Annotated in this window: 52 protein-coding genes (1 of these 52 running past the window's edge); 24 read left to right on the forward strand and 28 right to left on the reverse strand. The window is 71.0% G+C overall.

Annotated features, from left to right (window positions below; genetic code table 11):
* Window positions 1-6: 6 nt before the first annotated feature.
* Window positions 7-465 carry a MarR family winged helix-turn-helix transcriptional regulator gene (locus ACWGIG_RS00255; RefSeq protein WP_453319187.1) on the reverse strand — a complete coding sequence of 153 codons (459 nt, stop codon included), beginning with the start codon at window positions 463-465 and terminating at the stop codon, window positions 7-9.
* Between the two features lie 186 nt (window positions 466-651).
* On the opposite strand from ACWGIG_RS00255, the gene ACWGIG_RS00260 reads away from it, so the two are divergent.
* From ACWGIG_RS00260 to ACWGIG_RS00275, 4 genes are all read left to right on the forward strand, one after another.
* On the forward strand, window positions 652-1209 hold the full coding sequence (locus ACWGIG_RS00260; protein WP_453319188.1) for a quercetin 2,3-dioxygenase: 558 nt from the start codon (window positions 652-654) through the stop codon (window positions 1207-1209).
* The gene (locus tag ACWGIG_RS00265) at window positions 1194-2123 is read left to right on the forward strand and encodes an alpha/beta hydrolase fold domain-containing protein (protein WP_453319189.1); all 930 of its coding nucleotides are present in this window, start codon (window positions 1194-1196) and stop codon (window positions 2121-2123) included. The genes ACWGIG_RS00260 and ACWGIG_RS00265 overlap by 16 nt, the downstream gene beginning before the upstream one ends.
* A gap of 136 nt (window positions 2124-2259) precedes the next feature.
* Window positions 2260-3480, forward strand: a complete 1221-nt coding sequence (locus ACWGIG_RS00270) for a beta-ketoacyl-[acyl-carrier-protein] synthase family protein (protein ID WP_453319190.1) — start codon at window positions 2260-2262, stop codon at window positions 3478-3480.
* Between the two features lie 197 nt (window positions 3481-3677).
* A complete protein-coding gene (locus ACWGIG_RS00275; protein WP_453319191.1) occupies window positions 3678-4040 on the forward strand; it encodes a DoxX family protein in 363 nt (120 codons plus the stop codon).
* Window positions 4041-4133: 93 nt separating this feature from the next.
* On the opposite strand, the gene ACWGIG_RS00280 is transcribed toward ACWGIG_RS00275, so the two are convergent.
* Complete coding sequence (locus ACWGIG_RS00280) at window positions 4134-6434, reverse strand: serine/threonine-protein kinase (RefSeq protein WP_453319192.1); 2301 nt, start codon at window positions 6432-6434, stop codon at window positions 4134-4136.
* Window positions 6435-6874: 440 nt separating this feature from the next.
* Here ACWGIG_RS00280 and ACWGIG_RS00285 point away from each other — a divergent pair, with 440 nt between their 5' ends.
* Window positions 6875-8716: a protein kinase domain-containing protein gene (locus ACWGIG_RS00285; protein ID WP_453319193.1), complete on the forward strand. Its 1842-nt coding sequence runs from the start codon at window positions 6875-6877 to the stop codon at window positions 8714-8716.
* Between the two features lie 53 nt (window positions 8717-8769).
* Here ACWGIG_RS00285 and ACWGIG_RS00290 read toward each other — a convergent pair whose 3' ends face one another.
* From ACWGIG_RS00290 to ACWGIG_RS00310, 5 genes are all read right to left on the reverse strand, one after another.
* A complete protein-coding gene (locus ACWGIG_RS00290; RefSeq protein ID WP_453319194.1) occupies window positions 8770-10137 on the reverse strand; it encodes a serine hydrolase domain-containing protein in 1368 nt (455 codons plus the stop codon).
* A 114-nt stretch (window positions 10138-10251) separates the two neighbouring features.
* Window positions 10252-10851, reverse strand: coding sequence for an NUDIX hydrolase (locus ACWGIG_RS00295; RefSeq protein WP_453319195.1), 600 nt, complete (start codon window positions 10849-10851; stop codon window positions 10252-10254).
* Between the two features lie 48 nt (window positions 10852-10899).
* On the reverse strand, window positions 10900-11406 hold the full coding sequence (locus tag ACWGIG_RS00300) for a hypothetical protein (protein WP_453319196.1): 507 nt from the start codon (window positions 11404-11406) through the stop codon (window positions 10900-10902).
* Window positions 11403-12077 carry an MFS transporter gene (locus ACWGIG_RS00305; protein ID WP_453319197.1) on the reverse strand — a complete coding sequence of 225 codons (675 nt, stop codon included), beginning with the start codon at window positions 12075-12077 and terminating at the stop codon, window positions 11403-11405. Before ACWGIG_RS00305 ends, ACWGIG_RS00300 begins: the two co-directional genes overlap by 4 nt.
* A 226-nt stretch (window positions 12078-12303) precedes the next feature.
* Complete coding sequence (locus ACWGIG_RS00310; RefSeq protein WP_453319198.1) at window positions 12304-13308, reverse strand: MerR family transcriptional regulator; 1005 nt, start codon at window positions 13306-13308, stop codon at window positions 12304-12306.
* A gap of 267 nt (window positions 13309-13575) precedes the next feature.
* Between ACWGIG_RS00310 and ACWGIG_RS00315 the strand changes: the two genes are divergently transcribed.
* Entirely contained in the window at window positions 13576-14436 is an 861-nt protein-coding gene (locus ACWGIG_RS00315) for a S1 family peptidase (RefSeq protein ID WP_453319199.1), read from the forward strand.
* A gap of 105 nt (window positions 14437-14541) precedes the next feature.
* On the opposite strand, the gene ACWGIG_RS00320 is transcribed toward ACWGIG_RS00315, so the two are convergent.
* Entirely contained in the window at window positions 14542-16380 is a 1839-nt protein-coding gene (locus ACWGIG_RS00320) for a DUF2079 domain-containing protein (RefSeq protein ID WP_453319200.1), read from the reverse strand.
* Window positions 16381-16672: 292 nt separating this feature from the next.
* Between ACWGIG_RS00320 and ACWGIG_RS00325 the strand changes: the two genes are divergently transcribed.
* Window positions 16673-17896, forward strand: a complete 1224-nt coding sequence (locus tag ACWGIG_RS00325; RefSeq protein WP_453319201.1) for a serine hydrolase domain-containing protein — start codon at window positions 16673-16675, stop codon at window positions 17894-17896.
* Window positions 17897-18087: 191 nt separating this feature from the next.
* On the opposite strand, the gene ACWGIG_RS00330 is transcribed toward ACWGIG_RS00325, so the two are convergent.
* The 4 genes from ACWGIG_RS00330 to ACWGIG_RS00345 form a co-directional block, all read right to left on the reverse strand.
* Window positions 18088-21336: a lantibiotic dehydratase gene (locus tag ACWGIG_RS00330; RefSeq protein ID WP_453319202.1), complete on the reverse strand. Its 3249-nt coding sequence runs from the start codon at window positions 21334-21336 to the stop codon at window positions 18088-18090.
* 394 nt (window positions 21337-21730) lie between these two features.
* Window positions 21731-22141: a peptidase inhibitor family I36 protein gene (locus ACWGIG_RS00335; protein ID WP_453319203.1), complete on the reverse strand. Its 411-nt coding sequence runs from the start codon at window positions 22139-22141 to the stop codon at window positions 21731-21733.
* Between the two features lie 88 nt (window positions 22142-22229).
* The gene (locus tag ACWGIG_RS00340) at window positions 22230-23108 is read right to left on the reverse strand and encodes a serine hydrolase (protein ID WP_453319204.1); all 879 of its coding nucleotides are present in this window, start codon (window positions 23106-23108) and stop codon (window positions 22230-22232) included.
* A gap of 109 nt (window positions 23109-23217) precedes the next feature.
* On the reverse strand, window positions 23218-24156 hold the full coding sequence (locus ACWGIG_RS00345; protein WP_453319205.1) for a LysR family transcriptional regulator: 939 nt from the start codon (window positions 24154-24156) through the stop codon (window positions 23218-23220).
* Window positions 24157-24271: 115 nt separating this feature from the next.
* Between ACWGIG_RS00345 and ACWGIG_RS00350 the strand changes: the two genes are divergently transcribed.
* The 3 genes from ACWGIG_RS00350 (at window position 24272) to ACWGIG_RS00360 (ending at window position 28071) form a co-directional block, all read left to right on the forward strand.
* A complete protein-coding gene (locus ACWGIG_RS00350) occupies window positions 24272-25321 on the forward strand; it encodes an alpha/beta hydrolase family esterase (protein ID WP_453319206.1) in 1050 nt (349 codons plus the stop codon).
* Complete coding sequence (locus ACWGIG_RS00355; protein ID WP_453319207.1) at window positions 25318-26790, forward strand: peptidoglycan D,D-transpeptidase FtsI family protein; 1473 nt, start codon at window positions 25318-25320, stop codon at window positions 26788-26790. The genes ACWGIG_RS00350 and ACWGIG_RS00355 overlap by 4 nt, the downstream gene beginning before the upstream one ends.
* Before the next feature lie 207 nt (window positions 26791-26997).
* Window positions 26998-28071: a S66 family peptidase gene (locus ACWGIG_RS00360; RefSeq protein WP_453319208.1), complete on the forward strand. Its 1074-nt coding sequence runs from the start codon at window positions 26998-27000 to the stop codon at window positions 28069-28071.
* A gap of 45 nt (window positions 28072-28116) precedes the next feature.
* On the opposite strand, the gene ACWGIG_RS00365 is transcribed toward ACWGIG_RS00360, so the two are convergent.
* Window positions 28117-28956, reverse strand: coding sequence for an AraC family transcriptional regulator (locus tag ACWGIG_RS00365; protein ID WP_453319209.1), 840 nt, complete (start codon window positions 28954-28956; stop codon window positions 28117-28119).
* A gap of 64 nt (window positions 28957-29020) precedes the next feature.
* Here ACWGIG_RS00365 and ACWGIG_RS00370 point away from each other — a divergent pair, with 64 nt between their 5' ends.
* Window positions 29021-29596, forward strand: coding sequence for a TIGR03086 family metal-binding protein (locus tag ACWGIG_RS00370; RefSeq protein WP_453319210.1), 576 nt, complete (start codon window positions 29021-29023; stop codon window positions 29594-29596).
* A 134-nt stretch (window positions 29597-29730) separates the two neighbouring features.
* Here the strand turns inward: ACWGIG_RS00370 and ACWGIG_RS00375 are convergent, their stop codons facing one another.
* Entirely contained in the window at window positions 29731-30117 is a 387-nt protein-coding gene (locus ACWGIG_RS00375) for a DUF5997 family protein (RefSeq protein ID WP_453319211.1), read from the reverse strand.
* Window positions 30118-30253: 136 nt separating this feature from the next.
* Between ACWGIG_RS00375 and ACWGIG_RS00380 the strand changes: the two genes are divergently transcribed.
* Entirely contained in the window at window positions 30254-31114 is an 861-nt protein-coding gene (locus ACWGIG_RS00380) for a substrate-binding domain-containing protein (RefSeq protein WP_453319212.1), read from the forward strand.
* Window positions 31115-31648: 534 nt separating this feature from the next.
* Here ACWGIG_RS00380 and ACWGIG_RS00385 read toward each other — a convergent pair.
* The 4 genes from ACWGIG_RS00385 to ACWGIG_RS00400 form a co-directional block, all read right to left on the reverse strand.
* Window positions 31649-32854 carry a damage-control phosphatase ARMT1 family protein gene (locus tag ACWGIG_RS00385; protein WP_453319213.1) on the reverse strand — a complete coding sequence of 402 codons (1206 nt, stop codon included), beginning with the start codon at window positions 32852-32854 and terminating at the stop codon, window positions 31649-31651.
* A 47-nt stretch (window positions 32855-32901) separates the two neighbouring features.
* Entirely contained in the window at window positions 32902-33906 is a 1005-nt protein-coding gene (locus ACWGIG_RS00390; RefSeq protein ID WP_453319214.1) for a M56 family metallopeptidase, read from the reverse strand.
* Between the two features lie 3 nt (window positions 33907-33909).
* Entirely contained in the window at window positions 33910-34383 is a 474-nt protein-coding gene (locus ACWGIG_RS00395) for a BlaI/MecI/CopY family transcriptional regulator (RefSeq protein WP_453319215.1), read from the reverse strand.
* Between the two features lie 64 nt (window positions 34384-34447).
* Entirely contained in the window at window positions 34448-35716 is a 1269-nt protein-coding gene (locus ACWGIG_RS00400) for an alpha/beta hydrolase family protein (RefSeq protein WP_453319216.1), read from the reverse strand.
* A 160-nt stretch (window positions 35717-35876) separates the two neighbouring features.
* Here ACWGIG_RS00400 and ACWGIG_RS00405 point away from each other — a divergent pair, with 160 nt between their 5' ends.
* Window positions 35877-36860, forward strand: a complete 984-nt coding sequence (locus ACWGIG_RS00405) for an ArsR/SmtB family transcription factor (protein ID WP_453319217.1) — start codon at window positions 35877-35879, stop codon at window positions 36858-36860.
* Here the strand turns inward: ACWGIG_RS00405 and ACWGIG_RS00410 are convergent.
* Window positions 36824-38068: an MFS transporter gene (locus ACWGIG_RS00410; RefSeq protein WP_453319218.1), complete on the reverse strand. Its 1245-nt coding sequence runs from the start codon at window positions 38066-38068 to the stop codon at window positions 36824-36826. The genes ACWGIG_RS00405 and ACWGIG_RS00410 overlap by 37 nt on opposite strands.
* A gap of 259 nt (window positions 38069-38327) precedes the next feature.
* Here ACWGIG_RS00410 and ACWGIG_RS00415 point away from each other — a divergent pair, with 259 nt between their 5' ends.
* Both ACWGIG_RS00415 and ACWGIG_RS00420 read left to right on the forward strand, forming a co-directional pair.
* Window positions 38328-38663, forward strand: coding sequence for an ArsR/SmtB family transcription factor (locus tag ACWGIG_RS00415; protein ID WP_398408204.1), 336 nt, complete (start codon window positions 38328-38330; stop codon window positions 38661-38663).
* A gap of 90 nt (window positions 38664-38753) precedes the next feature.
* Window positions 38754-39755 (forward strand): zinc-binding dehydrogenase, encoded by a 1002-nt coding sequence (locus tag ACWGIG_RS00420; RefSeq protein WP_453319219.1) that lies wholly within the window; start codon window positions 38754-38756, stop codon window positions 39753-39755.
* A gap of 77 nt (window positions 39756-39832) precedes the next feature.
* Here the strand turns inward: ACWGIG_RS00420 and ACWGIG_RS00425 are convergent, their stop codons facing one another.
* Window positions 39833-40780, reverse strand: a complete 948-nt coding sequence (locus ACWGIG_RS00425; protein WP_453319220.1) for a TIGR03620 family F420-dependent LLM class oxidoreductase — start codon at window positions 40778-40780, stop codon at window positions 39833-39835.
* 148 nt (window positions 40781-40928) lie between these two features.
* On the opposite strand from ACWGIG_RS00425, the gene ACWGIG_RS00430 reads away from it, so the two are divergent.
* Window positions 40929-41600, forward strand: coding sequence for a TetR/AcrR family transcriptional regulator (locus ACWGIG_RS00430; RefSeq protein ID WP_453319221.1), 672 nt, complete (start codon window positions 40929-40931; stop codon window positions 41598-41600).
* 6 nt (window positions 41601-41606) lie between these two features.
* Here the strand turns inward: ACWGIG_RS00430 and ACWGIG_RS00435 are convergent, their stop codons facing one another.
* On the reverse strand, window positions 41607-42206 hold the full coding sequence (locus tag ACWGIG_RS00435; protein ID WP_453319222.1) for a helix-turn-helix domain-containing protein: 600 nt from the start codon (window positions 42204-42206) through the stop codon (window positions 41607-41609).
* 83 nt (window positions 42207-42289) lie between these two features.
* On the opposite strand from ACWGIG_RS00435, the gene ACWGIG_RS00440 reads away from it, so the two are divergent.
* The 3 genes from ACWGIG_RS00440 (at window position 42290) to ACWGIG_RS00450 (ending at window position 44926) form a co-directional block, all read left to right on the forward strand.
* Entirely contained in the window at window positions 42290-43204 is a 915-nt protein-coding gene (locus ACWGIG_RS00440; RefSeq protein WP_453319223.1) for an alpha/beta fold hydrolase, read from the forward strand.
* Between the two features lie 212 nt (window positions 43205-43416).
* Window positions 43417-44694, forward strand: a complete 1278-nt coding sequence (locus ACWGIG_RS00445) for a cytochrome P450 (RefSeq protein ID WP_453319224.1) — start codon at window positions 43417-43419, stop codon at window positions 44692-44694.
* Window positions 44695-44698: 4 nt separating this feature from the next.
* Window positions 44699-44926 carry a ferredoxin gene (locus tag ACWGIG_RS00450; protein ID WP_453319225.1) on the forward strand — a complete coding sequence of 76 codons (228 nt, stop codon included), beginning with the start codon at window positions 44699-44701 and terminating at the stop codon, window positions 44924-44926.
* Between the two features lie 37 nt (window positions 44927-44963).
* On the opposite strand, the gene ACWGIG_RS00455 is transcribed toward ACWGIG_RS00450, so the two are convergent.
* On the reverse strand, window positions 44964-46001 hold the full coding sequence (locus tag ACWGIG_RS00455; RefSeq protein WP_453319226.1) for an alpha/beta fold hydrolase: 1038 nt from the start codon (window positions 45999-46001) through the stop codon (window positions 44964-44966).
* Window positions 46002-46235: 234 nt separating this feature from the next.
* Between ACWGIG_RS00455 and ACWGIG_RS00460 the strand changes: the two genes are divergently transcribed.
* Window positions 46236-47222, forward strand: a complete 987-nt coding sequence (locus ACWGIG_RS00460; protein WP_453319227.1) for an aldo/keto reductase — start codon at window positions 46236-46238, stop codon at window positions 47220-47222.
* A gap of 75 nt (window positions 47223-47297) precedes the next feature.
* Here the strand turns inward: ACWGIG_RS00460 and ACWGIG_RS00465 are convergent, their stop codons facing one another.
* Both ACWGIG_RS00465 and ACWGIG_RS00470 read right to left on the reverse strand, forming a co-directional pair.
* Window positions 47298-47828, reverse strand: coding sequence for an N-acetyltransferase family protein (locus tag ACWGIG_RS00465; RefSeq protein ID WP_453319228.1), 531 nt, complete (start codon window positions 47826-47828; stop codon window positions 47298-47300).
* 49 nt (window positions 47829-47877) lie between these two features.
* Window positions 47878-48432 (reverse strand): GNAT family N-acetyltransferase, encoded by a 555-nt coding sequence (locus tag ACWGIG_RS00470; RefSeq protein WP_453319229.1) that lies wholly within the window; start codon window positions 48430-48432, stop codon window positions 47878-47880.
* A 60-nt stretch (window positions 48433-48492) separates the two neighbouring features.
* On the opposite strand from ACWGIG_RS00470, the gene ACWGIG_RS00475 reads away from it, so the two are divergent.
* Window positions 48493-49248, forward strand: coding sequence for a 2-phosphosulfolactate phosphatase (locus ACWGIG_RS00475; RefSeq protein WP_453319230.1), 756 nt, complete (start codon window positions 48493-48495; stop codon window positions 49246-49248).
* Here the strand turns inward: ACWGIG_RS00475 and ACWGIG_RS00480 are convergent.
* From ACWGIG_RS00480 to ACWGIG_RS00490, 3 genes are all read right to left on the reverse strand, one after another.
* Window positions 49232-49879 (reverse strand): HAD domain-containing protein, encoded by a 648-nt coding sequence (locus tag ACWGIG_RS00480; RefSeq protein ID WP_453319249.1) that lies wholly within the window; start codon window positions 49877-49879, stop codon window positions 49232-49234. The two genes, ACWGIG_RS00475 and ACWGIG_RS00480, sit on opposite strands and share 17 nt — an antisense overlap.
* Window positions 49880-50171: 292 nt before the next feature.
* Complete coding sequence (locus ACWGIG_RS00485; protein WP_453319231.1) at window positions 50172-50786, reverse strand: DinB family protein; 615 nt, start codon at window positions 50784-50786, stop codon at window positions 50172-50174.
* Window positions 50787-50838: 52 nt separating this feature from the next.
* Window positions 50839-51831: a hypothetical protein gene (locus tag ACWGIG_RS00490; protein WP_453319232.1), complete on the reverse strand. Its 993-nt coding sequence runs from the start codon at window positions 51829-51831 to the stop codon at window positions 50839-50841.
* Between the two features lie 378 nt (window positions 51832-52209).
* Here ACWGIG_RS00490 and ACWGIG_RS00495 point away from each other — a divergent pair, with 378 nt between their 5' ends.
* Both ACWGIG_RS00495 and ACWGIG_RS00500 read left to right on the forward strand, forming a co-directional pair.
* Window positions 52210-52851 carry a TetR/AcrR family transcriptional regulator gene (locus ACWGIG_RS00495; RefSeq protein ID WP_453319233.1) on the forward strand — a complete coding sequence of 214 codons (642 nt, stop codon included), beginning with the start codon at window positions 52210-52212 and terminating at the stop codon, window positions 52849-52851.
* Entirely contained in the window at window positions 52848-54251 is a 1404-nt protein-coding gene (locus ACWGIG_RS00500) for a phenylacetate--CoA ligase family protein (RefSeq protein ID WP_453319234.1), read from the forward strand. Before ACWGIG_RS00495 ends, ACWGIG_RS00500 begins: the two co-directional genes overlap by 4 nt.
* A gap of 192 nt (window positions 54252-54443) precedes the next feature.
* On the opposite strand, the gene ACWGIG_RS00505 is transcribed toward ACWGIG_RS00500, so the two are convergent.
* Entirely contained in the window at window positions 54444-55166 is a 723-nt protein-coding gene (locus ACWGIG_RS00505) for an SDR family NAD(P)-dependent oxidoreductase (protein WP_453319235.1), read from the reverse strand.
* A gap of 82 nt (window positions 55167-55248) precedes the next feature.
* On the opposite strand from ACWGIG_RS00505, the gene ACWGIG_RS00510 reads away from it, so the two are divergent.
* On the forward strand, window positions 55249-55372 hold the 5' end (the start) of the coding sequence (locus ACWGIG_RS00510) for a MarR family winged helix-turn-helix transcriptional regulator (RefSeq protein ID WP_453319250.1). 446 nt of this gene lie beyond the right edge of the window; the window shows 124 of its 570 coding nt (coding positions 1-124); the start codon lies at window positions 55249-55251; the stop codon falls past the right edge of the window.

Here is a 55372-nt window from a genome sequence, read left to right on the forward strand (position 1 = left end):
CCGCCGCTACTGCCGCTCCTGGTCGAGGCCCGGCGGGCTCCCCCACGGCGTCTCCAGCACCGCCCGCAGCGCGCCGACCGCGTCCCGTCCGATGCGTTCGGCGAGCCGGTCCTCCAACTGGGCGAGGACTGCCTCGGCCCTGCGGTGCGTGCGCTCACCCTCCTCCGTGCGCCGCACCAGCCGCTGCCGGGCGGAGGCGGGGTCGGGGAGCTGTTCGAGCAGACCTGCGCCGATCAGGCCGTGTACCGCCTGGTGGGCGGTCTGCCGGGTGACCCCCATCCGCCGGGCCAGCTCCGAGACCGTCGTCCCGTGCTCGTCGAGTACGGCGAAGAGCTGGACCTGGGGCGGGGAGACGACCGCGACACCGGACTCCTCCAGCGCGACCAGCAGCCCGTCCTCGAACCAGCGCCTGGCATCGCCGAGCAGTTGGGGGAAGGGGCGGCGGTGTGCGGAGTGCGGGTGCATGGGGAGCCTCGGGAGAGCGGGGGCGGGGATGCGGATGCGGGATGCGGCAGGTCCGGAATCGTATCGACTCCTGTCCTGCTGATTCGCCCTTCGGTTCGTCCTGTGGGTTGCCCACCGGCCAATTCTTATGTCAGGCTGCCTGACGTTTATACGAAACTCCACGGACCTCCAGGACGGGAAGCACCCATGACCATCGAGTACGCCACCCGCTACCGCAGCGCCTCGCGCATACCCGCGGACCCCACGAAGCCGTACTTCGTCGAGAAGGGCGAGGGCGACCGCGCCCATCTCTTCGGCGACCTGATCACCGTCTACGCGGGCGGGGAGCAGACCGAGAACACCTTCAACTTCTTCACGGTCGAGGGCCCCAAGGGCGACATCATCCCGGCGCACCTGCACGCCGACACCCACGAGGTCTTCTACATCACGCAGGGCGCGGTCCGGCTGTTCGTCGAGGACACGGCGGGCGAGCAGCAGGAGAAGCTCCTCGTGCCGGGCGACTTCGGCTTCGTACCGAAGAACTGCAAGCACGCGTACCGCATGGAGCGCGACCACAGCCAGGTAGTCGGCGTCGCAGCCGGCCCCGGCGGGACCTTCGAGCGGTTCTTCGAGAACCTCGGCGCACCGGCAGAGGGGCCGGGGCTGCCGCGCGAGCCGGTGATACCGGAGCCGCACAAGTTCGGGACGGTGCCGGACGAGTTCGACGTGCGCTTCCTACCCGGCCACCAGTGGCGCACCCGGTGACGGCGGGCACCCCTCCTTCCGTACGGGAACTGATCGGCGTACCGCATCCCGACCACGCCCCGCTGCCCACCGGAGGTGCACCCGGTGTGCGTGAGCTGCGAGGCGTCCCGTACGCCGAGGTCCCGGGCAGTCGCCCGCTGGAACTGGACCTGTGGCTGCCGCAGGACAAGACGGGGGAACTGCTCCCCCTGGTCCTGTTCGTCCACGGCGGCGCCTGGCGGCGCGGGCGGCGCGACGACATGGGCCTCCGGACCCGCCACTGGTCCCCCGGCCCCTTCGCACGCATCGCCGCCGAGGGTTTCGCGGTCGCCTGTGCCGACTACCGGCTCAGCGGCGAGGCGTCGTTCCCCGCCCCGCTCGACGACCTGCGGGCAGCCCTGCGCTGGCTCGCCCTGCGCGGCGCGGAACTGGGCATCGACACGGACCGGACCGTGCTGTGGGGCGAGTCCGCGGGAGGTCACCTCACCTCACTGCTCGCGCTGACACTCACCGCGCCCCGGCCTGCGGGTGCGGTGATCTGGTACGCCCCGAGCGACCTGACCGCCGCGCGGGGCCGCTTCGTCCCCGAGGACCCCGCCACCCCCGAGGCCCTGCTGCTCGGCGCCGCTCCGGCCACCGTCCGGGAACGCGCCCGCGACGCCGGCCCCCTCTCCCACACCCACCCGGACGCACCGCCGTGTCTCCTCGTCCACGGCGAGGCGGACACCGTGGTCGACCCCTCGCACAGCACGGCCCTGGCGGCAGCCCTGGAGAAGTCCGGCTCTCCCGTCGAACTGTGGACGGTGCCCGGCGCCGATCACGGCTGGCACGGGCTGCCGGACGCGACGGTGGAGGAGATCTTCGGCCGGTCCCTGGCCTTCACCCGTCGTTGTACGCACCCAACAAAAGAGACGGAGGTGAATCGGCAGGCATGACCCGTGCCTCACAGGCACATCGTTGAAAGGATCGCCGTGAGCGCCAAGAGAATCTTGTGCAGTTTCAACGAAGCACGGCCGGACGAAGCACGGCCGAACGAAGCACGGCGACGAAGCGATGCCGAAGGAGCGCGGAATGGACAGCCAGGTGTGCCAGGTGTGGGTGACCGGAGTAGGGGCGATGACCCCGCTGGGCGCGGACGCCGCGTCGACCTGGGCGGGCATGCTGGCCGGCCGGTCGGGGGTCCGGGCGCTGGAGGAGGAGTGGGCCGCGGACCTTCCCGTACGGATCGCGGCCGGGCTGACCGAGGACCCGGCCGCGCTGTTGCCGCGCCCGCAGGCACGGAAGCTGGACCGGGGCGAGCAGTTGGCGCTGCTCGGCGCACGGGAGGCGTGGCGGGACGCGGGCGCTCCCGAGGTGGAGCCGGAGCGGCTGGCGGTGGTCATCGGTACGGGCACCGGCGGGGTGCTCACCACCCTCGGGCAGGACGACGTGTTCGAGGAGTCGGGGGCGCGGCGGCTCTCTCCGTTCACGGTACCGATGCTGATGCCGAACGGTCCTGCCGCCTGGGTCAGCATGGATCTGGGCGCGAAGGGCGGGGCCAGGACGCCCGTCAGTGCGTGCGCTTCGGGCGCGGAGGCACTGGCGGTGGGGCTCGACCTGATCCGGGCGGGCCGGGCGGACGTGGTGGTGGCGGGCGGCACGGAGGCGTGCCTGCACCCGTTCACGCTGGCCGCGTTCGCGCAGATGAAGGCGCTGTCGACGCGCTCGGCCGACCCCGGGTCGGTGTCCCGGCCGTTCGACGTGGACCGCAGCGGGTTCGTGATGGGCGAGGGGGCGGGGCTCGTGGTGCTGGAGCGCGCCGAGTTCGCGCGGGCGCGCCGTAATCCCCGTACGTACGGAACACTCGCCGGCAGCGCCGTGACGTCCAGCGCGGAACACATCACCGCGTCGGACGCGGACGGTCAGGTCCAGGCGATCGAGGGTGCGTTGAGGGACGCGGGGGTGGCGGCACGGGACATCGGGCACGTCCACGCGCACGCCACGTCCACCGAGTCCGGCGACCTGGCGGAGGCGGAGGCGATCCGCCGGGCCGTCGGTACGCACGCGTCGGTCACCGCGACCAAGTCGATGACCGGCCACATGCTGGGCGCGTCCGGCGCGGTGGGGGCGATGGCCGCGCTCCTCGCCCTGCGGGACGGGGTCGCGCCCGCCGTGCGCAACCTCGAACGGCTCGACCCCCGGGTGGAGTTGGACGTGATCCAGGGCGACAACAGGAAGGGCCACTGGGATGCCGTACTGGCCAATTCCTTCGGCTTCGGCGGGCACAATGTGAGCCTCGTCCTCACTCGGTGAGGTCTCGGCGGTGAGGCGGGGGCGGTCCGTGGGGTCTGCGCGGTCCGTGCATGCCTGCGCGGTCCGTGCGGCCCTGCGCGGTCCGTGCGGTCCTCTCACGGCGCATGCCGCCCTCGATCCCGACCCGATTCCCGCTCCCTGCTCCCCACTCCTCGCTCCCTGCTCCCCGCTCCCCGCTCCCGACCGGAGGCACGACCATGTCCACCGCCTACGTCATCGTCACCGTCGTCACGATCGTCGCCAACGTCTGCGTGGCGGTCGCCGACCTCGCCGGGGCGAAGTCCGTGCGGGCCAACGCGGCGGAGGTGCGCGTTCCCACGTCCTGGGTCCCCGCGCTCGGTGCGCTGAAGGCGGCGGGGGCCGCGGGTCTCGTCCTCGGCCTGGTGGGCGTACGCCCACTGGGCATCGCCGCCGCGGCCGGTCTCGTCCTCTTCTTCGCCGGCGCGCTGACCGCCCACGTCAGGGCCCGGGTCCTCCACAACATCGCCGTCCCGGGGACCTTCTTCGCCCTGGCAGTCGCGTCTCTCGTGCTCGCACTGGCGACCGGGCCCGCATCCTGACGACCGCGGGCCCGGCGGGCACGTCCTCCGGCCGGCGCAGCTCCCGTACCTGCCGGCGCAACTCCCGTACCTGCCGGCCAGCTCCCGTACCGGCTAGCCCAGCTCCCGTACCGTCTTGCGCACCCGCTCCGTCAGGGGCGCCGGCAGCGTCCCGTACCCCCGCTCCGCCGCCGACCGCTGTCCCGGCCCGCTCAGCGCGTGCTGGAGGAACGCCCGCAGTACGGGGAGGGCCGCGGCCTCGTTGTTCCGGGCGCACACCACCGCGTACGACATCTGGACCAGCGAGTACGCGCCCGGGGTCCGGGCCGCAGCCGCGTGGTCGAGGCCGACGGGGTCGTGGCCGATGCTGCCGGGCTGACGGGCGACGGCCACTGCCTTGGCCGCGGTCCGTTCGTCCGGGGCGACCGGGGTGCCGCCGGGGCCCGACACCAGCCGCACGACGTCCGCACCGCTGTCCTTCGCCTCGGTCAGCGGCAGGAAGGTGATCCCTCCGGCCACCCCGGCGAGGCCAGCGGCCAGATCCTTCGACCGCTGCCCCTTCACAGGGGCGCCGGGCCCGCCGGGCGCCGGTACGGGAACGGCCACGGCCGGCGCGTGCCGCCAGTTCGCGGGCGCCGCTCCCGCCAGGTACTCGGTGAACGCGAGCGTGGTGGGGGACTCGTCGGTCGGGAGCAGGAGTGTGACGGGGGTGTCGGGGAGGAACGTGCCGGGGTTGGACGAGACGATCTCGGGGGCGTTCCAGCGGGTGATCCGACCGTCGAAGATCCGGGCGACGCTCTTCGCGCTCAGCACGAGGGAGTCCACCCCGGGGAGGTTGACCGCGACGGCGATCGGCAGCACGTTCAGCGGCAGTTGGACGGCCCGCTCGGGGCCGCACCGTTTCGCGGAGAGACTTTCCTGAGTCTTCGTCAAGGGGGCGTTGGTCACCGCCAGTTCGAGGTCCTCGGCAAAGAACCGGTCGATCCCCGCCCCGGAACCGCTGGGTCCGTAGCTGAAGTTTCCTCCCCGGTCGCACCGCTTCTTGTACTCGTCGAGCCACCGCTCCATGGCGATCCGCTGGACACTCGCTCCCCCCGCACGGAACGTCCTGCCGCTGCCGGGGGCACAGGAGGGCACGTCGGCACCGCCCGGACGGCCGCCCTGCCCTGCGCCCGCACTCACACTCGCGCCCGTGCCCTGCCCCGGGCCCTCGTCCCCCTTTCTGCCGAACAGGTCCGGCACGACAACCGCCGCCCCGGCAACAAGCGCCAGGACAACCACCGCAGTTGAGGCAATGAGGGTCCGCCGCCGACGGGAAGGACCCGGGCGGGGCGTGGGCGGCCGAGTGGTCGGCCAGGCGGGTACGGGCACCTGTGCGGGCACCTGCGTGGGTGCGGTCGCGAACGCGGGCGACTGGTGGGACCGCTCGGCGACGGGCGGCTGCTGCGCGGGGGCGGCGGGGAACGGCGCGGGCACCGGCCCAGGCCCTGACGTCGGCCCTGGCCCTGCCCCGTCCACCTGGGTCGGCGTCGGTACCGGCACCGGAGTCGCCACCTCCGTCGGCGTGGGCACCTCCGTCGGCGCGGGCACCGGCGGCCCTCCGTCCCCCCGCCGCTCGGCCGCCCCGCCCAGCACTGCCAGCAGCCCCGGCACGCCCACCCGCCGCCCCGGCTCCTTCGCCAGGCACGGCTCCACCAACTCCCGCAATTCCTCCGGGAGTCCGGCCAGGTCCGGCTCCTCGTACACGACCCGGAAGCCCACCGCGTGCACACTGTCCCCGTCGAACGGGCCGTGCCCGGTGGCCGCGTACACGAGTACCGCCCCGAGCGCGAAGATGTCCGCCGCGCCGGTGACCGTCTCCCGCCGGAACTGTTCGGGTGCCATGAACGGCGGTGTGCCGACGGCCACCCCGGTGCTGGTCAGCGCGACCGCGTCCGAGGTCCGTGCGATGCCGAAGTCGATGACGCGGGGGCCGTCGGCGGCGAGGAGTACGTTCCCGGGCTTCAGGTCCCGGTGGACGAGCCCGACGCGGTGGATGTCGCGCAGTGCCTCGACGAGCCCGGCCGCGAGCCGCCGTACCTCCGCGACGTCCAACGGGCCCTGCCCCGAGACCCGTTGGGCCAGCGAAGGACCCGGCACGAAGAGCGTGGCGAACCACGGGGCCCGTGCGTCGGGGTCCGCGTCCACGACCGCCGCCGTGAAGGCACCGCTCACCCGTCGCGCCGCCGCGACCTCCTGCCGGAACCGGGCCCGGAACCCCGCGTCCTCCGCCAGATCGGGCCGGATGACCTTGACCGCGACCTGCCTCCCGGACACGGACCGCCCCCGGTAGACGACCCCCATGCCGCCGGCCCCGAGCCGGCCCTCCAGCAGGTAGCCGCCGATCTCACGCGGATCCCCCTCCAGCAGTGTCACGTGCCCAGCCTCCCCCTCGATGCGTCACGGCGAGCATGCCACCCCCGCGCTCCCGTACCGCACCCGGCTGCCTCGTGCGGCCTCGCGAGGGGGCCGGGTCATGCGTCGTGACCGTCGCGCACGCGCGCGGGCGCCGCACAGCAGGAGCACCCCGCGTACGACGCCGTCGTGACCGTCGCGCACGCGCGCGGGCGCCGCACCGGCTGCTTGTGGTCGTGCGTTCGGAGACCGGCAGCCGGACGTACCGCTCGGGCGGTCGGGGCGCACTGTTCGCGATCAGTGGGTCGCAGCTCCTTGCCCGTATGCATAATGAACGCGCGACGGGCGGGTCCGGGCGTGCGAGTGGGTGGGACACCGGCGTGCGGGACGCGTGAGACGTGACCGGGACGGCCTGTCGTGCAGGTCCGCCGGAAACTCAACGGGGAAGCGTGGAGCGGCACATGGGGTGGGCAGCGGGCGGCGCGGGCGTGCCGGAGCGCATCGGTCAGTACACCGTGGAGCGGGAGCTCGGTGCGGGTGGCATGGGCACGGTGTATCTGGCCCGCTCCCGTGGCGGACGCAGTGTCGCCGTCAAGGTGGCCCGCCCGGAGCTCGCCGCGGACCCTCACTTCCGGGCACGGTTCCGTGCCGAGGTGGAGGCCGCCCGCAAGGTCGGCGGATTCCACACCGCGTCGGTCGTGGACGCCGACCCGGACGCGGCGGCCCCCTGGCTGGCGACCGCCTACATCGCGGGACCCACCCTCGCCGGACTCCTCGCCGAGCAGGGTCCGATGGACGAACCCCGACTGCGCATGCTGGGCGCCGCTCTGGCCGAGGCGCTCCAGGCCATCCACGCATGCGGACTGATCCACCGCGACCTCAAGCCGGGCAACATCATCATGGCCGACGACGGCCCGCGCGTCCTCGACTTCGGGATCGCCCGCGCGGTGGAGAACACCCGGCTCACCTCCACCGGAGCGGCCTTCGGCACCCCCGGCTACCTGGCTCCCGAACAGGCCCAGGGAGGGGAAGTCGGCAGCGCCGCCGACGTGTTCGCCCTGGGCGTGGTGCTGATCGCGGCGGCCGGAGGCAGCGCCTTCGGGGAAGGCACCCCGATGGGGCTGATGTACCGCTCGGTACACGAACCACCGGACCTCTCGGCCCTGCCCCGGGGCATACGCCCGGCAGTCGCCGAATGCCTGGCCAAGGATCCGGCGCAACGGCCGACTCTGGAACGGCTGTTGGACCACTTCGCCCCCGACACGGCAGCGGACAACGCGCTGCCTCAGGCTCCGTACCCCCCGACCGTGCCCGCGCCCGCCGTACCGGCCGCACTGCCCGAACCGACGACCGCCGACACCCCCGCCGCACTGCCCGAACCAACGACCGCCGACAGCCCGGCCAACGCACCGGCCGCCGCCCCCATCGGTCCGGCGACCGATCCGGCGACCGATCCGGCAACCGGTCCGGCAGCCGACCCGGCGGTCCACGCGGCGACCGACCCGGCGGTCCACGCGGCGACCGGCCCAGCGGTCCACGCCCCGACCGGCCCAGCGGTCCACGCGGCGGTCACCGCGCCTTCCGCCGGGGGCGCCCTCGCGAATGCCGCCACCGTGTCCGCCGCCCCGAGGCCCGCCGGCGAATCCACCGGGCCATCACAGGAACCCGGCGACCGGGGATCGGCCACCACTCCCCCGCCGCCGCCGAAGAACTTCACCGCGCGCTACACCGCCAGTGCCCTCGCCGCCCTGCTCGTGGTCGGCGGCGCGGCCTTCGCCACGTACAAACTCAACGGCAGCGGCTCCGGCAACACCCCCGTCCCCAAGGCCACGCACAAGCTCATCGCACCCGACACGGTGGCGGGTGGTGCGTTCGAGCTCAAGGAGTACGGGAGCCCGGAGTGGACCGGAGCCACCACGGACCCCAGTGGCGAGACGGATTTCACCGCCACCTACACCGGGACGGAACTCTCGCCGAGGTTCCGGGAGATGAAGATCTCCGGTTCGTACGGCCACTTCAAGGACCCTGAGCAGGAGAGGGACAGCATGATGCGGGCCACGACGGTGACGGGCCAGGAGACCGTCCATTCGAGCCAGAAGGAGCGGCCCCCGGGGGCGGACGTCGAATTCAACTGCCAGACGGTGGAATCCGCGGCGTACGGCACCAAAACGGTGTGCGGCTGGGGCGACGCCAGCACGGTCGGTTACATCGAGTTCGGCAATTCGGACACCTACTACTCCCCCGGATACGTGGCGTCGGTGGCCCACAAGATCCGCTCCGACATCCGCAAGCCGAACACCTGAGAACCCTCCAGCAGCCGGTCACGACGTCGGACGGGTGGGCGGCCCTGGCGCCGCTAACGCCGCAGTTGCTCGGGGGTGAGCAGGCGCTGAGGCACCGGCGGTACGTCGGACGCCCGCTCGGCGGGGGCACCGCTCAGCGCTCCGTCCAGGTGTCCGAGCAGCGCAGTGCCGATCGGGTCCGGCAGCGGTTGGCCGTCGTCGCCGAACCGCTCGTACTTCGCCAGATTGTCGCCGATCGCGACCTGGCGGCGCCCGTCCTCCGTGGACAGTGCCCAGGTCCCGGCCCCGAACACACCACCGTTGTGGCCCCAGTACCAGCCGCCGCTGGGCATCTTGAGGGTGAACAGACCGAGGCCGTACCGCATCACCACCTCCTGTCCCGCAGGCGGCTCGTGCGCGGGAACAGTCGTCTTCATCTCCCGCAGCTCCGCCGCGCCGAGGAGCTTCCCGCTGAAGAGCCGGCGGTAGAAGTCGTTGAGGTCGTCCATCGTGGAGACCATCGCACCGGCCGTCCCGGCCCAGGACATGTCGTAGACGCTGTAGTCGCGCGCCGGTTCGATGGTTCCGTAGAACGACTCGTACATCTTGGCGTGCGGCCCCGGGATGCGGGCGGTGCGCGGGAAGTACGTGTGCCGCAGTCCGGCCTTGCGGATGACGTTCGCGGTGATGTACGACTCCGGGTCCTGGCCGGTGACCTTCTTCAGCAGCAGCCCGGCGATGAGGTAGTTGGTGTTCGAGTACGCGTACTTGCCGCGCGGCACCGGCGGTTCGGCCGCCAGGCCGAGGCGGACCAGCTTCTCGGGGTCCAGCTTGCGGAACCGGCCCTCGTCCAGCGCCTCTTGCGGGTTCGTCAGCAGCTTGGGGAAGGCGGGCACTATGTAGTCCGCGATACCGCTCGTGTGGTTGAGCAGCATCCGCACCGTCACCTTCCGGCCCTGCTCGCCCGGCACCAGCTGCGGAAGATGGTCGCCGACCGGGTCGTCCAGCGCGATCCGGCCCTTGGCCACCTGCTGGAGGACTGCCACCGAGGTGAAGGTCTTGGTGATGCTGCCGATCCGGTGCTCGTAGTCCGGGCGCATCGGCCGTCCGGTGTCGACATCGGCGACGCCTGTCGCTCCGCGCCACTGCTCGGAGCCGTCCCTGACCGATGAATAGGCCCCGTACATCCCCGCCCGGCGGAACGCCTCAAGGGAGGCACGCAAGGCCTTCCGGTCGAGGCGGGACGTGGTGACGGCGGACTCGGACCTGGTGGCGGAAGCGGACTCGGAGGCGGAGGCAGTCTCGGAGGCGGATGCCAGTAACGGGGCGCTGGCCCCGGCCGGAAACGCACCAACGGCGAGCGACACCAGGGCCACCGATGCCACGGCGGCCAGACGTGCTCTGCGACGGCCGGGGCGAGGGCTGGGGTGGGTCTTGCGCATGGGCGGATCCCGTCTCATGAGGTGTGCGAGGTGCATGCCTCCATCCTCATGTCCGCCGCACGGCCTTCCGTCCACCCTCGGAACGACCTTGTTCACAGGAAGAGATGACGTTTATCAGGTTTCGCCCCTGCCGCCCGCGCCCGGTCGACAGCCCGAACAACACCTCATACCGCGTACCTCCGTACCACGTCCCTCCGTACCACGTCCCTCCGTACTGCATACCTCCGTACCGCGTGCTTCGTACCGCATGAACGCCTCCCGGCCGTCCGCGACGAACGGCCACTGCCACAGCACCTCGCGGAAGGTGACTTCCGGCAGCCAGTCGTGCCAGGCGATCTCCGCCGGGTCCGGGGTCACGGCCTCCGCGACGACTGCTTCGTGCACGGCCAGCCAGTACGGGCTGATCGCCCCTCGGCAGAGGAACTTGAAAACCGGCCGCACCGGGGCCCGTACGCCCAGCTCCTCCGCCAACTCCCTTGCTGCCGCATCCTGGTAGGACTCGCCCGTGTCGACCGCACCGCCGAGCAGCCAGTTGTACCGGCCGGGGAACCGGGAGACGGTCTCCGGCCGGCGGTGCACCAGTATCCGGCCCGCCTCGTCGCGGCACACGACCGTCGCCACCCGGTGCAGCCAGCCTTCCCGTATCGCCTCGGCCCGGTCGACGACGCCCAGGACCCGGTCCCACTCGTCCACCCGGTCCACCCGCTCGCTCATGCCCCTCGCCTCCCTTCCCCCCGGCCCTCACGCCTGCCACTGCCCTCGTCAAGGCTTGCCGGCGCGGACGACGTTCCATCCGATCATGACCGCCAGTACGGCAACCATCGGCACCAGCCCGAGCGCCGCCCGACTTCCGTCCACCGCGGCGAGCTGCGCGAACACCGCCGCGCCCACCGCTCCCCCTGCCGTGTCCAGACTCGCGAGCCAGGACATCGTCTCGGTGACGCGCCCCGGCGGTGCGAGGTCTCCGCCGACCGTACGCAGCGCTCCGAATGCGGAACCGATGGCCAGGCCGGCCAGTGGGCAGAGCAGCAGGACCGCGAGCGGGGAGAGCAGGGCGGCCGACGCGACCGCCCCCGTTCCGACGGCGAAGGCACCGAGCAGCAACGGGACTTGACGGCTCCGGTTCCGGGACAGCAGCCCGGGCACCGCACCCAGAAGGAGGCTGCCGAGAACGCTCCCCACGGAGAGGGCTGCCAGGTAGAGGCCGGTGTACGGGGCCGCACCGTGCTCCTTCGCGTACATCGGCAGGACGACGTCGACGGCGGTCACGGCGGCGACGAAGAGGCCGTTCGCGGCGAGGAGGCGTCGGAGCGGGGCGGAGGAGAGCGGACCGGGTCGGCGTCCGCCTTGGTGGTGGGAGTGGCATCGGCGTGGCGTGAGCCTCCTTGCCTCGGAGGCGCGTGGCACAGGCATCCGACGACGCAGGTGGCCAGTACCGCGACGACGAGGAACGGGACGGCGGCCGAAACGGACAGACTGAGCCAACTCGCCAGCACGGGCCCGACGATCAGCGCGGCACCCATCAGCGCCGAGTCCAGGGCCATCGCGGTCGCCAGCGTGCGGGGGTCGGTCAGGGGGTGCCAGACCGTACGCATCATGACGGCGACGGGAGGCGCGGTGGCCCCGGCCAGCGCGGCCAGGGCCAGGACCGTGAGGGTGGCGCCCCGTCCGTACGCCGCCAGGAGCAGGAGGACGAGGGCCGCCAGGTGGACGCCGAGGCAGCTCAGCAGGACGGTGCGGGCGGAATGCCGGTCGACGAGGCGCCCGCGCAGTGGGCCGGTCAGGCCCTGCCCGATCGCGAGGCTGCTCACGGCCAGGCCTGCGGTGCCGTACGAATAGTGGCGGGCGACAAGCAGCAGGAGGCTCAGGCTCAGCATCCCGGCAGGCAGCTTCGAGGCGAGGCCGAGGAGGGCGATCCGCCAGAAGCCGGAGACCTTCATCAAGTCCCGGTAGCTGGCGGGGAGTTGACGGGAACGCGCGCGAGGGGGTGAGGGTGGGGACTGGGGCGGGGGCTGGGCGGGTGGCGGCCGGTGGGCCTCCGGAGTGGCAGACACGGACTCGCTTCCTCGGTCGGGACGGTGTTGCGCGGGGCCCTTTTCGGGCATGCCTGTGTGCTGCACCGGAACAGGGCTCGGTGCGGGAGAAGGCCGGTGAGGGGGCGGTCGGTCAGTCGGCGGAGGTGCCGCTCCCTGCGGCGCTCCGGAGATCGCCCCCGCCGTCGCCCCTTGCGCGCACCGCGCGGACGGTCCAGTCGAGGACCGGGGCCAGGCTGTCCGGGGCGGGCCAGCCGTTGACGATCGCGAGGAGGTGGAGGTAGCGGTCCCGGCGGGGGTCGTTCATGCCGTTCAGCCGGTCGGTCAGCCGGGTGCGCAGGGCCGCGTCGTCGTGGCGGGCGACCGTGCGCGCGTAGTGGGCGGTGAGGGCGTCGACGATCCGGGCTGCCTGCGGGGATGCCGGGTCGACGCCGTCCGCCAGGGCCGGTTCGGCCAGGGAGCGTACGGCTGCGGCGAGGACGCGGGGCAGGCCCGTGGCGCCGTCGGGCGCGCGGTCGACCGCCAGGTCCTGGGCCATGCCCTGGACGCTGGTGCGGAAACCGGGGTCCTGGAACATTTCGGCGAGTTCCACCCATGCCTCGATCTGCTCGGTGGAGGGGTCGTCGGGCAGTTCCGGGGTCATCGAACGGATGACGGCCGTGAAGGCGGGATGGGCGTGCAGACCGTCGAAGACGGTGTCGAGGAACTCGCCGATCAGACGGTGGCGTTCGTCCTCGGAGAGCTTGGCAAGACGGTGCATGAGATCCAACTCCTCGGGTGAAGACCCGCGTCTGGCCACGGCGGTGAGCACCGCGCGGCGCAGGCGCAGGGCGCGAATCTGTACGTCGAGTGCTTCCACGTGCGCCGCCGCGACCTCGGGCAGCGCGAGCTCCCGGTCCACGACCTTGCGGATCGTCGGCAGATCGAGACCCAGTTCACGCAGGGTCCGTACGAGTTCGAGGCGGGCCACGGCGTCGATCCCGTAGAGCCGGTAGCCGCTCGGGCTGCGGCCCGTGGGCGTGACGATCCCCGAGTCGGAGTAGAACCGGATGGTCTTGACCGAGAGCCCGGTGCGCCGGGCCAGCTCGCCGATCGGGTAGCGGGCGGGAACGGGACCGCCGGTCGTGGTGCTGTTCATGCGGATCAGCTTGGCGTCTCCCCCTACTGGAGACTCAAGGGCCCTCTCTTCCTCCCTCCGCCTGTCCGTCCCGCGGCCGCCACGAACCCGGGAGGCGGCCTCACGGTGCGGGTCGAACTGGCCGTGCCGCACCCGGCGGCCTGAGGCCAGCCCTACCGTGCTCGGGCCTGCTGCCCGGTCCCTGCTCCGACCTGCTGCCCGGATGGTCCGGTGGATCTTGAACGAGCAGCCTGAAGACGTCCGAATTTCCACGGAAAGGAACTTTCTGTGTTCAGCTCGAAGTCGACGCGCTTGAAGTCGACGCCCTCGCAGTCGGTGCACTCGCAGTCGGTGCGCCGCCGCACGGCACGCACCGCTGCCGTCGGCGCCCTCGCCGCAGCGGCGTGCGCCACCATGATGACCGGCAGCGCCGGAGCGATCGTCAACGGGACCGACTCCACCGCCCGCTACCCGTTCATGGCGACGATCCCTGAGTCCGCCCCGAGCCAGGGAATCCACGACGGCAACTGCGGGGCGTCACTGATCGATCCGCAGTGGGTCCTCACGGCGGCCCACTGTGTGACGGGCGAAGGGCTCGTACTGGAGGGGACCGTCCGGGTCGGCAGCGAGCACCGGAAGTCCGGAGGGACCGTCCGGAACATCGAGCGGACCTTCGTCCACCCCGGCTTCGTGAGCGGCGAAGGGAAGGCCCCCAACAAGAACGACATCGCCCTGGTCCGCCTCGACCGCCCGGTCACCCAGAAGCCCATCCGCATCGCGGAGCGGACCGGACGGCCCGGCACCCCCACCCGGATCCTGGGATTCGGCACCACCCTCGACACCGAGCTGAAGTTCTCGGAGCGGTTGCAGGAGCTCAACACGCGCAGGGGAGCCGTCACCGAGTGCGCCCCCGGCTACGCGGACAGGACCCGGCTGTGCACGATCAGTCAGGTCCCCCAGGCCATGGCATGCTCCGGGGACTCCGGCGGACCGCAGCTCCAGAAGGGCCGGCACGGACGGTGGGAACTCGTCGGAGCCACATCGGGCCCCGGTGCCCCGGGGGTCACGTGCTCGAACGGCCCGGGCCTCTACGCCGATGTGCCCACCTACTCGAACTGGATCCACAAGACCCTCAAGCACCACTCCTGACCCGTCTGACCCGTCTGACCCGTCTGACCCGTCTGACCCGTCTGACCCGCCTGACCCGCCTGACCCGCCTGACCCGCCTGACCCGCCTGACCCGCCCTGACCCGCTCAGCCGAAGATCCTGTGGCTGATGCCCTTCGGTACGTCGTCGTTGACCGGAATGCTGTCGGGTCCGGGTATTCGGCTGCCGGGGACGGTCGTGTGCGGCGAGATCCGCCGCATCAGGTGCACGCCCTGCTCCTCGAACACCTTTTGGTAGCCGGAGGACTCCAACAGTGAGACACGGTCGCGCTGTTGCTGGACGTCGGCGAACGGGAACACGCGTTTCCCGGTGCTGATGAGCACCCATTCCGCATTGCGCGGCACCTGGTCCAGGAGCATGACGTGCGTACGGCCGGTGAGGCGGGGGGCCGCGTAGTTGTCCGCCTCGACCGTGGAGCGGTCGGTTATTTTCTCGGCGGCGCGGACGAGTGCCCCGGCCGGTTCGTCCGGTTTCCATTTCCGTACGTCGACGAGGTCGAGCGTCCCGGCGACGACGATTCCGGCCAGGACCGTTGCGGCCACTCCGATGCTTCCCGCCACGGCCGCCCTGCGCGGTGACAGGGAACCGATGAGGGGGCGGGAGAAGGAGAAATCCTCTCTCCCGCCCCCTGTTCGTATGCGTACGCGTATACGGCGCAGGAGGGAGCCGGTCGTTTCGAGGGAGGCCGCGACGAGGACGGGCCACAAAAATGCGCCGTAGTGGTTCACCGCCTGCCAGTGGTTCTCGTTGTCCGAGAAGAGTCGTTCGGCGAGGAGCGGCAGAGCACACAGAACCAGTGGCGAACCCAGCGGAAGGAACAGCAGGCTGCCGAATGTCCACAGGAGGAGATGGGACTTCGCCACGGGAGTGAGTGCGACGGCGAGGGTGTCGAGAGGGTGGAGGACGACGAAACGCAGCGCTTCCGCGGGACCGGCGCCGAGTCGGCTGTACTGCCAATAGAAACCCGGGCTTCCGCCCATGGCGGGGACGGCCACCACGACGGCCAGCAGCGAGGCCAGGAATCCGGCGAGGAACAGCAGAAGGCCCGCGCGGAATCCCGTACCGTCGCCGGACTTTCGCGCACGGAAGGCCACGACCGCCCCGAAGATGCCCGCAACGAGCCCCAGGTCCTCCTTGGTGAGGCAGAGCAGCGCTCCCGCCCAGAGCATGTGGTGGTACGCGCGTGCCCGTGCGCGTTCGAAAAGCAGCAGGAACAGCGGTACCGCAAAGGCCACCTCGTGGAATCCGGCCCGGGCGGCGAAGAGCAGCGGCGCACCGAGGGCGTACACCAGACAGGCCGTCCAGGTGAACCGGTGGGCGATGCGCGGGGAAAGCAGAGTGGCCACTTCCGCCCTGGCCAGCCGGGCGACCAGCGGAACGCCCAGCGCGAAGAGCACCGCCTGCACGAGGAGAAGAACTCTCGGGTCGTTCCACAGCCAGTAGAGAGGGGCGGCGACCGCGATGAGCGGGGAGAAGTGGTCACCCAGGAGGGAGAATTCCGGGGGATATTCGTGGTGCACGTTCTTGATCGGGGAGCGTGGCAATTCGAATCGCGAGTAGGCGCGCATCGCCTGGTCGAAGAGGCCGAAGTCGAATCCGCCGAGTCTCAGCCGCTCGTACTGCTGGAGCGACATGGCCAGTCCCACGGCGAAACAGAGGAGGGTGAGCGCGAGGACCGTCCCCCTTCTTCCACGCGCTCCGCGCTGCCGCTCCGCACCCTGCTGCTGTGCACGCTCCGAACCGGCCGCGGCTTCGACACCTTCGATGCTCCTGAAGCCGCCGGTACCGTCAATGCCGTCAATGCCGACAGTGCCGCCCGTACCGTCAATGCCGACAATGCCGTCGATCCCGCTCCCGCCGCCGTTGCCGGGACTCGCACCCAACTCCCCGGCACGCGCATGCCGTTCTACGGATATTTCCCCCACGCCGATTCCCGCCCCCAGCCGTTCCGCCCTGCCCAAATGCGGAGAATACCTGTCGCCGGCCACGAACAAGCGCCATGAACAAGCCCCATGAGCAGGTGCCACGAGCAGGTACAGGGTGCAGGTGCAACGTGCAAGGTGCAGACGCAAGGTGCACCTGGCCACCCCCGGAACCCGGGGGCTGACCCCACTCCGCATGCGCCTGCTGCCCGGATGGGCCGGTGGATCTTGAACCGCCAGGCTGGAGACGTCCGGTTGTCCGGTGCAATCGGCACGTCGCCCAAGGAGGGCCTTCATGACCGTCTCCTCGTCGTTCAAGCCGAAGCGGGGTCTCATCGCGGTGGCCACACTGGCCGCCGCCCTGGCCGTGGGCAGCACACTGCCCGCGTCCGCCACGCCCACTCCGGCTTCCGACGCAGAAGTCGCCGCCCACGCGTCCACGCCGCAGAAGGCCTCCGGCGCCCACGAGAACGCGGCCCTGCGCAAGGGCCTGAACAGTCTCGTGAAGGACGACAAGTTCCCCGCCGCCCTGGCCACCGCCGTCGACAGCGACGGCCGCAGCCGCGACTACGCGGTCGGCGTCGCCGACTTGAAGACCGGGGCGAAGGTCCCGGTCGACGGGCAGGTGCGGGCCGGAAGCAACACCAAGACGTTCACTTCCGCCGTCGTCCTGCAGCTGGTCGGCGAGGGCAAGGTCAAGCTCGACGCCCCCATCGAGAAGTACCTGCCGAAACTGGTGCGCGGCAAGGGCATCGACGGCCGGAAGATCACGGTCCGTCAGCTGCTCAACCACACCAGCGGGCTGCCCAACTACACCGAGTTCATGATGAAGGACCTGCTCGGCGCCCCCCACACCTACTACCAGCCCCGCACCCTTCTCGACATCGCCCTGGAGCACAAGGCGCAGTTCGCTCCCGGTACCAACTGGGCGTACAGCAACACCAATTACGTCCTCGCGGGCCTGCTCATCGAGAAGGTCACCGGCCGCCCGCTGGACGAGCAGATCACCCGCCGCGTCATCGAGCCCGCCGGACTGAAGAAGACCTACTTCCCTGCCGCGGGCGAGGAGCGCATCCGCGGCGTGCACCCCAAGGCGTACTTCTCGCCGAAGCCCGGGGCGCCGCTGGTGGACGTGACCGATCTCGACCCCTCCTGGGGCTGGGCCGCCGGCCAGATCGTCTCGACGCCGAGCGACCTGACCCGCTTCTTCAAGGCCCTGTTCGACGGCACTCTCCTCAAGCCCGCGCAGGTGAAGCAGTTGCGCACCACCGTCAAGGTGCCCGACTCGTGGGGCGCGGGGGCCGGGGCCCGGTACGGGCTCGGGGTGACGAGCGTCCAGTTGAGCTGCGGCGGCCGGATGTGGGGCCACGGCGGCGACATCCCCGGCCACGCCACCCGTACCGGCATCACCGACGACGGCCGCGCGGTCGCGATCGCCGTCACCGCGAACCAGCCGGTCAACCCTCAGAGCCTGGAAAACGCACAGACGCTGCTGGACACCGCCTTCTGCAAGAAGTAGACACAGCGATCCTGGCGGGGCGCGGCAATCCTCGAACTGGTGCCGCAGGTTCGGGCCCTGTCGGGGCACTGCGCCTGACCGGGCAAGACATCAAGACATGTCGAAAGGGATCCTCGGGAACCTTCCCGAGGATCCCTTGACGTTCGGCGGGCTCGTCCCCACCGCGCACTCGGTCCCGGTCTCCGTGGTCGTCACCTGGAGCGCCCCCCAAGACCTTCGCTCGCGCCTGTCGCCGTTTCCGCTTGCTGTCGTGCGAGGTGTGCCTCGACCGCGCCGCGCGCGAGTGCGAACACGGTGTTCTCAGGGAGCCTGGAAGGGGTTGCTGCGACACGGTTGTGGTGCATGTGCAGCAGTGAAGCCAACACGGATTCGGGTCCGGGGCCCTCATCGGAGAGGTGACCTCGGTAATCGCGTTCGGCGGCGGCCCGTGCCGCCCATGCGTCCAGCAGGGGAGCGGTGCCCGGCAAGGCGCGCAGGGCGGCGAAGCCGTCGAACGGGTTGATGAGGAGCAGCGCCTTGCGACGGTGCTCACGGAACGAAGCATGATCCGCGGTGCGGGGTGCCATCGCGAGCAACTGCCGTGCGCGGGCGGACGCGTCGCCGCTGTCGTCGGGCCGTACGAAGTGGAACGCCAGATGGGCCTGTCCGGCGGCTGCGAGCAGCACGGCGTCGATCGGCGAAGAGGGTACGTCCAGCAGACGGAGGTGGGCGAGGGCGGCAGCACTGTCCGCGTGAAACACGCGTTCGGCAGCGGCCATCGCGTCGGGACCACCGCCGTAACGTGCCTCTTCCGGCACGTAGGTGTCCAGGGCCAGGCGCTCCACGAGCTTCTGCCGGATCAAATCTGCGACAAGGTCGTGCAGATCGGCCAGCACCGGGCCGGTGAGCGTCCGCGGTTCGCCGTGCAGCCGCAGGCGCAGATGCGGGGCGGGGTCGGCGTAACGGACGAAGAACCAGCGGTCCACCTCGGCAGGCAAAACATCGAGCAGACGCGGCAGGTGGTGGATGAGGACGACGTCCTGCTGCGCGCCGGGGCAGTACAGCTGGGCGTACAGCCATGCACTGCCGGGGAGGTGACGGACCGGAGCCGAATTCGCCTGGGGCAGAGTGGCGGCGTACGGAATCGGCTCGGGGCCGGGGGCAGGGCCGGGGGTGGTGCCGCGCAGCAAGGGAACGGAGATCTCGGCCGTGTGCGGGCCGCCGCTCGGGCCGGTCAGCCAGCCGAAACCGGCGCCGTCGGGGGCGAGTTGTTCCTGGAGTTCGGTACCGGGGTGCCGGCGCAGTTCTTCGCGCAGCAGGGCGCGGTCGTCGGCACGGGACAGATCGAGCGGCAGGCGCTGGTCGTGCGTTCCCGCTTCGATGCGCTGGGGGACCCGCCACCGCTGTTGCCAGGCGCGCAGGGCGGTGAGCCAGTGGGCGGTGTCCGCGGCGGCGTCGAGGACGGCGGGGTCGCGCACGAGCCAGCGGGCGCGGCTGAGTACGGTCCGCCCGTGGCGTACGGCGGGCAGGAACGGCCAGTCGCGTGCGGCGCCCCAGTCCCAGCAGGACAACGGACGCATCCCGTCGGCGGTGATCAACTGTGCGAGCCGTACGTGCGCGGGCGCGAGTTCTGCGGTGTTGAGCATGTGGAAGGTGGCGGCGACCAGTTCGCGTCCGCCGTGCCGCAGCGAGACCATGCGAAGCCGGTCCGAAGTGGCGACGACAGCCACGTCGTCCAGGCTCAGGGAACCGGGATCGGACCGTTCGCCGAAGGTGCCGGTGGCGAGGGTGTGGTCCACCCAGCGGGGCACCCGGGCGACGTTGCCCGCGCGGGGGTCCCTGGGGTGGAAGAGGAGCCGGGCGGCGATCGGCGGCTCGCCGGTCGCATCGGGACCGCCGGTGAGGGCGGTCGTTGCCAGCTCACGAAATCGCCTGTCCGCCTCGGGCAGCATCGGCGCGAACCGGCCCCACAGGGCGCCGGCGGGCCACGTTCCGGTCAGTGGCGACATGACCAGGGTGAAGCTGCCGTCCGCCAGTGCGTCCGGCGAGTCGGCGAGGAGGTGGAAGACGGCCTCGGCGGACGGCGGGGGCTCCCCCGCGTGCTCGCCGAGGGAGGCGAGGTCCGCATCGGTGAGGGTGATTTCGTCCCGGCCCCCGAGGACCGCTTCCTCGGCCAGGGCGAGCAGCGCCCGGTCGCGGCGCGCTTCGGGCTCAGCGGGCCCCGCTCGGGGCTTCCCAGGACTCGTCCGGGGCTCCGTGGGCCCCACCCCGGGCGCCGGGAATCCGCCCCACAGCTCCGGGGCCCCCAGCCCGGCCACCGGATCGAGGAGTTCCGCCAACGGAACCGGGACCTGTGTCCCGTACCGGTGGAGGAACCGCTCGCGGTACCCGCCGAGAGGAGGCTGTGATCCCGCAGGCGGACCCAGCCGCCACAGGAGGGCCGCGGCGCGGGCGGCTTCGTGCGCCACCGTGCGGGGCAGTGTGACGTCGGTGTCCAGCAACAGGTCTGTCGTGACCGGGCGTTCGTGCGGCTGGAGGGCGCGCATCCGGTCCCTCGTCGACCGGAGCGTGCCGAGCCCCTTGCCGGGGGGCCGGGCGGCATAGGCGTCGAGGCCCGCGGCGACTTCGCCGAGGAGCGCGCGGTGGTCGGAGGCGGCCGGGTTCCGGGAGAGCGTGGCGGTGATGTGCCGCAGTGGATCCGGCGCGTCCGGAGCGGGCGGCAAGTCGGTCAGCAGGAAAGACCGGGCGACCAGTTCGGCGATGACGCCCTCGACCGCCCCGGGCGGAGGGTCCGTCAGACAGGCGCGTACCCGTGCCGTCAACGCGGCGTGGGCGACCGGCAGGCGGGCCCCGTCCATCGCCGCGCGCACCGCTTCGGTGTGGCGGACGGAGATCTCGTCGGTCCTCGGGCCGCCGGTCGCACCGGTGACGTAAGGGAGCACGAGACGGTCGCCGCGCCGCACGCAGAGTCCGTTGGCCGACAGGCGCAGCCCGGCGATCACGGCGGGCTGGCGCTCCCACCGGGCCGCGAGCTCCGCGAGCCAGCCCGCATCGGGCCGGACCGACTTGCGGTGCTCACCGCCCAGACGTACGCGCACTTCGTCGTCGGGCCCGAACCGGATCTGCGCCACCCCTGCCATCAGCCCGAAGGGTGTCGTCCGGGCCGTCATCCGCGCCCGGTAGCGCAGCACGGCCCGAAGACAGCGGCGCAGACCGGCCGCAGTGGCAGGACGTCCGTCGCGCAACCGGTCGATGCGTTCGGCCAGCGAGGGACTGGAGAGAGCCAGTGCCTCGGCGATCAACGGGTCGGCGGTCAGGGCGAGAACCGTCTCGCGCAGCCGCCCGGGCCCCTCGTCGGACATGCAGGACGCCGGGCGGGCGGATGGGGCGGGAAGCACGGGGGCACGCAGCAGGCCCAGGGTCAGAGGGGTGAACAGGGACGGCTTGTCGGTGAGACCCATGCTTCCTCCCGAACGGAGCGGTGAACCGCGCGTCCAGCTGCCGTGTCCGGTGTCAGGACACGCGCGGCTGAACCACGGCCACCCGATGCAGGGTGACACTCGTCATCGGCCAACTTGCTTGCAGAGCAGCCGAGTTCAACGGGTCCGCAAGGTGAGTGGTCACTCGGGTGTCGAGGTCGTACGGATCATTCGTGGACACGTCGTTCGTCATGGCGAGAGCTTCCTTCCTGGTGCCTGAAATGCCAGAACTGCCTGACATATCCATGGTGGCAGTGAGAGGAGAGCCTCACGTCATCAGCGTGGAGGAACCTTCACTGCATCCTTCGATCGACCGCAGGAACCCAGGGCGAAGATCCCGGGCTCCACGGGAGCGGGCCCTGACCGTGCCTTCCGCTCAGCCGTCTTCGCCGGGCGGTGTGCCACAGCTCGGGCCGCCCGGCCCGTCGAACTGCACCGAACTGAAGAAGTCCCGGTAGGTCAGGAAGAAGTTGCCCTTGCCGGTCGGGCCGGAGGACGTGACAGACGTGCACCCGGAGTAGTTCGCGTCGGACCAGAGGTAGAGGGTCGAGGGGGTGCGGTTCCAGTCGGATTTGGCCCGGTCGTTCATTCCGAGTGCCGCAAGGTCCGGTGTGTTCCCCCTCAGTGTGATCATGTCTCCGGTGCCGTCGAGACCCGAGAACATGCAGTAGTAGCCGTCGGGGCATCGGTCGTACCCGTCAGCCGCGTGAGCGGGGGAGATCGACGCCATGCTCAGGGCTGCCACTGTGCCGACAAGCCCGGCAAGGGTCCGCTTGATGTGGTTCATGCCCTGCCCAACGACCACTCCCTCTTCAGGGCATTGCCTGGACCGCCCACGGCGCGAACTTCCTCTTGATCACGACCGAATACGCTCCCTAGCCCGCCCGCAGTGCGTCCACCGCGAGGCGCGCCGCCGTTCCGATCACCGCGTCCGCCGGGGGCAGCGTCGCTGCCGTACTGGCGGCGCGGGTGAAGACGGCGACGGCGTAGCGGCCGCCGTCCGGATACTCGATGACGCCGACCTCGTTGCGCACGGTCGGGAGGCTGCCCGTCTTGCCCGCCACGTGCACGTCGTCGAAGGGGAAGCCGGAAGCCATCCGGTGCGGCCACACCTGGAGGCCGAGGAGGCGGCGCATCGCGGCCCCGTGTTCCGGGGTGCTCGCCTCGTCGCGCCAGAGCGCGGCCAGGAGACGGGTCATGTCGCGGGGGGTGCTGCGGTTGGTACGGGCCGGGTCGAGGGCGCGCAGCCGCTGGGTGACGTACGGGTCGGCCAGCGCCTGCGCCCCGTTCGGGCCCGCGTCCTCCCTTACGGTGGCGAGGAGTTGACCGAAGGTGTGCACGGCGTGGGTGCGCCGGAGGCCGAGGCGGTCGGTGGTCCGGTTGACGGCGTCCAGGCCCACGCGCTGCAGGAGGACGTCGGCGGCGGTGTTGTCGCTCACCGACATCATCAGGTGGGCGACGTCGCGCACCGACATGCGGACCGGATCGAGCATCGCGGCGAGCCCGGTGGGGCCGGCCACCCGGTCGGCCGGGGTGCACTCGATCTGCTCGGTGAGCACCAGCTCCCCCGCTGCGGCGAGGTCGTGGAGCGCGACGAGGAGACAGAGTTTGTGCACGCTGGCGGTGACGACGGGGTGGTCGGCGCCCGCGTCGACCTCCGTACCGGAGTCGATGTCCAGGGCGTGCAGCCGACCGGTGACACCCGCCTCGGCGAAGGCGGCCTCGATACGGCGCCGATGGGGGGCGGTGCTCACAGGGAATTCTCCGTAGTCGTCGTCACGGCGAGCGTGATCGGGGCGGTCGCCGTCGCAGCGGCCACGGAGGCCGTCTTCACAGCCAGTACCTTCACAGCCAGTACCTTCTTCACAGCCAGTACTCCGCCGCCGGTCGCAAGTGCAGCGGGCGTGCCGGCAGGTCCGCACCCACCGTCTCACCGCGCCGCAGCGCCCGCGTCGCCACGTCGACGAACGTCGCGACCGCCTTGTCACTGCGTCCCCGTGGCCAGGCGACCGAGTGCCGCCAGGCGAGCGGGGCCCCGGCCAGCGGACGCCACACCAGCTCCCCCTCCCCGTCCGGACCTTGGGCGGGCGCGACGTCCTTCGGGCTGAAGGCGACGGCTTTCGCCGCCATGATCAGACCGCGCACGAAGGTGACGCCCTGCCCGTGCCGCACGGTGGGCGGGGTGTAGCCGTTGCGTGCGCAGGTCGTCAGCAGGTCGTCGAAGAGGGCCGGTGCATCGGCCCGGTGGAACATGACCAGGTCGTAGCCGTCGAGTGCCGACAGCGGGACCTCGTCCAGCGCCGCCGCCGGTGCGCCGCGCGGCAGCAGTACGCCCAGTTCGCGGCGGAGCACCGGGCCCAGCTCAAGGCCGGAGACGTCGCAGGGGTGGTGGATGAGCCCGACGTCCAGGTCGTGCGTGGCGAACTGGGCGAGCTGCTGGGTGGTGGACACCTCGTGGAGTTCGAGTTCCACGTCGGGGTGGCTCGCGCGGAAGCCCGCCAGGATCGCGGCCAGGGTCTCGCCCGCGATGTCGGGCGGCAGCGCCGCCCGCAGCAGCCCGCTCTCGCCGTCCCTGACGCGGCGGGCGGTGGCCTTCAACGCCTCGGAGCGGGCGAGCAGTTCGCGGGCGTCGTCGAGGAGCAGGGCCCCCGCCCGGGTGATCGTCACCTGCCGGCTGGTGCGCTCGAAGAGCCGCACCCCCAGCTCGCGCTCCAGCCGCTGGACGCGCTGCGAGAGGGGCGGCTGGGCCATGCCCAGGCGGATGGCCGCCCGCCCGAAGTGTGACTCTTCTGCAACAGCCACGAAGCACTCCAGGTGCCGGATCAGGTCCACAGCCAGCAACGATATCGCAGATGCATCAATTCCTGATCAATATCCATCTTGGACATACGGGGCAAGGTGCTGGTCTCCTCCCCTCATGGCCTCCCTCTCCCGTCCACGAAGCAGGCACACGGCAAGCAGGCACACGGCGTCTGCAACCCTGACCGCGCTGCTCGCCCTGTCCCTCGCAGGCTGCGGCAGTACGCCACCGGAGCGGCCCGCCTCCAGCAGCGCCGCGCCCGGTCGCACCGCCTCCACCCCCGCTCCCGCCTCCGACACCCCTGAGCGCCTCCGCGTCGGTGACACCACCCGCTCGTACCTCCTGCACCGCCCCGGTGGGAAGGAGCAGGACCGACCCCGCCCCCTCCTCCTCGCGTTCCACGGTCGCGGCGAGAGCGCCGATGACATGCGGGAGCGTGCCCACCTCGACAAGGCGGCGGGCGCGCGCGGAATGCTCGTCGCGCACCTCGAAGCCGTACGTCAGATCTGGAGCGCCGACACCGCCCCCACCCGGCAACGCCCCGACCCGAACGTGGACCTCCGTTTCGCCGAGAAGCTGATCTCCACGCTCGTACGGGACGGCGGGGCCGATCCGAAGCGGGTGTACGCGGTCGGCTTCTCCAACGGCGGTTCGATGGCGCTGCGGCTCGCGGCGGAGCGCCCCCACGCGGTGGCCGGGGCGGCCTCCGTCTCCGGCCAACTGGCGGCCGGATCCGCGAAGAAGGGGCCGTCGGGGCCCGTCCCCGTGATGATCGCCTACGGGGCGGACGACCCGGTCCGCCCCATGACGGGCGTACCGGACCCGCCCCCGCCCGCGGCGGGCCAGGAGCCCATGACCGCGACCGTGTCGACGCGAGCCAGTGCCGAGGCGTTCGCACGGGCGGCCGGGACGGGGCCGCCCGTCACGCAACGACGGCCGGGTTACGACCGCACTCTCTGGGCACCCGGCACACCGGGCAAGGCACCCGTGGAACTCCTCGTCATGCACGGCGCCGGCCACACCTGGCCCGGCTCGACCGCCGCCCCGCCGCCCCACTTCGGCCGTACCAGCACCGCGCTCAACGCGACGACCACAGTCCTCGACTTCTTCACCGGAACCGGAACCGGAACGAGATCTGGAAGCGGAAACGGAAACGGAACCCCATGAACAAGCCCCTCCGCCACATAGCCGTCTTCTGCGGAGTCCTGGTGGCCGCCCTGCTCGGCCGCGTGACCTGGATCCAGTTCCATCAGGCCGAGTCCCTCGCCGAGCACCCCGACAACCGCCGCGTGGCCATCAAGAACTTCGCGCAGCCGCGCGGTGACGTCATCGTCGGCGGCAAGCCGATCACCGGTTCCGTCCCGACGCCCGGCTCGGACCTCAAGTACAAGCGCGTCTACAAGGACGGCCCGATGTACGCCCCGGTCACCGGCTACTTCTCGCAGGCCCAGGGGGCGACGTTCCTGGAGGGCGTGCACAACGACGTGCTCTCCGGCAAGGACAGCCGTCTCCTGTCCGGTCCGCTCGCGCCGCTGACCGGTGAGCGCGCGGACGGCGGTGATGTGCTCACGACCATCAACCCCGCCGCGCAGAAGGCCGCGTACAAGGGTCTGACCGACCTGAAGGCCACGGGCGCGGTGGTCGCGCTCGACCCGCGCACCGGCAGGATCCTCGCGATGGCGAGCACGCCCTCGTACGACCCGTCCCTCTTCGCGGGGATCTCGCACGAGGAGGGCCGGGAGTTCCAGAAACTGGCCGAGGACAAGCGCAAGCCGCTCAGCAACAGGGCGATCCGGGAGATCTATCCGCCCGGCTCCACCTTCAAGATCCTCACGGCGGCAGCGGCCCTCGAACACGGCACGGTGACCGACATCGACACCCCCTCCGACGCCCCGGCGCCCTACCGCCTCCCCCTCAGCAGCACCGAGATCGGCAATGTCGTCCCCGACTCCCAGTGCGACAAGGTCTCGATGCGGACCGGCATGCAGTGGTCCTGCAACAACGTCTTCCTCGACGCGGCACTGCGCACCGGGAAGGACAGGATGCGGGAGACCGCGGAGAAGTTCGGCTTCAACAAGGAGCAGTTCACGCCGGTACGCACCGCCGCGAGCGGCTACCCGAGCGCACTGGACAAGCCGCAGACCGCGCTGACCGGTATGGGCCAGGGCAGCGTGACGACGACACCGCTCCAGATGGCGATGGTGACGGCGGGCCTCGCCAACGACGGCAAGGTGATGAAGCCGTACCTCGTCGACGAGTTGCGCGGCGCCGACCAGTCGACGCTGGAGAAGCACCAACCCGAGGTACTCCGCCAGGCGGTCTCCGCCGCCACCGCGAAGAAGGTGCAGGAGATGATGGAGTACACGGTCACCGACGGCACCGGCAGCAAGGTCGCCGTCGAAGGAGTCACCGTCGGCGGCAAGCCGGGCACGGCACAGCACGGCGCGGATGTGCGCGACGAGCGCCCGTACGCATGGTTCGTGTCGTACGCGAAACAGTCGGACGGCACGTCACCGGTGGCGGTCGCGGTCCTGGTCGACCCGAAGGACATGGACATCTCCCGGGCAGACATCGCGGGCGGCCGACTGGGGGCACCGATCGCGAAGGCGGTGATGGAGGCGGTGTTGGAGAAGTAGGGGAAACCACGGCAGAAATGCCCGCTCGGGCCGACCACCGGGGGCCTCCCGGGGCGGGCCGGGGCAGCCGGGGCCACCGGGGCCACCGAGACCGCCGGGACCGCCAGGACCGCCAGGACCGCCAGGCCTCCCGGGACCGCCGGGGGCCTCCCGGCGCCTGCTGCAAAACGATGGCCCGGCCGGCGCTCCGGCTCCTATCCTCGCCGCATGACAGCTCCCGTACCCCCGGTGCTCGCCGAGCTCCCCGCCTACCCGCCCAAGCCCGCCCCCGGCGACCGCATCGCGGTCCTCTCCCCCTCCTCCGGTCTGGCGGGGATCCTCCCGCTGCCCTACGAGCTCGGGATCGAGCGGTTGCGGAAGGAGTTCGGGCTTGAGCCGGTGGAGTACCCGGCGACGCGGAAGATGGGGTCGACGCCACAGGAGCGGGCCGACGACCTGCACGCGGCGTTCGCCGATCCGACGGTGAAGGCGGTGATGGCGAGCATCGGCGGGGACGACCAGATCACCGTGCTGCCGCTGCTGGACCGGGAGTTGATCCGTGCGAACCCGAAGCCCTTCTTCGGTTTCAGCGACAACACGAACCTGCTGCTCGCCCTCCGTAACGTCGGCATCGTCGGCTACCACGGTGCCACCGTCATGACCGCGCTCGGCCGCCCGCACCGCCTCCACCCCCTGACCGCCGAATCGCTCCGCGCGGCACTGTTCACCCACGGCCCGTACGAGCTGCGCGCCGCCGACCGCTTCCGCGACACCGACGGCGACTGGGCGGACCCCGCCACCTTCGAGTCCGAGCCGGAGACGCAGCCCGGCGGCGGCTGGCTCTGGTACGGCCCGCAACGCGTGGTCGAGGGCCGGCTGTGGGGCGGCAACCTGGAGATCCTCTCCTGGCTGCTGATGGCCGACCGCGAGATCGCGCGCGACCCGGCCACGTACGACGGGAACGTCCTCTTCCTCGAAACCGACGAGGAACTCCCCACCGCGGAGGCGGTCTTCCGCATCCTGCGCAACATGGGCGAACGCGGCCTGCTCGCCCGTTTCCCCGCCCTGCTGATGGGCCGCCCCAAGACGTGGTCCATCGACTGCCGCAACTCCCTTGCGGAGCGGGAGCGCTACGCGACCGAGCAGCGCGAGGCGGTGCTGCGTGTCCTGGCCACGTACGCCCCGGAGATGGTCGTCGTCCTCGACGTGGACCTCGGCCACACGGACCCGCAGCTCGTCATTCCGTACGGCGGGGAGGTACGGGTCGACGGGCACGAGCGGCGGATCACAGTGACGTACTGACGGGCTGACGTACGCGGGCTCTGTGCGTCATCCGTCTCCGCCGCCTCATCCGTCTCCGCCGACGGGCCGCGCCTGTACGTACGCCGTGGGTGGCACGCCGACGCGGGTGGTGAAGTCGCGGACGAGGTGGGCCTGGTCGCTGTAGCCGAGTTCGGCTGCCAGGGCGGCCCAGTCCGGCGTGGCAGTGGTGCCCGCACGTTCCAGGGCTTCGTGGATGCGGTGGCGCAGGATGACCCACTTCGGACTGACACCCACGTACGCGGCGAACAGCCGCTGGACCTGGCGTACCGATACGCCCGCCGTTTCGGCGACCTCGTCGACGCGGCGGATCGACCGGTCCCCGCGGACACGGTCGGCCAGCGCCATGGCGCGCTCGGCCTGCGGGTCGGGTGCCGGGCCGAGGGCGAGGAGGAAGTCGTCGAGCGCGGCGACACGGGCGTCCTCCTCCTGCGGGTCGAGAACCGCGGCAGGTGTGGCGGCGAAACCGGGGAACACCTCGGGCAGAGGCACCCGCCGGCCGGTCAGCTCCGACACCGGCCGGCCCGGCAGGAACGGCCGGAAGCCACCCGGCCGGAACTGGATCCCGCACACCCGGCCGCGCCCCGCCAGCTTCTGGGTGAAGAGTTCCAGCCCGATGCCGGCGACCTCGCCGAAGGTCCCCGCAGCGAATTCGCCGGGCCGCCCGTACCGCTGGAAGACGATGTTCACGGACGGGTGCGGCACGACGTGCGACAGGAACGGCTCCGCCAGGTCCCAGTCGATCAGCCAGTAGTGCTCGACGTACGGTCGCAGCGGTTCGGCGGGCTCCCGGCGGCGGAAGTGGACGCGCGCGAAGAGTTCCGGTGCGTCGACGATGCCCCGGGTGTCGCGACGTGGCCCTGACATGCGCCCGATCCTATGTCGCGTTTCTTCAAGCCGTGGGGGGCCGGAGGCTCCTACTGTCGGGAGCATGACCGACAAAATCAGTGACCTGCTCGCAGTGGCCGCCGCGCATGCGGAACCCGTGGTGCGTGGCGTGGACGACGGACAGCTCGGCGCGCGCACACCGTGCGCCGAGTACGACGTACGGGAGCTGCTCAACCACCTGTTCCATGTCGTGGTCGGCTTCCAGGCGCTCGCGGCCGACAAGGAAGCGGACTTCTCCACCACACCGGACTATCTGCAGGAGGGCTGGCGCGACCGCTTCGCCGCGGAGACCGCGCTGCTCGTCGCGGCATGGGCGGCGCCGGGCGCCGACGAGGGCACCAAGGGAAGCATGAACCTGCCGGCGCGTACGGTCGGTTCGATGGCGCTCCTCGACCTGACCGTGCACGCCTGGGACCTCGCCCGCGCGACCGGCCAGGACTTCGCTCCGGATGAGGAGGGCGTCCGAGCGCTCGGCGCGCTGGTGACGCAGATGGGCCCGACGGCCCGGCAGATGAACGTGTTCGCCGATGCGTGCCCGGTACCGGAGGGGGCGACGCCGTTCGAGGAGCTGCTGGCGTCGACGGGTCGCCGTCCGGGCTGGGTGCCGAGCCGTCTCTGACCGGGTGGCGGCCCCGGCACACGCCGAAGCCGTGCAGAGCCGCGGGATGCACGCCGAAGCCGTGCACTCCCAGGCTCTGCACGCCGAAGCCCTCGTGCGCCGTGCGCCGAGGGCTTCGTACGGCGAAGGTGCCGTTACTTGTCCTTCTTCTCGGCGTTCATCTCCTTGATCCGCACCGTCTCCTTGCGGACCTCGGCCTGCGTGGCGCGCTCCTTCTGGAGCCACTCGGGGTTCTCGTCCTTGAGCGCGTCGATCTGCTCGGTGGTGAGCGCCTCGGTGACTCCGCCGCGGGCGAGGCCGGAGATGGAGATGCCGAGCTTGTTCGCGACGACCGGGCGGGGGTGCGGGCCGTTGGCGCGCAGGTCCTGGAGCCACTGGGGCGGCTCGGTCTGGAGCGTGGTCAGCTCGGTGCGCGAGACGACACCCTCCTGGAACTCGGCGGGGGTGGCCTCAAGGTACACACCCAGCTTCTTCGCCGCGGTGGCGGGCTTCATGGTCTGGGTGCTCTGGTGCGACGTCATGAGCCCAAGGGTATCGAGCATGTGCGCTACCGCTGACCACACGGCGAGCCGCCGACGGGCGACGGCCGCCCACATCGCTGCCGGCCGGCCACACCGCTGACGGCCCGCTCCGGCCACGGCCGGTAACCTGGCCCCCGTGACAGGCTCGGAAGCACCCTCCTCCCCCACCTCCCCGGCGGCACCTTCGCCCTCGTTCCGGCTCGCGTACGTCCCGGGCGTGACGCCCACCAAATGGGTGCGGATCTGGCACGAGCGGCTGCCCTACATCCCGCTGACCCTGGTTGCGGCGTCCCCGGCAGAGGCGTTCGACGTGCTGCGCGACGGCGGGGCCGACGCCGGTTTCGTACGGCTGCCGGTGGACCGTGCGGATCTCAGCGCGATCCCCCTCTACACCGAGACCTCGGTCGTCGTGATCCCCAAGGACCACGTCATCGCGGCCGTCGAGGAGATCACGGCGGAGGACCTCGCAGACGAGCTGGTCCTGCACCCGCTCGACGACACCCTCGACTGGGAACAGCTCCCGGGCCGGCCCGCGAACGAGCGTCCCGAGACCACCGCGGACGCGATCGAGCTGGTCGCGGCGGGCGTGGGCGTACTCGTCGTGCCGCAGTCCCTGGCCCGTCTGCACCACCGCAAGGACCTGACGTACCGGACGGTCACGGGCACCCCCGAGTCGCGTGTGGCGCTGTCGTGGGTGCAGACCGATTCGGGCGAGCCGCCGGAGCTGGTCGAGCACTTCATCGGGATCGTACGGGGCCGAACGGTCAACAGCACCCGCGGCCCGGCCCTGCCCCCGACGGGCCAGTCGAAGGGCAAGGGCGCGGCAGGCAAGGGAGCCGCAAAGGGCGGAGCACGGAAGCCCGCGGCCAAGAGCGCCCGGGGCGGCTCCGGCGGCGCGAAGGCCACCGGAAGCAAGACCGGCGGCGGCAAGGCCACCGCCAAGAACAGCAAGAACAACAAGGGCGGCGCCGCCAAGCGGGGCAAGCCCCGCAGGTAGGAGCTGCGGGGCGGCCGGTAGCCGCACGGCAGCGCCTCGACCGGCCGTCGCGCGGGAGCGTTTCGACCGATCGTCGCGCGGGACATCCCTGCCGACCGCCGCAAGGCAACGCCTCGACCGGTCGTCGCGCGATGCAATCTCGGCAAGTCGTCGCACGGGAGCGTCTGCGCCGGTCGTCGCGCGATGCAGTCTCGGCCGGTCGTCGCACGGCCTCGCCCGCCGGTCGTTGCGCAGCAACGTCCCGACCGGTCGTCGCGCGGCCCTGTCCGCCCGTCGTGACACGGCCCTGTCCGCCCGTCGGTGCGCAGGACCGCCCGCCGATCCCGCGCGGCCTCGCCCACCACTCGTCGCACAGAAACAGCCCCCGGTCGTCTCGCGGTCCCGCCCCCGGTCGGTGCGCAGGACCGCCCGCCGATCCCACGCGGGCCCCGCCCACCACTCGTCGTACAGGACCGACCGCCGGTCCTCGCGCCGTCCCGTCCGCCGGTCCGAGCGGGGCAGCCCCGTCCTGCGCGACCGGCGGCGGCGCGCGGGTCAGCCGCTGACCTGGATCAGGGCATGTGTGCCGGCCGTGCGCCAGCGCTGCCCGTGCTCCGTCACGAGCGCCTTCTCGGCGCCCTCCGCCAGCCCCACCAGTACGTCCGACTTCAGCGTGCGCAGTGCGGCCACCGGGCCGGGGAAGTACGCGGTGCGGTCCGCGAACGGCGTCGTAGCGGGCCACATCCGGTCACCGACCAGGCGCCGGTAGTTCAGGTCTCCCTTCATCAGCGTCACAGTGGCTTCGGCAAAGTCCTGCCGCAGATCGTCGGGCATGTCCTCGTACGGCAGCGGCGCACAGGAGAAGGGGTGCGCCCGTACCTCGATCCGGCCGCTCGCCATGTCGTCCCACAGCCGGTGCCCCGCCTCGCGCGCCGCTCCACCGGCTCCCCTCAGGTGCCGCAGGCAGTCCACGACGTCGGCGGTCGTCGCGTCGGAGACGAAGTAGGGGTACGGCTTGACGTGCAGGACGACGCGCTCGGCGCGGCCGTACCGCAGGAGGTGGTCGGCGAGGAGGAGGTCGGGGAGCAGTTCGCGGCCTGCGTTGTCGGCGACGAGACAGACGGTACGGGCGTGCGGCGTCCCGGCGGGCAGCGCACCGGCGGGCAGCAGCGCCCAGAGTGCTGCGGAGTCGTCCGCCACGAGCGCTTCGTCGGTACGTTGCCCGGCCGCGCCCGCGCCCATCAGGAAGCCCAGGTCCGCCCGGTTTCCCCAGAGCGAGCCGAGCAGCAGTGCCCGCGCCCGTTCCGCCTCCCGCTCCGGCGCCGGCTGCCCCAGCTGCCCCAGTGCGGCCAACTCCCCTCCCGTTTCAGGGGTGTCGAGTTCCGCACGCTTGAACGGGCCGAACGGGTCGACGCCCTGCCAGGGTCCCGCCTCGAAGTAACCGACGGCCCCCAGCAGCCGCCGGTAGAAGTAACTCTCCGCCCACAGGAACGGCACCTCGAACCACGACCGCCCCAGGTGCCCCTTCCCCCACACCTCCCACTGCTCCCGGTCCCGGTCGTCGCCCGGCGGAGGCGGCGCGATCACGCCGTGCGCCGTCTCCTCAAGGAGCGCGTCGAGTGCCCGGTGCTGCCCCGGCCCGTACGGAAACGCCCTGCGCACCCGCTCGATGAGCGCGGGATGCCGCTCGGCGAGCACGCTCCGGGCGAAGGATCCCGGCTCGTCGCACCGGATGACGGGCACCTCTGGAGAATCAACCATGCCTCGATTCTGCCTGCCGCGAGGACCTTGGGCCCTGTCGTCGGCCCTCACCCGAAGGTCGCCGCCTCCAGCACCACGAACAGCCCCACGGCCGCGTTGAGCGCCGACAGGGTGGAAGCCGCCGTCCCCGCCGCCGCGACGATCGCCGCGATTCCGGTCGAAGTGAGCGCGGAAGGCCAGCCGTTGGCGGGCGGGACCGGGCCGAGCAGGGCCGCCACCCGCCGGGGCACCGGGCCCGCTTCGGCGAAGGCCGCGAGTCCGGGAAAAGCGGTGCTCCTGGAGGTGGGGCGCGCGGCGAGAAGCGCGGCCTTGCCCACCGCGCGGGCCGTCGTACGGCGGTCCCCGGTCGCCCGCGCGGCCTCCTCGTCGGCCCACCGCTCGGTGCAGTAGCCGACGGCCCTGCGGAGCGGGCGCAGCAGGGGGTTCGCACAGCCGGCCAACTGGACGGCGAGCAGCAGCCGGTGGTGGCGTCCGGTGAGGTGGGCGCGTTCGTGCGCGAGAAGGGCGTGGCGTTCGGTGTCGGTGAGGGCGGCCATCATGCCGGTGGAGACGAGGATGCGGCCTCGCCGCCTGCCGGATGCACCGGACCTGTCGGATGCACCGGACCTGCGGGGCCTGCCGGACCTGCCGGGGAGCGCGTACGCGTACGGCTCGTCGTCGGTGAGGACCGCGACCTCGGACGAGGTACGAAGCCCGGCCAGGGCACGGTGGGCCCCGGCCCGGTAGCGGTAGTGCCGGTGAACGGTGACCGCGCAGGCCAGCAGGGCCAGCGCGAGTGCGCCGATGGACAACTTCCCGGCGATCTCGTCGTACGGAACGGCCTCGCGCACCGCGGGGTCCGACCAACTGTCGGGCAGCGGATTGCCGGGGAGCTGTGCGGTGCCGACGACGACGAGGAGGCCGAGGCAGACGGTGCTGCAGACGGCGAGGATGGCGGCGACGGCAGTGAGGAGCCGGGCGGCGGTACGCGGGTGGAGGTGCTGCTCGGCAAGTCGGGCCATGGGGAGAGCAGTGAGCGGCAGGATCAGCGGCAGGAAGACGAAAACACCCATCGGTCAGCGCTCCAGGCCTTCGGATCCGTCGGCACCGCTCTCACCCGACTCGCCGAACCCGCTCTCGCCGAGCAGAGTGCGCAACAGCCGCTCGTCGTCCGGCGAGAGCGCCGACACGAAACTGGAGAGCACCGCGTCACGGTCGTCCTCCTTGTCGAGCAGCTTGCGCATCCGCAGCGCGACCAGCCCCGCCCCGTCGGCCACCGGCGTCCATTCGAAGGACCGCCCGGAGCGCGTGCGGGTCACGGCACCCTTGTCGTACAGCCTGGTCAGGATGGTAATGACGGTGGTGTACGCGAGACCGCCGCCGAGCTGTTCCTGTACCCACGCGGCCGTCACCGGGCCCGGCGCGGACCCGAGCACCGACAGCACCTGCGTCTCCAGCTCACCCTGCCCGCGCCGACGGTCACGCGGACGCGCGCCCTCTTCCTCTGCCCCGCCGGCCTCTGCCCCGCCGACGTCCGAACGGTCTGTCATGCCCCGCTCCCTTCCCTCCCGCCTCCCGCTGACCTTTTGTCCGGCGGACATCCGGGCATCGTAACTACTCGCAGCTCACAGGCACGTGCCGGGCGAAGAACGCGCGCAACCGGCCCCGCACCGCTGGAACCGACCGTTCCGGCCGGATCACACCGACCATCGCGCACCGCTCCTCCCCCGTCATCATCCCGGCGGACTGCAACTGCGGCACGAGGGAGGCGTAGTCGGTGAACACCCAGTGGTGCGCGCCGTCGAGCCGGCGCACGGCCGTGCGGCCCTGCGGGTGGTCGAGCATCGCGGACCAGGACCGGTCGAGGCGCGCGTTGCGGAATCCGTCCGTCCCGAACAGCAGGAGGGGGCGGTCCACACCGTGCCGGCCGACCGGAAGCAGCTCCCCCTCCTCACCGGGCCGCTCCGCCGGCCAGTCCAGATAGCCCTCCAGATTGACCGCGGCACAGATCCGCCGGTCCTCGTACAGCGCCTCGGAAGCCGCGGTTCCGCCCGCCGAGTGCCCGTACACCCCCACTCGCCGCAGGTCCAGGGCCTGCCCCAGCCCGGCGGGCAACCGCCGACCCCCGGCATCCGGGTTCCGCCCGGTGTCCACCAGCGTCGTCAACTCGTCGAGTACGAAGCGGAGATCGGCGAGCCGCGCGGCAATCATCGACCGGAACACCTGTGGAACCTCCGGGGTCCCCGGCAGCGCGTACTCCCGTATCGACCCGTCCGGGAACTCGACGCCGCCCGGCTCCCCGGGGTGGTCGACGGTCACCACCACGTACCCGTGACTCGCCAGGTCCTCGGCCAGTGAGGTGCCGACGGTACGCGGATCCGCACCGCCCGGTGTGTACAGCAGCACCGGCCGCCGCCCCGGCAGCGCGGGCGCACCCGCGCGGGAGTGGGTCGCGGTGCCGGCCCAGTCCACCCCACTGTCCGGAAGCTCCTTGTGCCACTCCAGGGGGTCGAAGGCCGTGAATGCCGCTGCCGTACCGGGCGTCATCTGCGGCGCCACCGGAATGCCGTGCGTGGCACGGGCCGGGTAGAAGACCGTGACCATCAACTCCCGTACGGATCCGGCCTCGTCCCACGGGTCACGTCGCTGCCGGTCGACCAGGTGCAGGTCGACGACCCCGGTCCGGTACGGCCCGGTCGGCACGGGCAACCGTACGGTCAGGCTGCCCACGGCCCGTGCCCGTGCCTGTGCCCGTGCCTGTGCAATGCCGGCGCCGGGGCCGACGACCAGTGTCGAGGCGGCCAGCACGGCCGAAGTGATGACGGCCCGCCGGTTCACCCCGGCAGTCTCCTCGCCCGTACCTGTCTTCTTGTTGCGGGACATGGCTGTCTCCCTCTTCCTCCATGACGTCCTGTGACGCCGGTCCTTGCGCTGCTCGATGCCGCCCCTGAATGCTGGCGCGTGACGGCGGCGGAGACGAAGGTTGAGGCCCTGCCCGAAACGATGGCGCGGCGCTCGCAGAGACCTACGGGAGGGGAAGCCGGTGATCCGGATCCATTTCACGGCCGCCGACTTCGCCCAGGTCCGATTCGCACCCCGGCCGGCTCCGCTGCAGGAGCTGAACGCGGCGCTGATGACGATGTGCCGCCCCGATCAGGAGCTGCTCTTCGGCCGTTGGAGGCGCCGGGTGCTCCGGTCCTTGCCGGTCGCTGCCGAGCCGCTGGGCGACCTGGTCCCCGCGACCGAGGCTCCCCTCTTCCTCGACGTCTTCAGCGACACCCTGGACGAGGGGCTGGACACCGTGCGGGCTTCGCGGCCGGAGCTGGTCCGCTCCGAGATCGAGCGGGTGTACGCGGGGAGCCCGGCCCCGGCACCGCTGTGGATTCGGAGCCTCCACCGGGGTGACGCCGACGCCTGGCAGGTCCTGCGCCGTGCCCAGCACACGGCGTTCGAGACGGTCGTACGTCCCGTGTGGGGCCTGGTGCAGGACCTGCACCACACGGAGTTCACCCGCCATGCCGTGACCGTCGCCGAACACGGCATCGGTGCCGCGCTGGCCGCGCTCGTCGCCGGCGCCCGGCTGTGCGACGACGTCTGGGAGTTCGACGGTCCGGCGGGAGACTTCGTACTGCACGGGCGCGGTGTGCTGCTCCTGCCCACCTTCCACTGGACCGGCCGCCCCAGCGTTGCCGACCTGCCCGGCCATCCGCTGGCCGTGACCTATCCGGCAGGCCCGGGCCTGCCGCTCGCGCCGGACGGGGCGGGCCGTACGGACGACGCGTTGGCGGCGGTGCTCGGCCGGACCCGCCTCGACATTCTGTTCCGGCTCTCGGAGGAGCACACCACCAGCGGCCTCGCCCGACGGCTGGGCGTCAGCAACGCCACCGCTTCGGCCCACGCGACGGCACTGCGCGGTGCCGGGCTGATCACCTCGGTCCGCGCCGGGCGGGCGGTGCTCCACCTGCGCACACCGCTGGGGAGCCTGCTGGTTCAACGCCGTGCAGGGGCTCGGGAGCTGTCCGGGTAACCCCCTCGTGCGGCGCCCGGGCAGTCCTCCCGTACGGCAGCCCGCTTGTCCGCAGCCCGCTTGGTGGCAGCCCGTACCGCCGTGAGCTGGAGCAGCAGCGCGGCTGCCGCGAATCCGGCGGCCCAGAGCGGGAGCACGGATCCGCTCCAGCCGAAGGCGAAGGCCGCGCCGCCGAGGCCGGAGCCGATGGCGCTGCCGAGGTAGAGCGCGGACTCGTTGAGGGCGACGGCGACCGGGCCGCCCTGTTCGCCTCGGGCCGCCAGCAGATCGTTCTGCTGCGGTACTTGGAGTGCCCAGCCGACCGCGCCCCAGACCGCGATGGGTACGAGGGCGAGCAGCGGGGTGACCGGCGCGGCGAAGCGGAAGGCCAGCAGGGACACGACCAGGATCGCCAGGATGCCGACGACCAGGGTGGCGGGGCGGCGGACGCGGTCCACGAGCGAGCCGATGACGAGGGAGCCGATGACGCCGCCGAGGCCCCAGGCCCAGAGGTACGGGGTGATGTTCTCGACGCCGCCCATGGTGCCGGTGGCCATGACGGGGACGAAGTACGTGTAGAGGCCGAGGCTGGCGACGGCCGCGAGGAGCGAGACGCCGACGACGGAGGCGACGCGCGGATCGGTCACCACCTGGGCACGCCGGCGAAGGCTCACGGTCTCGGTGGCCGGAAGGTGCGGCAACCGTACGAGAAGTCCGGCGAGGGCGGCGAGGCCGATGGCGGTGACCAGCCACAGGGTGGCGCGCCAGCCGGTGTGCTGGGCGATGTAGACGCCGGCGGGGACGCCGATGACGGTGCCCGAGCTCATCCCGCCCATGATCACGGCGAGGGCGCGGCCCCGTCGTTCGCGGTCGACGAGCGAGGCGGCGGCGGAGGCCGCGAGCGCGAGGTAGAGACCGGCTCCGACACCGGCGAATGCCCGGGTGATCAAGAGCACGGGCAGCGAAGTGGCCAGCGCGGAACCCGCGTTGGCGAGGGCGAAGACCGCCAGGGAGACGAGCAGTCCGCTGCGTACGCGGGAGGCGGGGAGGAGGGTCGCGAAGACCGGGGAGGCGAGGGCGTACGCAAGGGTGAAGGCGGTGACCATTTGGCCGGTGGCGGAGACGGAGGAGCCGAAGTCGGTGGCTATGGAGGGGAGGAGGCCTGCGGTGACGTAGGCGTCGAGGCCCAGCGCGAAGGCGCCGAGGCCCAGCAGACAGACGAGGTTCACTGGCTCACCGATCGTAGATGTTCGTAGGTTGCAGTACATAGGAACATCCGGACAAGATCACCCCCGCACCGCATCCGGCAAGCAGTAACGGCCCTTTCCAGCCACCTCGGTGCTCCTGGACACCACCCGGTACACCTGGGAGCCACCTGTTGCACGTGGGCATCACCTGGTGCACCTGTGCACCACCCAGTACTCCGGGCATCACCCAGTACTCCGGACACCACCAGGCGCTCCTGGGCAGCTGTGCGATTCTTGGCGGGTGCGCCACTACTTCCACCCGGAGATCGAAGACGTCTGCCTGCCCGACGTCCTGTTCGCGCTGAGCGACGCCACCCGACTGGGCATCGCCGTCGCACTCGCGGACGGCCAGGAGCGCACGGCGGGCGAACTCGGCGGCAGCATCGCCAAGTCGACGATGACCCACCACCTCAAGATCCTCCGTGAAGCCGGCACCCTGCACGTCCGCTCGGAAGGCACCCGCTGCTACAACTCACTGCGCCTGGCGGAGCTGGAGGACCGCTTCCCCGGCCTGCTGGACCAGCTCCTCGCCTTCGCCGTGAGGTGCGGCTACACATCGGCGGACGCGCACCGCTGACCCTCCGTCTCTGCTTCCTCTTGACCTCAAGTCCGCTTGACGTCGCATCGTGAGCACCACACCAGGGACTCACGGACTGAGGTACTCACCATGCACGCGATACGACTGCACGCCTTCGGCCCCGCCACCAACCTGACGTACGAAGAGGTCCCTGTCCCGACCCCGGGCCCGGGACGGGTCCGTATCGAAGTGGAGGCGAGCGGTGTCCACTTCATCGAAACCACCCTCCGCCGGGGCCACGCCATCGGCCCGCACGAACCCCCGCCGCTCCCCCACTCCCCCGGCGCGGAGGTGGCCGGAACCGTGGCAGAAATCGGCCCCGGGGTGGACGCCGCATGGCTCGGACGGCGCGTGGTGGCACAGCTGGAATCGGACGGCGGCTACGCCGAACAGGCGATCGCCGCAGCCGACGACCTCCACCATCTCCCCGACCACCTGGACGCGGCCACCGCCGTGGCGATGATCACGACTGGAGCCACGGCCCAGGGCCTGCTGCACGCCGCCCGACTCACCGCGTCCGACGTCGTACTGGTGATGTCGGCGGCCGGTGGCGTGGGCAGCCTCCTGGTGCAGGAGGCACATCGCGTCGGGGCCACGGTGGTCGGAGTGGCCGGCGGCCCGGCCAAGGTGCGGCACGTCCGCGAACTCGGCGCCGACGTGGCGGTGGACTACCAAGACACCGACTGGCCGAATCAGGTCCACAACGCCCTGGCCGCACTGCCCAAGGGCGCGCACCACGACACCGTGACCGTGGTCTTCGACGGCGTCGGCGGCACCGCCGGCCGCGCCGCGCTCGAACTCCTGGGCCCCGGAGGCCGCTTCCTCCTGCACGGCTGGGCCTCCGGCACACCGACCGCCCTCACCACCGCCGACCTCGTCGAACGCGGTCTCACCGCCACCTGGGCCCTCGGCCCGGCCATGCTTCCGCCCGGCGGCCACCGCGAACTCCAGTCCCGCGCCCTGCACCGCGCGGCCACCACGGGTCTCATCCCGCTCCTCAGCCACTTCCCCCTCTCCAAGGCCGCCGAGGCGCACGCCGCTCTGGAGTCACGCAGAGCCATGGGCAAGGTGGTCCTGCTGCCGCGGGGATGACTCGGCACGACGAGGGTGACACTGCGGGGCGGACGTGACGCTGCGCGGCGGAGGTGACCGGAACCGCGTGCGGGTGGCTAGAGCAACGCAGGCGCCAGCTCACGCCACTCGCGGTCCGGGAACGCGGCCGGGTCCGCCGTAAGGACCTGCAGACACACATGGTCGGCGCCCGCGTCGAGGTGCTCGCGCACCCGGCGGCGGATCGCCTCCTCGTCGCCGTACACCACGATCGCGTCCACCAGGCGGCGGCTCGGCCCGCCGTTCGGACCGCCGGTGAAGTCCGCGTCGTCGAAGCCGAGGCGGCGCAGGCTGGCCTGCTGGTGCGGGGCCGCGCTCGCGTAGAAACCGACGTGTGCGGTGGCGACTTCGCGGGCACGCGCGAGATCGGTGTCCAGGACGACGGCCTGTTCCACGCCCAGGAAGGCGTCCGGACCCATGGCCTCGCGGGCACGCACGGTGTGTTCGACGGGTACGAAGTAGGGGTGCGCACCCCAGGCACGGGTCGCGGCGAGCTCCAGCAGGCGCGGACCGAGCGCGGCCAGCAACCGGCGCGGGGCCGGGTCTGCGGCCGGGCTGCCGACGGGTGCCACGTCCATCGCGTCGAGGTAGGCGCGCATCGCAGCCAACGGCCCGCCGCGCCGGGGACCCTTGCCGCCGTCCCCGCCTTCCTCCCCCGCGCCCTCCAACAGCACGGTGGTGTCGACCCGGTGGCCGCCCAGCCCGAGCACGTACCGTCCGGGAAATGCCTCGCCGAGGGTACGGGCCGCACTCGCCGTCGCGATGGGGTCGCGGCGTTCGATGCTGGCGATGCCCGAGGCGACGGTGATGCGCCGGGTCGCGGACAACAGCAGCCACGCCTGTCCGACGGTGTCCCGGCCGAACGCCTCCCCGTACCAGATCGCCCCGTACCCCAACTCCTCGATTTCGGCGGCTGCTTCACGTACCAGGCCGGCGGGCCGGCCGTCGAAGGCGAAGGTCCAGATCCCGACCCGGCCCAGCTCGGTGCGTACACCGGCGTCTGTCATCCATGTCTCCCTGAAAGAGCGCCGCAAAGTCGCAGAACGCAGCAATACTTTCCGGAGAGGTTCTCCGGTTAGCTGCCCGCTACGATACGGAGAGGCTCTCCGCTTGACCAGCCCTCTCAACTCCCCAGCAGGACAGGACCCCTCAGCGATGACACCCCACCCGCGCCGTACGGACGCACGCCTCAACCGGGAGCGACTGGTGACGGCCGCGCAGGAGGTGTTCGCCGAGGCGGGACCCGAGGCGTCGCTCAACGAGATCGCCCGTCGGGCGGGGGTGGGGCCCGGGACCCTCTACCGCAATTTCCCCAACCGCCAGGCCCTGCTGGCGGCAGTCCTCCAGGAGCGGGTCGAGCGGCTGTGCGCGCTCTCGGACGACCTGCTCGGCTCGGAATCAGCCGACGACGCACTGGAGGAGTGGCTGTACGCCTTCATGGAGCATGCCCGTCTCAACCAGGGCATGGGCAGCGCCCTCCTCCTCGAAGAGGACGCGGCGATCCGCGAGCGGGACACGGCGGCCCTCCGCAAGGGGGACGCGGCAGCCCTCACCGAGGGCGATCCGGCCCTTGACGAAGATGCGGCACCCGGGCCGCCGGGCATCGACTGCCACCGCATGATCCAGGACGCGACCCAGGCACTCCTCGCGCGCGCCCAGCAACAGGGCACGGCGCGCGCGGACCTCTCCTCCGACGACCTCGTGCCGCTCGTCGTCGGCATCGCCCTGTCCACGGCCCGCAGCAGCGCCCGGCAGAACGAGGACCAGCCCCGGCGCCTACTGGGGTTCGTCCTGGACGCCGTGCACAGGAGCAGCCGACGGAAGTGACACCCGCTACACCCCCCGCTCGCCCTCGGCCTGCCCGCCTGCTGCCTGCTCGGCCCCGTCCCCGCCTCCGGACTCCCCCATCGGGAACATGATCGGGCTGAGCAAGTGCTGCGTACGGTCCGGAGCCGGGCCGTACTGCATGCGGGGCGCGATCGCGGCACGCAGATCTCCGATCAGACCGGTGAGTTCCTCACGGCTGAGCCAGATTGCGTGCTGCCGGAATCCCACCAGGTCAGCGGCCGGGTCCGCGTCGTCCCGGTCGAGGTAGGCGCCGAACTCGGCGAGCAGGACGGCCGTCGCCGCGGCGAATCCCCTGCGGTAGTCCTCCGTCGAGAGCCGCGCGGCGGGATCGGCCGGATCGTCGGCGATCACCGCGCGCTCCCCGCGCAGCCGGAAGGTGCGCTCCACCGCGCCCCGTACCCGCTGCTCGCTCTCCACCTCCAGGACGCCCGCATCGGCAAGGAGGGCGATGTGCCGGTAGGCGCTGGTCTTGGAGACGTCCGGCATGCGTGCGCAGAGCTGAGCGGTCGTCATCAGGTGACCGCCGGAAAGCGCGTGCACGACGCGGAGCCGCACGGGGTGCAGAAGCAGATCGGTCGTATCCATGACCGGATGTTCCCACAGCTGGTACCTTTCCCAAAGTTGGGAACGATGACGGACAGCACCGTCACGAACACCGGGGAGCCGCAATGCAGAGTCAACTTCCGCCGCTGGGGCGGATGTACGAGGTCGGAGCAAACAGCAACAGGACGGAGGGACGGCAACTGATGCTCCACCGGTCCGGTTCCGGCGGCCCTGCCGTGGTGCTGCTGCCGGGAGCGGGCCTGGTCGGCCTGGACTTTCTCAATATCCAGTCCGGAGCGGCGGAGTTCACGACGAGCGTGCTGTACGACCGGGCGGGCACGGGCTGGAGCGCCCCGGCCACCCTGCCTCGCACCCCCACCGAAGTGGTCGACGAACTGCGCGAACTGCTGCGCGCCGCCGGAATATCCGGCCCGTATCTCCTGGTGGGGCACTCCCTGGGCGCGTTCTACGCACGCCGCTACGCGCAGCGCTTCCCCGACGAGGTGGCGGGACTGCTCCTGCTGGACCCCGGCCACGAGGACATACTCGCGTACCTGCCGGAGGAGGTCGTGGAGATGCGCGACCGCCTGAAGCTCGACCCGGAGACCCTGCCGGACAGCCTGACGGACGAGCAGGTCCGACTGGCGCGCGAGCAGTGGGCGCAGCTGTACGCGCAGTGGCCGGCCGAGGTGCGCGAGCAGCTCGTCGAGCACAATCTGGCGTCCTGGCGCACCTCCCTCGCGGAGGACCTGAACTTCGAGACCGAGGTGTTCGAGGAACTGCGGGGCGGCGGCCCCCTGCCCGACGTACCGCTGACAGTGCTCACGGCAGGCGGGACCAACCCGTACTGGGCGAAGTTCATGCCGGAGGATTTGCTGCAAGGGGCACACGACGGTCTGCATGCCCTGCACGCGGCCATGGCCGCGGCCGTCCCCCGGGGCGAGCACCGCGAGATCGCGGGCGCCTCGCACCAGTACCTCCACATCGAGCGTGGGGACGCGGTCCTCGATGCGCTTCGAAAGCTGCACGCCGCAGCGTGAACCCTCGACAGGTACGCCCCGGCTGCCAGTCGGCATCACCGAACAGCGGACAGCGGGCAGCACCAGACGAGGCCAATTGGAGCCACTCTGGCACCAGTTGACTTGAAGGGGAGTTGTGATGGCGTCATAGTGATGCCACACTGGCATCACGGACGAGGTCGCGCCCAGCCTGTGGTCGGCCCTTCCCTGCCCCTATCTGCCCTGGAGGACACATGCAGAACGAAACGTCGGCCTGCCCTGCCGGACACGGCCCCCGAGAGACCGAAGGGACTGAAGGGACCGAAGCGGCGGATCTCCGCGAGCGCGGTCCTGTTGTCTTCCCCACCGCACCCCGCCCCGCCGGCTGCCCCTTCGACCCGCCCGCCGAACTGGCCGAGTTCCGCGAGCAGGACCCGCTGGTGCCGCTGCATTTCCCCGACGGGCACGTCGGCTGGCTGGCCACGGGGTACGAGACGGTCCGGTCGCTGTTCGCCGACCCCCGCTTCAGCTCGAAGTACGAGCTCATGCACTACCCCCTCGCGGACATCGGCCAGCTGCCGCCCGCACCGGTCGGCGACATGACCGGGATGGACGCCCCCGAACACACCCGGCTCCGCAGGCTGCTCGTGGGGAAGTTCACGGTCCGCCGGATGCGCGAACTCACCTCGCGCGCCGAGCAGATCACCACCGAGCACCTGGACGCGATGGAGCGCCGGGGCGGACCGGTGGACCTAGTGAAGGAGTTCGCACAGCCCATACCCGCGCTGATGATCTGCGAGCTGTTGGGGGTGCCCACCGTCGACCGGGAGAAGTTCCAGGAGTGGACGTTGCAGCTCACCAGCCACGTCACCGACCAGCAGGCACAGGGCGATGCAATAGCCGCCCTCGGCGAGTACATGCACAAACTGGTGCTCGCCAAGCGCGCCGACCCCACCGACGACATGCTCAGCGACCTGACCAGGAGCGACCTCACCGACGAGGAACTCACCGGTGTGGGCAGTTTCCTGCTCGCCGCCGGCCTCGACACCACCGCGAACATGATCGCCTTCGGTACGTTCGCGCTGCTCCGCAACCCGGAGCAGTTCGCCGCCCTGCGCGAGGACCCGTCCCTCGCCCCGCAGGCCGTCGAGGAACTGATGCGCTACCTGACCATCGTCCAGACCACCATGAAGGCCGCACTGGAGGACGTCGAGCTGGAAGGCAAGCTCATCAAGGCGGGGCAGACCGTCACGATGTCCATCGAGGCCGCCAACCGCGACCCGCTGCGATTCCCCGGCCCCGACACCCTCGACCTGCACCGCAAGGCCACCGGCCACCTGGGCTTCGGACACGGCATCCACCAGTGCCTGGGCCAGCAACTGGCCCGCGTGGAGATGCAGGTGACACTGCCCGCACTCGTCACCCGCTTCCCGGACCTGCGACTGGCCGTGCCGTCGGAGGACGTACCGCTCCGTACGGGCATGAACATCTTCGGGGTGCACAGCCTCCCGGTGACCTGGGGCGAGGTGTAGGGCGATGACGGAACCCGAGCACGACGCACGCGACACGGAAGTCAGGGCCGACCGGGAACGCTGTCTCGGCGCCGGAATGTGCGTGCTGACCGCCCCGGAGGTATTCGACCAGGACATCGAGGACGGCCTCGTCCTCCTTCTCCGTACCCGACTGCCGCACGCGGACAGAGACTTGGAGGACGTCCGGGAAGCGGCAGGGCTGTGCCCCGCGGAAGCCATCACTCTGGTGTGACGGAGCCTGCCGGTCGCGCCGACCGCCTGCGATGCGCCTACGGAACCGCGGGCAGCGACGCGAGCCACTCGGTCAGGATCCGATTGACCTCCTCGGGGCGCTCCTGCTGGATCCAGTGGCCGCAGCCCTTGAGGAGGTACGACCCGAAGAGCCCGGGCAGCGTGGCGGGATACGCCTCGATCGCGTCGGCCAGCCAGACGGTGGAGGCGTCCTCGTCGCCTCCGGCGAACAGGGAAGGCTGGGTGATCGGGGCGCCGTCGAAAGCGGCGAGTTCCTCCCAGTCCCGGTCCATGTTCCGATAGCGGTTGAGCGCCCCGGTCAGGCCGGTCCGCTCGAACTCACCGGCGTAGAAGTCGAGTTCGTCGTCGCTGAGCCAGCCGGGCAGCCGCCCGGTGGGGAACCTGTCCCTCAGGGTGCCGTCGGCGGCAACGAAATGCGGGTCCGGCTCGTCCGGCCCGGGCATCGTGTCGGCGGACATCGCGGCGTAGAACCCCGCCAGCCATCCCCGTACATCGGGCTCGATCTCCGCCTCGGCCCGTCCGGGCTGCTGGAAGTAGGAGACGTAGAGCTCCTCCGCGCTCCCCCCGGCACCCGCACCGGCGCTCATCTGCGCGAACACCTCGCTGGGCCGCGGGCCGCCGCGCGGGGCGTACGGCACGCTCAGCAGCCCGACGGCACGGAAGACGTCCGGCCTGACCAGGACGGAGTTCGCGGCGATGGTCGCACCCCAGTCGTGCCCGACGACGACCGCGCTCCGCTCTCCGAGCGCGTGCACCACGGCGACGTTGTCCTCGACGAGGTCGAGCATCCCGTACGCCGCCGCGTCGGCGGGGCGGGAGGAACGGCCGTAGCCGCGCACGTCGACGGCGACCGCCCGGTAGCCTGCCGCAGCCAGCACCGGCAGCTGGTGGCGCCAGGAGTACCAGGACTCCGGAAACCCGTGCACCAGCAGCACCAGCGGCCCGCTCCCCTGCTCCACGAGATGGATCCGGCCCGCGGGCGAGGGAACCAGACGGTGGGTGGGGCCGGGGACGGCGGGAGCGGCGGGGGCGGTGGCACGGGCGGGCTGGGGCATGGGGTACCTCCGGGTCCGAAACGGCATACGGCTCTGTCAGCGATGATCCGGCGGGCGGGACGGGCGCGCGAATCCTCTTGCCGATTCGGCAAGTTGAGGGAACCGGCGTTCGCGGCCGGTTGACCTGGAGCGCGCTCCAGCACTTAGCGTCCTGGTCAGACGCTTCAAACCTTTCAAACCCCGTCGGGCCCCGTCAGCCCGCACCGACCCGCACCAACCCCTGGAGGCAACACCATGGCCAACATCCCCACCCGATACCTGGGCGAACTCGCGGTCTCCGCACAGGGCCTCGGATGCATGGGCATGAGCCACGGCTACGGCGCCACGGACGACACGCAGTCGATCGCCACGCTGCACCGTGCCCTCGACCTCGGAGTGACTCTCCTCGACACCTCCGACTTCTACGGCGGCGGGCACAACGAAGAACTGATCGGCCGAGCCGTCGCCGGGCGCCGCGACGAGGTGGTGCTGGCCACGAAGTTCGGCTTCGCCAACCGCTTGGGCGAGCCCACCCGGCTCCGCGGCGACGCCGCCTACGTACGGCAGGCCTGCGAGGCCTCGCTGCGTCGGCTCGGCGTCGACCACATCGACCTCTACTACCAGCACCGGGTCGATCCGCAGGTGCCGATCGAGGAAACCGTCGGAGCGATGGCCGAGCTGGTGCAGGCCGGAATGGTCCGCCACCTGGGGCTTTCCGAGGCCGGCGCACACACCGTGCGGCGGGGGCACGCGGTGCACCCGATCGCCGCCCTGCAGAGCGAGTGGTCCCTGTGGACGCGTGACCTGGAGGCGGAGATCGCACCGGTCTGCCGCGAACTCGGCATCGGACTGGTCCCGTTCTCCCCTCTCGGACGCGGCTTCCTGACCGGCCGCTACCACTCGGTCGAGGGGCTCTCCGAGACCGACGTACGCCGCAGCCAGCCCCGTTTCGCCGACGGCAACCTCGAACGGAACCTGGCGATCGTCACCAAGCTCAACGAACTCGCCGCGGCAAAGAAGGTCACCGCCGGTGAACTCGCCCTGGCCTGGCTGCAGCACCAGGGCGACGACGTGGTGCCGATCCCCGGCACCCGCCGTCGGCAGTACCTGGAGGCGAACCTCGCGTCCCTCTCCGTCGCGCTGTCCCCCGACGACCTCGCCGCCATCGAGGCCGCCGCCCCGCCCGAGCAGGTGGCAGGCACCCGCTACGACGCCACCAGCCTGACCTTCGTCAACGGCTGAACCACCCGGCCGCTTCCGCTGCTCGCCACCGCTCACAACCGGCACCGGCACCAGCACCAGCACCAGCACCAGCTTCTACGAGGAATCACGCCCCGATCCTCCGGTTCCGATCCCGCGGCGGAAGCACACCCGGTCCTGCCCCGGGCCGTCGTAATCCGTGTGTACGGACAGGTCGCCGACCTGCCGGTCCCCTTCCTCCACCACGAACCCCATCGCCAGATGGAAGGCGACCGATCCTCGATTGCCCGGCGACGTGACGGCCCGCACCTCACTGCGCCCGGCCTCGGCCGCACGCTGGAAGAAGTCCTCGTAGAGCCTGCGGGCCACACCCTGCCCACGCAGCCGCGGATCCACCCCGACGAAGTGGATGTACGCCCCGGTACCGTCGTCCGCCGAGTGAAATCCCACCAGGAATGCCCTGATGCCGCCCCTGCCCTCCGCGTCCTCCAGCACCAGACTCGTACCGGCGAAGAACTGCAGGAACAGCTTCGGCAGCAGCAACGACAACTCCCTTGCCTGTTCGGGAGTCCGCGAGTCGCCCCACCAGCTCTGTACGCAATCGACCATGGCCCGGTGGTCGGAGGCGAGGGCCCGGCGCAGTGTCATCGTTCCTGTCCCCTCACTTGGATCACAGTCTGGATCACAGTCGCCCGGTTCACAGCGGATCGAGCAACATCAGAACCTCGTCCCGGTCGTCCTCCGGCGCGAACCGCAACGCCCCCGTCCAGCGACCGGCTTCCTGCCAGCCGTGGCGTGCGTAGAAGTCCTCAAGGCCGGCGCCTCCGCGTGCGGCGAGGTGGAGCTGCTCCAGCCCCATCTCGTCCCGGGCGATGCGGCGTACCTCTTGCAGGAGGGCGGCGCCGTGGCCTTCGCCCCGCACTCCCGGGCGGGTCTGGAGGTGGTGGAGCGTGCCCCAGTGGGCGATCAGTTCGAACGGGTCCCGGCGCAGACACAGCCAACCGGCCAGTCCGCCGTCGGCGGTCGTCGCGGTGAGCAGGCGGCAGCTGTCCGGCGAGAGAGCGGCAACGAGCGAATCGACCGCTCGGGCCGCCTGGGGCAGTTCGATCGGCGGGAAGGGGAACCCGGCCGCCCCACCGGAGTTGGTGACCTCGACCCAGCACTCGGCAAGCGACTTCCTCAGCTCCGGGGTGACCTGACCGGGTGAGGTGAACTCCTGCAGCAGGGCGGGCCCTTGGGATGCGTCAGCCATCCATGGATCCTGGCACGGAACGGGTCCGTGGCCCCTCTCGGGGTGGCATGATCCTCACTCATGGATACATGGTCTCTACAGTCAGGGCACGGTGTCCGCTTCGAATGGGGGCCGACGGGAGCGGAACGCCTCGCCCCGCACATCGCGTGCCTGGTCGTCGTCGATGTGCTCTCCTTCGCTACGTCCGTGAGCATCGCCGTGGCAGCCGGAACCCGTGTCTTCCCGTACCGCTGGCGCGACGAAAGCGCCTTCGTCCACGCGGCCGAGCACGACGCCGAGCTGGCCGTGGGCCGCCGCATGGTCTCCGCCACAACACCCTGGACCCTCTCCCCTGCCGCGCTGCGACGCGCCCCCTTCACACCCCGGCTCGTCCTCCCCTCCCCCAACGGGTCCGCCATCGCCGCCTCCGCGAACGGCGCCACAGTGGTCGCCGCCTCCCTGCGGAACGCAACCGCCGTGGGCCAATGGCTCACCGCCCGGGGGTACGGTCGCGAGGACCGCCCGGTCGGAGTGATCGCCGCAGGCGAGCGCTGGCCCGACGGCAGCCTTCGCCCCGCACTGGAGGACCTGCTCGGTGCCGGAGCCGTCATCGCCGCCCTGCGGGAGTCCGCCGATGCCGGCCTCTCCCCTGAAGCCACTGCCGCAGTGGCCGCCTGCACGGCGGTTGCCGACCTGAGCGCCACCGTCACGGACTGCTCCTCGGGCCGCGAGCTCACGGAGGGTGGCTTCGCCGAAGACGTCGCCCTGGCAGGGGAGTTGGACGTCTCCACCACCGTCCCCGTACTCGTCGGTGGAGCCTTCACCGCAGCCGACTGAAACCCCTGCCGTCCCACCCGTCAACCGAACTCACCACGATCCGCCGAACCACCCGTCCCGTCCCGAGGTCCGTCGTATCAACGGCCTCGGCCTCCTCCCGCAACCAGCTCAGCGCCTCACCGAGCACCCTGAAATCACCCTCCACCAGCCCCTTCCGGGGGTCGACACGGTGGAGCAGAGCACGCCCCGGATGATGTTCGGAAACCCAGTCGCGATCCGCCTCGCCGATCTCGTCGTCGACCCAGGCGAACGGGCGGCCTGCTGCCAGTCCGACCAGGACGCGGGTCTTCCAGTGCCGCCCGGCACGGGTATCCGCTTCCTCCCACGCCGCACGTCCACCGGGCTCGTCCGGCTCGGGCTGGTCCACCACTGGCAACCGCGGCAGGCCGAGCAGGGGAGCCACGCACTCGTTCGCATCCTCTCCCCAGGTGGTCGCCCACACCAGCTCGCACGGCAAGGCCGCCAGCCGGGGGCCGTGCCCCGGATTGACCCTGGTCAGGAGAGGGTTGAAAGCGGGCTCCGTCCCACCGATGTCCGTCCGATACGTCGGATACTCCTGCGACGGTGCACCAAAGGGGATGAGCGGCCCGTCAACGTCGAGGAAGAGAAGGGGTACTTGGCGCTGCGACACGGAGTCGGATTCGCGCTCGGCGCCGCAGGCGAAACCGTGGTCGGAGCCGCAGCCAGGGCCGCAGACGGGACCGCAGTCGGGGCCCACGTCGAAGTGAGAGTCAGAGCCGGTCACAGGCGCACCATACTGGCTGCCCGGCGCTGTGCTCCCCGTGGTCGTCGTGCCAACGGTCCGACGACCCGGCAGAGCACCCCACCCCACCCAGCACACCGCCACCCGTCTCCCCGCCCGGTTGCCGTCGGCCCCCTCCAGACCCCACCACACCACTAGCGCTAGCCCCCGTGAGACACCGCTAGATCGTCTTCCCCGCCGCCCCTTCTTCCGCCGCCCGTGCCACCCCTTCCAGCTGTTCCCGGTACTTCTCCCACGAGAGGCCCTCCGTCGGCGGCATGTTCTCGTTGCCGTCCTGCAGTCCGGCGGCCCCGTCCACGAGTTCGCGGATGATGTCGGCATGGCCGCCGTGCCGGTTGGTCTCGGCGAGCATATGGACCAGGACCCGTTGCAGGGACACCTCGCTCCGGTCCTCCGGCCAGTGCGGAACGCGTCCCGTGGAGTCCCAGGACAGTGCTTCGATCGTGGCGTCCGAGTGGGCGCACGCCTTCCGGTACAGACCGACGATGTACTCACGGGACTCGTCGGCCGCAGCCCACATGTCCACCGTCGGGTCGTCGTCGAACTCCTGGAGCCAGGGCATCGGCTCTTCGGTGAACGGCCGCCCGAAGGTGTCACCGAAGTACCCCACCTCGCAGCCGGCCAAGTGCTTGAGCAGCCCCAGCAGATTGGTGCCGGTCGGGGTCATCGGGCGGCGGGCGTCGTACTCCGACAGCCCCTCGACCTTCCATACCAGCGCTTCACGGGCGGACTTGAGGTAGTGGTGCAGGTCCTGCTTCGGATCTGATGAAGTCATGTCCCCACCATCGCATCCAGCACTGACAATCGCCTGTTCACCAGGGGGCAGCTCAATTCAACGCCTGGTAAGGGAAGTTGACCTCGCCGTCCCGCCCGGCTCCCGTTGTCCCTCCGTGCGCGTGAGCTCCGCGCACGAGAGCCCGGAGCATCGCAGCCCCCGCAACCACCGCGCACAGGTGCAGCGCCACCGCGACGACGGGGGACTCCGGCCGTGCACCGTCGGTGCCGACGACCAGGGTCTCGTACAGCACGAGGGGCAGTTTCCAGCCGCTCCATGCGAACAGCGAGCCCGATCCGACCCAGCCCACCAGCAGCACGACCCGGCGCTGAATCCGGGCGGGGTACGCCCGGGCAAGCACCCATAGCGCTGCTGCCCCGGCAAGTGCCCAGAAGCCGGAGATGCCCCCCAGGAGGTATCCCTCGGCGATCCTCGCCGACGGGTGGGAGAGCCCTGTGGTGCCGCCGAACGCCCAGTACAGCCAGACCAGACCGACCGCCGCGGCGACGACGGCCGCCCACGGCCCGGCGGTGCGCGGCCCGTCTCCCACACGACCGGCAGGGAGCACGTCCGGCCAACGGCGGCGCAGATAGGCAGGAATCGCGACTGCCAGGCAGAGGCCCGTCCCGACGAAGCCGCCCTCGATGAGCACGGCTTCCCAGACCGGCATCTCCGCTCCGTCCGCCGCCGGTCCGTCCGCCCCCTCCGGCTCGCCACCTCCCCCGAGGAAGGAGCTGAACAGAGCGAACGGCAGTATCGAGACCAGGAATCCGGACGCCACCCATGCGCAGAACCCCACCAGCAACCCGGGTATGCGCATCCCCCACGGCCGCACGAAAGCGAGCGCCACCCCGATCCCGATCGCTGCCATGCCGATCGTCACGGTGTTGAGCACCACCCACTCCGCTACACCGAGACCCGCCCCGGTCGGCAGCACCCCGACGAGCGCACCGATTACCCACGACACTTTGATGAGCAGGTACGGCAGCAATGCCAGTGCCGCCCCGTAGGACGCACCCCGTCCGATCCGATCCCACCGTTCCACCAGGATCCCTCCCCTCTTCGGACTCCTTCAGGACTTCAGCATCCTGCAGCGCCCCGTGGTCCCACCTCCCCCTCCAGAGCCATTCGTCTCCCCCGCGCGGGGGAGACAGGAGAATCGACCTTCCGGACCCCCTACCGGGCCCTCCCCTGGCGCCGAAAATCCACAGGAGCCCCCCTGAGGGCCTCTCTTGGCGCTCGGGACCCCATCACACCAAGAGCCAGGAGTTCGGGCGCCTGAGGGGCCATTCTGTGGGTCGATTTTCATCCACGTTTGCGTAAATTCATTACCTTTGCTCCATTTCATCCTTCCTTGACCTCACCTTGCCCGCCTCGCCTTCTCCTGGATTAAATACGGTGCAGTACCGTATCGTTTCTCCCCATGACGATCGACCACGGCTCTCCCTCCTCCCGGCCCCCCGGCCGCCCGCGCAGCCGAGAGGCCGACGAGGCAATTCTCGCTGCAGCCCTCGACCTGCTCATCGAGCGGGGCATCGGCTGGACCAGCATCGAGCAGATCGCACGCCGAGCCGGAGTCACGCGCGCGACGGTGTACCGCCGGTTCCCGAACCTAACCGAGCTGCTGGTGCGGGCGGTCGAGTGGGAGTACCGCGACATCGACACCGATGCCGACGATCTGCCGGGCTGGCCGGACATCGACACCATGGTCACCGACTGGGCCGACCGTCTCGGCGACCCTCGCGCCCGGCGCCTGATCCGCCGCCTGTACAGCACGCTGGATGATCTCCCCGAGCTTCTCCGCGCATACGACGCTGCCCACGGCAGTCACCAGAGCCGAGCCGTCCGCACCACTCTCGAAAGGGCCCGCACCGCCGGTCAGCTGCCGCCGAACAGCGACCCTGAAGTCCTCCAACAAGTCCTCAGCGGTGCGGCGTTGCAGCACCTGGCCGCCCATCCCGACAGCACCGGCTCAGAGGAAATCAAGGCCTACTTCCTGGCCGTCCTCCAGCAGACAGGCTTCACAGCAACACCGGTCACCCGACAAAGGAGCACAGACCGATGACCACAACGCAGCAGAACAACCCCGCCTCCCCCAGCAGCATGTCGTGGCTGGGAACCGATATCCGCCGCGCCCGCAAGCAGGGCCCCAATGGCCTGACCCACCGTCAGCAGGCCCGGTTAGCCGACGCCGTGGCCCGTTCTCGCAGCTTCTCCCCGTACTACCGCGAGCTCTACCGCGGTCTCCCCTCACGGGTGGACGACCCGACGCTTCTGCCGGTCACGGACAAGCAGCAGCTGATGGCTCGCTTCGACGACTGGGCAACCGACCGCGCGGTCACGTACGAGACGGTTCGGGCGTTCACCGACGACCCAGAACTCGTCGGGCAGCGCTTCCTCGGGCAGTACCTGGTGGCCACCACCTCGGGAACCAGCGGTCGCCGCGGCCTGTTCGTGCTCGACGACCGGTACATGGAGGTGGGGGCTGCGCTCACCTCTCAGGCGCTCGCCACCTGGCTGGGCCCCGGCGGCATTCTCCGGACTGCGGCCCGCGGCGGACGGTTTGCTCAACTGGTCGCAGCCGACGGGCACTACGCAGGCTTCGCCGGATACCGCCGTGCGATGCGCGAAGGCGGCTGGCGGAGCAAGATCCTCCGCTCTTTCTCCGTCCACACACCGATGCCCGACCTGGTCTCACAGCTCAATGCCTACCAGCCCGCCATCGTCATTGGATACGCCAGCACGATCATGCTGCTCACGGCAGAGCAGGAGGCAGGCCGCCTGCACATCTCACCGGTACTGATGCAGCCCGCAGGCGAGACGATGACCACGGCCGACACCGACCGCATCGCCGCCGCCTTCGGCACCATCACCCGCACGGTGTACGCGGCGACCGAGTGCACCTACCTCAGCTACAGCTGCGCGGAGGGTTGGTACCACGTCAACAACGACTGGGTGGTGGTGGAGCCGGTCGACGCGGAGTACCGGCCCACTCCGCCCGGCGAGTACTCGCACACCGTACTGGTCACCAATCTTGCCAACCGGGTGCAGCCGTTCCTGCGGTACGACCTCGGCGACAGCGTCCTGCAGCGTCCCGATCGCTGTCCTTGCGGAAGCCTGCTGCCGGCAATCCGTGTGCAGGGCCGTGCGGGCGACATCCTGACCTTTCCTGCCGACGGCTCCGGTACTCCCGTCCGGCTCAGCCCGCTGGCATTCAGCACGCTGTTCGACCGCACTCCCGGGGTAGATCTGTTCCAGATCGAGCAATCCGCGCCGACCGTACTGCGGGTGCGGCTCCGGGTTGCTGACGGCGCGGACTGCGACTCCGTATGGCGGGCCGTACACCGGGAGCTGACGTTGTTGTCCGCGGACAACAAACTCGGCCACCTGACCATTGAGCGGGCGAGCGAACCTCCGCAGCAGTCTCCCGGGGGAAAGTTCAGGACTGTTGTCCCGCTCGCCTGAACCTTGAGATGCGGATTCACCGCAGCAGGATCCGCAGCAGGATGTGTTGTCCGCGGACAACACATCCCAGGATCCGCAGCCACCTCGTAGCTGTCCCGCGGCCACCCCACTACCGCTGCCCGGCCGCCCTCGGTGTTGTCCGCGGACAACAAATCACGTTCTCTCCGGGCCGGCCTCCCTCGGGAACGGGCCTCACCGGGTTGTGTGCGCACCACCGTTCACGTTCAGAACCTGCCCGGTGAGGTGACGGGCCGCAGGGGAAGCAAGGAAGGCGACGGCACCCACGATGTCCGCGGGTGTTCCCGCCCGGCCGGTCGCGGTGGCAGCGATCAATGTGCTGCGGCGTTCCTCGGAGAGGTGGTCACGGAAGAACTCCGTGTCGGCGATGTATCCCGCGGAGACAACATTGGCGGTAATGCCACGGGCTCCAAGCTCTGCGGCAAGGCTGAGGTTCCAGGAGGCAAGCCCTGCCTTCGCCGCCCCGTACGAACCCGAACCCTGGTCGGCAGCGATGGAACCAATCTGCACCACGGCGCCGTCGGCAGCCAACCGGTCCTTCAACGCCTTCGTCGTCAGCGCGGCGCTGACCAGATTCGCATCGAGATTGGCCCGGAAATCACGGGCGTACGAAGCCAGGTCGGTGCCCGGGTCGGCGTCGAAATCGGTGTTGCCACCCGCATTGTTGACCAGCACGTCGATGCTCCCGGGAAGTTCGGCCAGGAGCCGAGTGAGCGCGGCCGGGTCCGTGTGGTCGCAGACAATCCCTCGCACGCCGTCATTCTGCGCAGCCATCTCTTCGAGCGGCTCGGCTCGTCGGCCGGTCACGAGGACGGCATCACCCTGTGCCGCGAAGTGTTCGGCGATGGCTCGGCCGATGCCCGTACCGCCGCCGGTGACGAGGATGTTGCGTGACATACGATGCCTCCAAGCATTCTCATTCAGGCCTAAATTTAGATCTAAACGTAAACAGGGGAGAGGCACCTTGGCAAGCGAACCCGTGATCTCGGACAAGGACGGGCCGTACCCGACGGACGGCGCGTCCCACTACCCCGTCCAGGAAATCGCCGCCGCCTGGGAGCGCGAACGTCCCGGCACCCCCGTCTCCTCGATCGGCATCGTCA

Source organism: Streptomyces sp. NPDC054863 (assembly GCF_053610825.1).

What these genes read in the sequence shown, in the direction of transcription:
- ACWGIG_RS00310 (WP_453319198.1), bottom strand. Translation starts at nt 13,308, where the DNA reads ATGAACAGCACCACGACCGGCGGTCCCGTTCCCGCCCGCTACCCGATC.
- ACWGIG_RS00440 (WP_453319223.1), top strand. Translation starts at nt 42,290, where the DNA reads ATGCAGAGTCAACTTCCGCCGCTGGGGCGGATGTACGAGGTCGGAGCA.
- ACWGIG_RS00325 (WP_453319201.1), top strand. Translation starts at nt 16,673, where the DNA reads ATGACCGTCTCCTCGTCGTTCAAGCCGAAGCGGGGTCTCATCGCGGTG.
- ACWGIG_RS00465 (WP_453319228.1), bottom strand. Translation starts at nt 47,828, where the DNA reads ATGACACTGCGCCGGGCCCTCGCCTCCGACCACCGGGCCATGGTCGAT.
- ACWGIG_RS00505 (WP_453319235.1), bottom strand. Translation starts at nt 55,166, where the DNA reads ATGTCACGCAACATCCTCGTCACCGGCGGCGGTACGGGCATCGGCCGA.
- ACWGIG_RS00430 (WP_453319221.1), top strand. Translation starts at nt 40,929, where the DNA reads ATGACACCCCACCCGCGCCGTACGGACGCACGCCTCAACCGGGAGCGA.
- ACWGIG_RS00470 (WP_453319229.1), bottom strand. Translation starts at nt 48,432, where the DNA reads ATGGCTGACGCATCCCAAGGGCCCGCCCTGCTGCAGGAGTTCACCTCA.
- ACWGIG_RS00475 (WP_453319230.1), top strand. Translation starts at nt 48,493, where the DNA reads ATGGATACATGGTCTCTACAGTCAGGGCACGGTGTCCGCTTCGAATGG.
- ACWGIG_RS00260 (WP_453319188.1), top strand. Translation starts at nt 652, where the DNA reads ATGACCATCGAGTACGCCACCCGCTACCGCAGCGCCTCGCGCATACCC.
- ACWGIG_RS00485 (WP_453319231.1), bottom strand. Translation starts at nt 50,786, where the DNA reads ATGACTTCATCAGATCCGAAGCAGGACCTGCACCACTACCTCAAGTCC.
- ACWGIG_RS00435 (WP_453319222.1), bottom strand. Translation starts at nt 42,206, where the DNA reads ATGGATACGACCGATCTGCTTCTGCACCCCGTGCGGCTCCGCGTCGTG.
- ACWGIG_RS00395 (WP_453319215.1), bottom strand. Translation starts at nt 34,383, where the DNA reads ATGACAGACCGTTCGGACGTCGGCGGGGCAGAGGCCGGCGGGGCAGAG.
- ACWGIG_RS00285 (WP_453319193.1), top strand. Translation starts at nt 6,875, where the DNA reads ATGGGGTGGGCAGCGGGCGGCGCGGGCGTGCCGGAGCGCATCGGTCAG.
- ACWGIG_RS00420 (WP_453319219.1), top strand. Translation starts at nt 38,754, where the DNA reads ATGCACGCGATACGACTGCACGCCTTCGGCCCCGCCACCAACCTGACG.
- ACWGIG_RS00500 (WP_453319234.1), top strand. Translation starts at nt 52,848, where the DNA reads ATGACCACAACGCAGCAGAACAACCCCGCCTCCCCCAGCAGCATGTCG.
- ACWGIG_RS00390 (WP_453319214.1), bottom strand. Translation starts at nt 33,906, where the DNA reads ATGGGTGTTTTCGTCTTCCTGCCGCTGATCCTGCCGCTCACTGCTCTC.
- ACWGIG_RS00455 (WP_453319226.1), bottom strand. Translation starts at nt 46,001, where the DNA reads ATGCCCCAGCCCGCCCGTGCCACCGCCCCCGCCGCTCCCGCCGTCCCC.
- ACWGIG_RS00365 (WP_453319209.1), bottom strand. Translation starts at nt 28,956, where the DNA reads ATGTCAGGGCCACGTCGCGACACCCGGGGCATCGTCGACGCACCGGAA.
- ACWGIG_RS00495 (WP_453319233.1), top strand. Translation starts at nt 52,210, where the DNA reads ATGACGATCGACCACGGCTCTCCCTCCTCCCGGCCCCCCGGCCGCCCG.
- ACWGIG_RS00350 (WP_453319206.1), top strand. Translation starts at nt 24,272, where the DNA reads ATGGCCTCCCTCTCCCGTCCACGAAGCAGGCACACGGCAAGCAGGCAC.
- ACWGIG_RS00375 (WP_453319211.1), bottom strand. Translation starts at nt 30,117, where the DNA reads ATGACGTCGCACCAGAGCACCCAGACCATGAAGCCCGCCACCGCGGCG.
- ACWGIG_RS00305 (WP_453319197.1), bottom strand. Translation starts at nt 12,077, where the DNA reads ATGAAGGTCTCCGGCTTCTGGCGGATCGCCCTCCTCGGCCTCGCCTCG.
- ACWGIG_RS00360 (WP_453319208.1), top strand. Translation starts at nt 26,998, where the DNA reads ATGACAGCTCCCGTACCCCCGGTGCTCGCCGAGCTCCCCGCCTACCCG.
- ACWGIG_RS00370 (WP_453319210.1), top strand. Translation starts at nt 29,021, where the DNA reads ATGACCGACAAAATCAGTGACCTGCTCGCAGTGGCCGCCGCGCATGCG.
- ACWGIG_RS00275 (WP_453319191.1), top strand. Translation starts at nt 3,678, where the DNA reads ATGTCCACCGCCTACGTCATCGTCACCGTCGTCACGATCGTCGCCAAC.
- ACWGIG_RS00460 (WP_453319227.1), top strand. Translation starts at nt 46,236, where the DNA reads ATGGCCAACATCCCCACCCGATACCTGGGCGAACTCGCGGTCTCCGCA.
- ACWGIG_RS00255 (WP_453319187.1), bottom strand. Translation starts at nt 465, where the DNA reads ATGCACCCGCACTCCGCACACCGCCGCCCCTTCCCCCAACTGCTCGGC.
- ACWGIG_RS00290 (WP_453319194.1), bottom strand. Translation starts at nt 10,137, where the DNA reads ATGCGCAAGACCCACCCCAGCCCTCGCCCCGGCCGTCGCAGAGCACGT.
- ACWGIG_RS00355 (WP_453319207.1), top strand. Translation starts at nt 25,318, where the DNA reads ATGAACAAGCCCCTCCGCCACATAGCCGTCTTCTGCGGAGTCCTGGTG.
- ACWGIG_RS00270 (WP_453319190.1), top strand. Translation starts at nt 2,260, where the DNA reads ATGGACAGCCAGGTGTGCCAGGTGTGGGTGACCGGAGTAGGGGCGATG.
- ACWGIG_RS00330 (WP_453319202.1), bottom strand. Translation starts at nt 21,336, where the DNA reads ATGGGTCTCACCGACAAGCCGTCCCTGTTCACCCCTCTGACCCTGGGC.
- ACWGIG_RS00450 (WP_453319225.1), top strand. Translation starts at nt 44,699, where the DNA reads ATGACGGAACCCGAGCACGACGCACGCGACACGGAAGTCAGGGCCGAC.
- ACWGIG_RS00335 (WP_453319203.1), bottom strand. Translation starts at nt 22,141, where the DNA reads ATGAACCACATCAAGCGGACCCTTGCCGGGCTTGTCGGCACAGTGGCA.
- ACWGIG_RS00385 (WP_453319213.1), bottom strand. Translation starts at nt 32,854, where the DNA reads ATGGTTGATTCTCCAGAGGTGCCCGTCATCCGGTGCGACGAGCCGGGA.
- ACWGIG_RS00400 (WP_453319216.1), bottom strand. Translation starts at nt 35,716, where the DNA reads ATGTCCCGCAACAAGAAGACAGGTACGGGCGAGGAGACTGCCGGGGTG.
- ACWGIG_RS00445 (WP_453319224.1), top strand. Translation starts at nt 43,417, where the DNA reads ATGCAGAACGAAACGTCGGCCTGCCCTGCCGGACACGGCCCCCGAGAG.
- ACWGIG_RS00295 (WP_453319195.1), bottom strand. Translation starts at nt 10,851, where the DNA reads ATGAGCGAGCGGGTGGACCGGGTGGACGAGTGGGACCGGGTCCTGGGC.
- ACWGIG_RS00425 (WP_453319220.1), bottom strand. Translation starts at nt 40,780, where the DNA reads ATGACAGACGCCGGTGTACGCACCGAGCTGGGCCGGGTCGGGATCTGG.